This is a genomic window from Dechloromonas agitata is5 (genome assembly GCF_000519045.1).
GTDB classification, from domain to species: Bacteria; Pseudomonadota; Gammaproteobacteria; order Burkholderiales; family Rhodocyclaceae; genus Azonexus; species Azonexus agitatus.
Genome location: NZ_KI912532.1, coordinates 1,748,582 through 1,804,321, shown reverse-complemented (window position 1 = coordinate 1,804,321; position 55,740 = coordinate 1,748,582). Strand labels below are relative to the sequence as shown.

Genomic DNA, 55,740 nt, shown 5'->3' with positions numbered 1-55,740 from the left:
ACAATCCGGCTTTTCGTATGCGACGAATCGAATCCATGCGGCAAACCGCACTTATCGTTGAAGACGATCCCGGCACCCGCCATCTCCTGAGTTCGACCCTGGCCAGCGCCGGCATCGAGAGCCTCCATGCCCCGACCGGGGCCGCGATGTGGCAGCAACTGGAGCAGGCCCCGAGCATTGTCATCCTCGATCTCAGCCTGCCCGACGGCGATGGTCTCGAACTGCTGCGCCAGTTGCGCCAGACTTCCGATGTGCCGGTTCTCATCCATACGACGCGCTCCAACGAAATCGAGCGCATCATCGGCATCGAGATCGGCGCCGATGACTTCCTGCCCAAACCCTGCAACCTGCGCGAACTGCTGGCCCGTGTCCGCGCCCTGCTGCGCCGCACGCAGCGCAGCACCCCGATGTCACGTGGCGACCTGCGCCGGCTGCACTTCGGCGAATGGACGCTGGATACCGCCTCCCGCGAACTGACGCACACCGACCACCCGCCCGCCACGCTGGGCGTTTCCGGCTACGCCTTGCTGCTTGCCTTCCTCGAGCACCCGTTCGAGACGCTGTCGCGCGAAACGCTTTCGCGCGTCCTGAAGCGCGAATACATGCCGTACGACCGCATCATCGACGTGCATGTCAGCCAGATCCGCCGCACCCTGGGCAAGCAGGCCGATGGCAGCAGTTTCATCAAGACCCTGCGCTCGCAGGGCTACGTTTTCGTCGCCGACGTCGAAACCCGCCACTGAGCGGGGCAACCCGCCATGTCGGCACCAGTCCCACCAGGAAGGGAACGATGAGCACCGAAATCGAACTCAAGCTGCAACTGAGCCCGAAGGCCGCAACCAGACTCGCCAAGCACCCGCTGCTGGCCAACATCCCGGCGCAGAACCAGCACCTGCTCAACACCTATTTCGATACGCCGGGCCTCGAGCTGCACCAGCGCCGCGTTGCCGTTCGCTTTCGCAAGAAAGGCTGGCAATGGCTATGCACCGTCAAATCCGCCGAACCGGCCAGCGGCGGCCTGGCCATGCGCAGCGAGTGGGAAACCCAGGCCACGCCGGGCACCTTCGATTTCAGCCATGTCGACAACGACGATTTCCGCCGCTTTCTCGAAGCCCGTATCGACCAGCTGGAACCGGTGTTCACCACCGACTTCAAACGCCAGATCTGGCACGTCCCTTTCGGCGAATCACAGATCGAGCTGGCCATCGACCGCGGCCACATCGAAAGCCGCGGCCTGCGCCTGCCGATCTGCGAAATCGAGCTCGAGTTGCTCTCCGGCAAGGTCGACGATCTCTTCTGGCTGACCCGCCAACTTCAGGGCGATCACCACCTGCACCCGGCCATTGCCAGCAAGGCCGAGCGCGGCTACAACCTCTTCCTCGACACCCCGCTCGCCCCCTTCAAGGCCCGGCCAGCGGCCATCGATGCCGACATGAGCCCGGTCGGCGCCTTCCGCGCCATCGCCCTCAACTGCCTCGAACACTTCCAGCGCAACGAACAGGGCCTGCTCAGCTGCAGCGATCCGGAATTTGTCCACCAGGCCCGCGTTGCCCTGCGCCGCCTGCGCTCCGCCATCAAGCTGTTCGCCCCCATCCTGCCCGCCGACTTCGTCGCCGCCTACGGCCAGACCTGGCAAACCCTCGCCAGCGCCCTCGGCGAAGCCCGCAACTGGGATGTTTTCCTGAGCGAAACCCTCCCCCCCTTCCAGGCCGCCTTCCCCTGTAACAAGGACGGCAAGCGCCTGCAAAAAATCGCCCAGCGCAAGGCGAAAAACGCGCGCAAATCCGTCACCACCCTGCTCGCCGTCGACGAATACCCGCGCCTGCTCCTCGAATTCACCGCCGCCGTCTACACCCTTGGCGAAACGCTGCCCCTGCCGCTCGAGGAATTCGCCCGTCAGCAACTCGCCCGCCACGCCCGCAAGGCCCGCCAGTTCGCCAAAAACCACGCCGACTTGAGCTCCGCCGAACGCCACAAGATGCGCATCGCCTTCAAGAAACTGCGCTACACGCTCGAATTCCTCGCCCCCCTGGCCCCCCCCGCCAAACTCCGCCCCTACCTCGCCGCCCTAGCCCGTCTGCAGGACGAATTGGGGCAGATCAACGACTGCGTCACGGCGGAAAGCATGGTTACCAAGGCGATCGGCAACAGCAGCAACCACGCTATCCAAGCGTGGATCAGCGGGCGGCATGCCTTGTTGATCGAACGACTGGATGGGGCATTACAGACTTGGCTGGCGCAGCGCTTGCCGAGGTAAGCTCTCGAAAGGGGGACAGACCACGGTTTCCCCCAGCCCTTACTCGAACAAACTCAAGCTCTCCACCGTTGCCGGCTTCCTTGGTCGGCCAGACACACCGGGCCGCCCCCGTCTCCCGAGAACAGCCGCAACCTCCTCCGCAAAGCGGGCGTTGCCCAGTGCGAAATTACCATTTGTCGCATGACGTATGCCGTCGAGTATTCCGGGCTCGAGCTCATGACGAAACAACTCACGGTAAGCCTGTATGCGGCCAGTGGGATCGCCTCCCAGCGCCAGGTAAAGCGGGTGTTGCGTGATTAACCGGTTTTCCTCACCCAACAAATTCGCCCGTGCACTCGACCACGGATAGTCGGCCGGATGCTCGACCATACCGGCGCGAACCGGGTTCAACTCGATGTAACGCTGGCAAGCCAGCAGGTAAGCGTCGTCCTGCAGCAAGCAGGAACGGAAACGCCCTTCCCACAAGGTTCCGCTCCGCCGATACGTACGATTGAAATACTGCACATAGCGCTGCCCCAAGGCCTTTATTAAATCACCTACGCCGCTGGCCGAATCGGACGACGCCGGCAGATGGACGTGATTCGTCATCAGAATATAGGCATGAACGGAGCAACCGGCCTTGGCGGCATACTCACCCAGCCAGTCCAGATAGAAGCGGTAATCCTCATCCGAACAAAAACAGACCTGACGGTTGTTCCCCCGCTGAATGACAAGCATCGGAACACCAGGAAGAATGACACGCGGACGGCGGGGCATCGGCAGCACAAATAATTACAATTGCATAATTGTGGCGCAAAAAAACCGGAGCATTTGCTCCGGCTTCTCTAAATAGGGGTCTGACCCCTATTTATGCTCTATTTAAGCTTAACGGCAACTTGCCGGCACGTGTTTTTCAGAACCGGCAGTTCGCGCACAAGTCCATACGATAGGAGCGTCTGCAGTTGCTTGTGCAGGAGAGAGAGTAAAAGCCGGCTGGGTTGCAGCACCGGTATTTCGGGTCACGACGGTAATCACTCCACCATCGGCGATCGTAACGGAGGCAACGTTGTTTGTTGCGTTAGCTGCAAAGACAAAACCACTATTCGCCTGCGTCACGTTGGCCAAGCCAAGGCTGGCGGCAGCTTCCGTAACAGCTGTCTTTGCCGAGGAAGCCTGGGACAAGCCTTCCGTCACACGAGCACGGATCGTGTAATCCTGATAAGCCGGCAAAGCGACAGCCGCCAGAATGCCGATGATCGCCACAACGATCATCAGTTCGATCAGAGTGAAACCTTGTTGAACCTTCTTCATGTCAATCTCCTTTAAGGTTAAAGGCGGGGAAAACCGCTTGCCTAACCCCAATCAGCTTCCATGCCAGCTTTTACCAAACGCCCCTCAAGAATCGGACAAACAAGCTAAGCTCCTTGCTATTCATGGGTTTCGGGCGTTTTGTCGCAAAACGTAAAAAGACATAGCTCGTTACTGGCCGGAGCGAAATGACAATTTTCGGCACCCCCACCCGTCAAAATGCGGCACGAATATCAATTTCCGGCCACAAAACAGCAAAATTGCGAACCGAGCAAAACTCAGCTATCAATCTGCCCCGGCAACAGGAAGGCCTCGGCATAGCGCTGGAATACGCCGCCCTTGACGAACACCTCATACAAATCCGGATCGATGTGCCCTCTGCGGCTGAATCCCTCCAGGATTTCCAGCGCCTGCGCCAGGCCCATGCCTTCCTTGTACGGCCGATCCTTGGCCGTTAGCGCCTCGAAGATGTCGGCGATGCCCATCATCCGGGCCTGCCAGCTCATTTGTTCGCGCTTCAGGCCACGCGGGTAACCCTTTCCGTCGACCCGCTCGTGGTGGCCGCCGGCGTATTCCGGCACGTTCTTGAGGTGCCGGGGCCAGGGGAGTTGTTCGAGCATGCGGATGGTGGCGACGATGTGGTGATTGATGATTTCGCGCTCGGCGACGTTCAGGGTGCCGGAGCGGATGGTCAAATTCTCGATCTCATCGGCGCTGAGGAAAGCGTGCTCCTGTCCGTCCGGCCCCTGCCAGCGGTAGGCTTCGGCGATCTGCCGGACGCGGGCGATGGCTGCCTCGTCCATTTTTTCGCAGCCGATATTGGCGCGGCGCAGGTGCTCGCGATCACTCACCAATTGCCGGCAGAAGGCCTGGTAGTCCCGCTCCGCCGCCTCGGCCGGCTGGCCATCCGCCATGCGGCGCCATTTGGCGATTTCGGCATCACGCCGGACAACTTCCCAGCGGGTATCGATCAGCTGGATGCGATCGAACAACGTTTGCAGCTTGGTGGCCTTGTCGACGACGTGCACCGGCGTCGTCACCTTGCCGCAATCGTGCAGCAGCGCGGCGATGCGCAGTTCGTAGCGGTCCTTGTCGGTCAGTTTGAAGTCGGCGAGCGGCCCTTCGGTGGCGGCGTCGGCGGCCTCGGCCAGCATCATGGTCAGTTCCGGCACGCGCTGGCAGTGGCCGCCGGTGTAGGGCGATTTTTCGTCGATGGCGAGGTTGATCAGCCTGACGAAGGATTCGAACAGCATTTCCAGCTGCTGCACCAGTTGCCGGTTGCTGAGCGCCACGGCAGCCTGCGAGGCGAGCGATTCGGCCAGCCGCTGGTCGGCCGGCGAAAAGGCGATGACCTCGCCGGAGACAGGGTCGAGGGCATTGATCAGTTGCAGCACCCCGATCACCTCACCCTCGTGATCCTTCATCGGTACGGTCAGGAAGGATTGTGAACGGTAGCCGGTGCGGGCATCAAACTGGCGTGTACCGGAAAAATCAAAACCTTTTGCGACGTACGCGTCGGCGATGTTGACGGTCGCACCGGTGATGGCAGCGTAGGCGGCAACCATGCAATCATTGGGCGTCCCATCCGCCCGCCAGAGTGGCAGCCGGGGAAAGAGGCGGGAAGCGGCTTGCGGGCTGGAGCCGCCAAAGGCGATGTGCAGCGAATCGGTGCGCACGATCTCGAAGTGCAGGAATCGGCGATCTTCCGACAGCAGGTAGAGCGTGCCGCCGTCGGCCCGCGTGATCTGCTTCGCGGCGAGCACGATCTTTTCGAGCAATAGCTTGATGTCATGCTCGTCGGAGAGCGAAGCGCCGATGTCGTTGAGTTGGTCGAGACGCTGGAAAACGTCTTCGAGCGCGGCACCGGTTTCGGGCACAACGGCACCGTTGTGGTTCATGTCAGAAAGTGAGGATCTGATTGTTCTGCAGCATGCCGGGGTTGAAAGCGGCCAGGTCTGCCTCGATTTCCCGCATGGTCCGCTCGATATCACCCGGCTTCAGATGGGTGATCAGCACCTCGCAGGGCTGCCGCAGGCGGCCCAACTGCTCGCCGAGGATTTGCGGGCACATGTGCTTGGAGGCTTCAGCCAGGCGGGCTTCCTGGTTGGAGAAAGCGCACTCGATCAGCAGGTAACGCAGGTTCGGGATGCCATTGAGCGCCATCCAGAATTCGGCCGACGGACCGGTATCTCCGGAAAAGGCCAGGCTGCCGACCCCAGAATCGAGGCAGTAGCCGACGGCAGGCACGGTATGGCTGACCGGCAGGGCGCTGATGCGCCGCTCGCCCAGTTCAACCGCCACGCCGATTTCGAGCGGGGCGAAGCGCATGAAGGGCTGCTCGGCATCCGGCAGGCGGGTGAAATCAGGCCAGATAGACCAGTTGAAAATGTGCTGGCGCAGCGCCTCGATGACCGCGGGAATGGCATGCACGACAAGCGGCTTCTGCCGCCGGTCGGCGACCGCATCGATCATCAGCGGCAAGGCGAGGATATGGTCAAGGTGGGCGTGGGTCAGGAACACGTGATCGATGGCCGCCAGCTCCGCCACCGATAATTCAGCCGCCCCGGTGCCGGCGTCGATCAGGATGTCCTGATCGACGAGAAACGATGTGGTGCGCAGATGCCGGCCGCCGATGCCGCCACTGCAACCGAGTACGCGTAGCTTCATGTGCGGGGAGCCTGTTGGTTGACTGCCGTGGTTCGATTGCCCTCGCGGCAGCCAGCCCATGCCGTGTGCCGCAATCCACTTGGAATTCTAGCCGGGGCAATCGCCGCAGCCCAGTGCGCGCCGTGAAATAAGTCACAGCGCGCGACACAGAATGGTCGAGACTCAGCCGCGCAGGAAGAATTCCATCTTGACCCCGGCAATCTCGATGATGTCGTGATCGGAGAGCGGATAGGCCTGAGCATCCAGGCTCTTGCCATTCACCGAGGGGAACTGGCGCCCCTCGACATGGGTGATGAAGTAGCCATGCGGCCGGCGGGCGATGACGGCGACCTGCAGGCCAGGCTTGCCAAGCGTGGTCAGGGTCTTGGTCAGTTCCAGCTCCTTGCCGGCATTCGGCCCGTTGAGCAACTGGATGGCTGCGCCGGCGGCCGGTTGCGGCGGTTTGGGCAACGACACGACACCGACGCTGGAGCGGACCAGGGGATCAGGGTTTTCCAGTTGCAGTTCGCTGGGCATTTTCAGTTGCCCGGAGCGGATTGCCGCATTCCGTTCAAAATCGCTGGCCGCCGCACCGGCCTGCAGGTCGGCCATGTACTTCAGTTTGTACTTGCCGAGTTCGATGATGTCGTTGTTGCGCAGGAAATGTTTCTTGATCGGCTGGCCATTGACCAGGGTACCGTTGGTGCTGTTTAGGTCTTCGAGGAAGGAATCGGCCAGGATGGTGACGACGACGGCATGATCGCCGGATATGGCGAGGTTATCGATCTGGATGTCGTTGTGCGGCTTGCGGCCGATACTCAGCCGCTCCTTGTTGAGCGGGATTTCCTTGAGAACCAGGCCGTCCATCGACAGGATCAGTTTTGCCATCGCATTTTCCTCGTCTTACTTCAATAGTTGCTGCAATCGCCGCCACCAGCCACGCGGCGCAGCAAAATCCGCCAATACCTTGATCAGGATAACCGATACATTATCGCGTCCGCCATTATCGTTGGCCATGTGAACCAGATGATCGGCGGCAAGCTGCAGGTTTCCACTGAGCGTGCGCAGGGTAAGGGCAATTTCCTCGTCGTCCACCATGTCGTTCAGGCCATCGGAACAGAGCAGGATGACATCGCCCAGCTGCACGTCGAATTCCTGGATATCGACCTCGACGGTCGGCGCCACGCCCAGCGCCCGGGTAACCAGGTTTCGGCCTTCTGCGTGGCGCGCCGCCTCCGGGCTGATCTGGCCGCTATCGAGCTGCTCCTGGATCAGCGAATGGTCGTGGGTAAGCAAGTCGAAATCGTCGCCGCGCAGCCGGTACAGGCGCGAATCGCCGACGTGGGCGACGCTCATCCGGTTGTCGTAAAGCCAGGCCAGGACCAGCGTGGTGCCCATCCCGGCATAACGCGGCGTGCTTTGCGCGGCATGGAAGATGGCGAAGTTGGCGGCGCCGACTTCATTCAGGATGTGACGCTCGATCGTGGCAGCATCGTGGCCTGCCGCATGATCCTGCAGCGAAGACGAAGCGATCAGGTGCCCCAGATCGGCCGCCAGGCGGTTCGTCGCCAGGCCGCTGGCCACCTCGCCGGCGTTGTAGCCGCCCATGCCGTCGGCCAGGATGGCCAGGCCGAGCCGGGCATCGACGAAAACGGCGTCCTCGTTTTGCGTCCGGATCAATCCGGGATCGGTACTCAGCGCAACGGCGAGGGCGTGGTCCTGGATCATGGGGCTCAGAAAGGCAACGGCACGCCCAGGCCGCGCGCCTCGGCGGCCTGGACGACCCGCCAGGCGACGGCAAGATCCTGGATCGCCAAGCCCTGCGATTCGAACAAGGTGATCTGCCCGGCCGATTCGCGTCCCGCCCGACGGCCGGCGATCACGTCGCCCAGCTCAAGCAACTGCCGCTCGTGCAACCGGCCCTTTTCAAGCAAGGGAAGCAGATCGCCGCATTCGGCCAGCGCCGTTGGCACGGAATCGACGGCAATCACGGCGCAGCGGCGCACAGTGGCTTCCGACAACTCCTGGCGGATCAGCGCATTCGAGCCGGCGGCGTTGATATGCGCCCCGGATTCCAGCCAATCGGCTTCGAACAGCGGTTGCGCCGCCGTCGTCACTGTGCCGACCACGTCACTGCCACGCACCGTATCCTCGGCGCTCAGTGCCGGTACGACGGCAATGCCGGTCTGTTCACTGAGGCGCCGGCAAAAGTCTTGCAGCTTGTCGGCCTTCCGACTGAATACCTTGACCCGCGCCAGCGGCAGCGTGGCGCAAATCGCCCGGATGTGGCCTTCCGCCTGCCAGCCGGCACCGAACACCCCGGCAATGGTCGAGTCCGGCCGGGCCAGCCAGCGGGCGGCGACGCCGCTGGTCGCACCGGTGCGCATCATGCCCAGATAGTCGGCCGCGACGACAGCCCGCAACTGGCCGCTCGCCGCATCGAACAGATGAACCAGGAAACGGTTGCCGGAACGATTGCTGGTATAGGCCTTGTAACCGAGGATACCCTGATCCGGCAAGGCACCCTGCAGGATGTGCAGCGCCGTCTGCGGCAGGCGGCTGCGCGCCCGTGGCGTATCGCTGGCCCGGCCCAGCGCCAGGTCGCGGTGGGCGGACTCAACGCCATCAAGCGCCATGTCCATGGTCAGTACCTGTTTGACGTCATCTTCCGAAAGATACAAGGCCATGCGAGTTCCTCCCTAAACGATGGTGACATCCTGCCGGGCCAGCATGCGCTGCTCCAGCCAGCGGCCGACCGCGACAACCAGCAACGCCCCCACGATGCCCGCCGCCTTGGCCGACCAGGCAGGCAGCGGCGGCAACAGGCCGGTAACGCCGGGATCGGAAAAGATCATCTGGCCGGCGACATAGCCGAGCAGGCCGGCGCCGAACAGCACGATGGACGGAAAGCGCTCCATCCAGTGCAGGATCAACTGGCTCGACCAGACAATCAATGGAATGCTGACCGCTAGGCCGAACAGCAACAGGGCCAGGCTACCGTGCGCGGCACCGGCGACGGCAATGACGTTATCCAGACTCATCACGAAATCGGCAACCACGATGGTCTTCACCGCCCCCCACAAATGGGCGGAAGGTTCGATATCGTGGCCCTCCTCGTCTTCCGGCAGCATCAGCTTGACGGCGATCCAGACCAGCAAGAGGCCACCGGCGAATTTCAGCCAGGGCAGGTTCATGACCAGTGCGGCGAACACGGTGAGCACCACGCGCAAGCTGACCGCACCGGCAACGCCCCACAGGATGCCCTTCCGGCGCTGTTCCGGCGAGAGGTTGCGACAGGCCAGCGCGATCACCACGGCGTTGTCGCCGGAGAGCACGATGTCGATCAGTATGATCTGTCCAACGGCAAGCCAGAATACGGCTGAAGAAATATCCAGTTCCATAACACCAGGGGCAAATAAAAAGGCGGGCCCCAGGCCCGCCTTTTCCGGTTGAGCTAGGCTCGAATTTTACAGCATGGCCTTGAGCAGCTTGGCCATTTCGGACGGGTTACGCGTCACCTTGAAGCCGCACTCTTCCATGATGGCGAGCTTGGCATCAGCGGTATCGGCACCGCCGGAGATCAGGGCGCCAGCGTGGCCCATACGCTTGCCGGCCGGCGCGGTCACACCAGCGATGAAGCCGACGATCGGCTTCTTCATATTGGCCTTGCACCACTGAGCGGCTTCGGCTTCGTCCGGACCGCCGATTTCGCCGATCATGATGACGGCGTCGGTATCCGGATCGTCGTTGAACATCTTCATGACGTCGATGTGCTTCAGACCGTTGATCGGGTCACCACCGATACCAACAGCGGAAGACTGGCCGAGGCCCAGTTCGGTCAGCTGACCAACGGCTTCGTAGGTCAGGGTGCCGGAACGGGAAACGACGCCGATACGACCCTTGCGGTGGATGTGACCCGGCATGATGCCGATCTTCACTTCGTCCGGGGTGATCAGGCCAGGGCAGTTCGGGCCGAGCAGCAGGGTCTTCTTGCCGCCCTTGGCTTCCTTTTCCTTCATCTTGTTGCGCACCATCAGCATGTCGCGGACGGGGATGCCTTCGGTGATGCAGATGGCCAGATCGAGGTCGGCTTCGACAGCTTCCCAGATCGCAGCGGCAGCACCGGCGGGCGGCACGTAGATGACGGAAACGGTGGCGCCGGTTTCAGCGGCGGCTTCCTTGACGGAACCGTAGATGGGGATGTCGAAAATCTTTTCGCCAGCCTTCTTCGGGTTCACGCCGGCGACGAAGCATTCCTTACCGTTTGCGTATTCCTGGCACTTTTCCGTGTGGAACTGGCCGGTCTTGCCGGTGATACCCTGGGTGATGATCCGGGTGTTCTTGTTGATCAGAATAGACATTCGGTGGCTCCTTACTTGACCGCTTCGACGATCTTGGTGGCGGCTTCAGCCATGGAATCGGCAGAGATGATGGGCAGACCGGAATCCTTCAGGATCTGCTTGCCGAGGTCTTCGTTGGTGCCCTTCATGCGGACGACCAGCGGCACGGACAGGTGGGTTTCCTTGGCCGCGGCGACGACGCCGGTGGCGATGGTGTCGCAGCGCATGATACCGCCGAAGATGTTAACCAGAATGCCCTTGACCTTCGGGTTCTTGAGCATGATCTTGAAGGCTTCGGTGACCTTCTCGGTCGTCGCACCGCCGCCGACGTCCAGGAAGTTGGCCGGCTCGGCGCCGAACAGCTTGATGGTGTCCATGGTGGCCATGGCCAGACCGGCACCGTTCACCAGACAACCGATGTTGCCGTCGAGGGAGATGTAGGCCAGGTCGAACTTGGAAGCTTCGATTTCGTCAGCGTCTTCTTCGTCCAGATCGCGCATGGCGACGATTTCCGGCTGGCGGAACAGGGCATTGGAGTCGAAGTTGAACTTGGCGTCGAGCGCCTTGACGGTGCCGTCGGCTTCGTGGATCAGCGGGTTGATTTCAGCCAGCGAAGCGTCGGTTTCCATGTAGCAGGTGTACAGGTTCTTCAGGGTCTGCACACACTGCGGGATCGAGGCTTCGTTCATGCCCATGCCCTTGGCCAGGGTCAGGGCCTGCTCGTCGGTCAGGCCGACCAGCGGGTTGATGAAGACCTTGACGATCTTTTCCGGGGTCTTGTGGGCGACTTCCTCGATATCCATGCCGCCTTCGTAGGAGGCCATCATGGCGACGGACTGGGTAGCGCGGTCGGTCAGTGCGGCAACGTAGTATTCGTGCTGGATGTCGGCGCCTTCTTCAATCAGCAGGTTACGGACCTTCTGGCCTTCCGGGCCGGTCTGGTGCGTGATCAGCTGCATGCCGAGGATCTGGCTGGCGTATTCGCGAACTTTTTCGAGCGAGGTGGCAACCTTGACACCGCCGCCCTTGCCACGGCCACCGGCGTGAATCTGGGCCTTGACCACCCAGACCTTGCCGCCCAGGGTTTCGGCTGCCTTGACCGCGTCGTCGACGGTCGTGCAGTGAATCCCGCGCGGAACCGTAACGCCGAATTTTTTCAGGATTTGCTTGCCCTGATATTCGTGAATTTTCATGCGCTTTCCTTGCGTTTAGTTGAGTTGCGAGCAATGAGCGGTAGCCGAACTATCCCCCGACCCCACCCGGTTATACCGTTTTGAATTCACGATCTTATCACAGAGAGCAAAAACTGGATTAGCCCAAAATTCATAATTACAGAAGCCTTTCCGAGTCCTGCATGGCCTTGCGCAGCAGCGGCAACAACAGTGCCGCTGCGCCAATCAGACTGAGCACGGAGGCCAACCAGAAGCCGGCCACACCGAGCGGTGGCGACCAGCGGTAGCACAACCAGCCGCCGCCGAGCAAACCGACGCCCCAGAAACAGACGATCTGGATCAGCATGGGCACGAAGGTCACCCGGTACGCACGCAGACAATGTCCTGCCACCGTCTGCAGGGCATCAAAGAATTGATAGAGCGCGACGTAGCCGACCAGCCCGACCGCCACCAGGCGCACCGCCGGATCGTCGGTGTAAGCCGCAACGACCGGTCCTGCCGTCAGCCAGAGCAGCAGGCCGACCAGCGAGGAAGCGCCGGCCGCCAGCACCAGGCCGGCCCTGACCGTCAGCCGCTCACGCGCCCGGTCGCGCGCCCCCACCGCCTGGCCGAGGGCGGCCATGGTGGCGATGGCCAACGACAGGGGCAGCATGTAGATCAAGGCCGACAGGTTGGCGACGATGCGGTGGCCGGCGACCACGGTCGCGCCAAGCGAGGCCACGAACAGGCTGATCAGGGTAAAGGAAGTGATCTCGACCAGATTCGACAAACCCATCGGCACACCCAGGCGGAGCAGTTCACGCCAGGTCGCCCAACGCGGCCGGGACCAGTTGGCAAAGGGGCGGTAACGGGCCCCAAGCGGCCCGAAAGCCAGGTAAAGCGCCCCGCTGCTGCAGGCCAGCCAGGCGATCAGCACGTTGGACAGTGCACAACCGGCCACGCCGAGCGGCTCGCCGAGCCAGCCCTGCAGCGCCAAGCCCCACGCCAGCAGGGCGTGCAGGGCGAGGCTGAGCAGGCCGATGCCCATCAGTACGCGCGGTTTGCCGAGGGCATTGCAGAAGGCGTAGAAGGTCCGGTAGAACAACGAAGCCGGCAAGCTCCAGGCAAGCAGCCCCAGATAGGTACGGACTTTGGCCTCGACCGCCGGATCCATGCTCGACAAGCCAAGTACGCCACCCGGATGCGTCAGGAACAGGATGCCGGGCACGGCAAGCAGAATGGCAAGCCAGAAGCCCTGCTGCAGCACGTTGGCCACCTCGCTGTCGCGTCGGGCGCCATGCAGGTGGGCGACGACCGGGGCGACGGCCTGCAACACGCCAACCAGGGCGAAAACGACCGAAACGTGGATGCCACCGCCAATCGCGACGGCAGCCAGATCGACCGAACTGACATGCCCGAGCACGGCAGTATCGACGACCATCATGCCGATCGAGGCGAGCTGGGCGATCAGGATGGGAAAGGCATGGGCGATCAGCCCCCGGGCAACGGCAAGAAACATGGCCGGCATTGTCGCATGCCGGCGGCGTGGCCGGCTGGCTGCCAAACAAAGCGCCCCTTGATCTGCCTCAAGCCATTTTTTTCCCACAATATGAAAATGGCCTGTTCAGGAGGGAGCTCATAATGAAAATAGGCCTACACGCCATCGAAAACGCCAGCCGCGACGAAATGACGGCACTGCAGACCGAGCGTCTGAAATGGACGTTGCATCATGTCTACGCCAACGTTCCGCACTACAAGGCTGCCTTCGACAAGGCCGGCGTGCATCCGGACGATTTCAGGTCGCTCGCCGACCTGGCAAAGTTCCCCTTCACCACCAAGCAGGATCTGCGCGACAACTACCCCTACGGCATGTTCGCCACACCGCGCCAGCAGGTCGTCCGCGTCCATGCGTCGAGCGGCACGACGGGCAAGCCGACCGTCGTCGGCTACACGCAGAAGGACATCGACACCTGGGCCGACCTGATCGCCCGCTCGATCTACGCCTCTGGCGGCCGGCCCGGCGACATCGTGCATGTCGCCTACGGTTACGGCCTGTTCACCGGCGGCCTGGGCGCCCATTACGGTGCCGAAAAACTGGGCTGCACCGTGATCCCGATGTCCGGCGGGCAGACCGAGAAGCAGGTCCAGCTGATCTGTGATTTCAAGCCGAACATCATCATGGTGACGCCCTCCTACATGCTCAACATCGCCGACGAATTCCGCCGGCAGGGGATCGATCCGCGCAGCACCGACCTGCGTATCGGTATCCACGGCGCCGAGCCCTGGACCGACGCCATGCGCGGCGAAATCGAAAGCACCTTTGGCATCGATGCGATCGACATCTACGGTCTCTCTGAGGTGATGGGCCCTGGCGTCGCCAACGAGTGCGCCGAGAGCAAGGATGGCCCGGTGATCTGGGAAGACCACTTCTATCCGGAAATCATCGACCCGGTAACCGGTGAAGTGCTACCCGAAGGCAGCCAGGGCGAACTGGTCTTCACCTCGCTGACCAAGGAGGCAATGCCGGTCATCCGCTACCGGACGCGCGACCTGACCCGCCTGCTGCCGCCCACCTCGCGCAGCATGCGCCGCATCGGCAAGATCACCGGCCGCTCGGACGACATGCTGATCATCCGCGGCGTCAATGTCTTCCCGTCGCAGATCGAGGAACTGATCCTCAAGCAACCGAAGCTGTCGCCGCATTACGTCCTCGAAGTGACGCGTGACGGCCACCTCGATTCGATCAAGGTCAATGTCGAGATGAAGCCCGAGTTCCAGTTCGCCAGCGGGCCGGAGAAGGAATACGTGGCACACGACCTGCAGCACCACATCAAGTCCTACATCGGCATTTCCGCCAAGATCGAAGTCGTCGAAGTCGGCGGCATCGAGCGCTCGATCGGCAAGGCCAGGCGTGTCATCGACAAACGGCCGAAATAAGCTGCCGGGCGCCACGCCGTGGCGCCTGTTGCTTCAGACGATGCGGGCGTGCAGGCTGCCGACGCCGGCCACGCCCGCCGCCAGGACATCGCCACGCACCAACGGACCAACACCGGCGGGCGTTCCGGTGTAAATCAGATCGCCCGCTTCCAGGCGCACCAGGGTCGACAGATTGGCGATGATGTCCGGCACTTTCCACATCATGTTAGCCAGGTCGCCCTGCTGGCGGAGTTGGCCATTGACCTCGAGCCAGATCCGCCCCTGCGCCGGGTGGCCGCAAGCAGCCGCCGGCGTGATTGGGCCGGCCACCGCCGACTGATCGAAGCCTTTGCCCATGTCCCAGGGGTGCCCCTTCGCCTTGGCCCGGGCCTGGATATCCCGCCGGGTCAGGTCCAATCCGACGGCATAACCGTAAATCAGCGTCTGGGCGGCTTCGACAGCGACGTTTTGCCCCCCTTCTCCGAGAGCGACCACCAGTTCCACCTCATGATGTAGGTTGTCGGTGAACGGTGGATAGCTGACCGCCACCTCCCCCTCTCCGCCGACCAGTGCATCGCCCGGCTTGGTGAAGAAAAAGGGCGGCTCACGCCCCTCGGCCTGGTCGGCCGCCCCCATTTCGCGGGCATGTTCGGCATAGTTGCGGCCAACACAGAATATCCGCCGCACCGGAAAGTGCAGCGCGTTGCCGGCCACCGGCAAGGAAGCGACGGGATGCGGTGCAAAGACGTAGTTCATGATCGATCCTGTTCATAGCCCGCCGTGGAATATTTCACTCCCCGGCGCATGACTAAAGTGATAGATTCTAAAAAAAGTAAAAAACAAATCACGAGAAGCATCATGGGAAACAAACTTGCCAGCATTGTCGCACTGACTGCCGCGCTTACCCCAGCCTTGGCCAACGCCATCGGCTTTGGCGAAATTGCCCTGCACTCGCGCATCGGGGAACCGCTGATGGCGGAAGTGCCGATTGTCAGCAACAGTAGCGAAACACCGATTGCCGCCTGTTTCTCGATGGTCGCCCTGCGCGGTGCTGACTTCCCGGTCGTGACCGCCGCCAAACCGCGCCTGATCAAGCGCGGTTCTTCCTACATCCTGCAGATCGTTGGCGAACGCCCGGTCAACGAACCGGTCTTTGCCATCGGCGTACGAGCCAACTGCGGCTACGACTTCGAACGCCAGTACGTGCTGATGCCGGAACCGCCGATCGAACTGGCCCAAGCCGCGACCAGCGCCAACACCGGCACTGCTGCCAGACCGGCAGGCAAGGCGTCCCAATGGCAGGCCCGCGAAGGGGAGACGCTGGAAGCTATCGCCGAGGCACGCGCCCCGAACAACCCGGCCGAACGTCGCCGACTGCTGGCTGCGCTGAAGCGCGCCAACCCCGAACTGGAGAGCGACGCACCGCTGGCCGAAGGCACGCTCGTTCAGATGCCGCCGCCGCAACGCAAGCGCCCCGCCCCGCCGCCCAAGGCTGCGGCGGACACCCCCGCGGCCAGCGCCGGCCAGGTGGAACCCAAGCCGCCCCGCCAACCAGCCCCCCCTAGCCGTCAGCCCAAGCCCACCGCAGCGCCCCCCACAACCAACGGCGGTGCGGATCGCCTGGTTCTGGGTGCCGCTGGCGAGCCGCCCCAAGCCAAGGCAGCCGGCAATTCCGGCCTCACCTCCCTGGCCGAAACCGAGGAACGCCTGCTCAAACTCGAAACAACCCTGCATCGTCTGACGCAGGAAATCGAGAAAATGGATCAGGCCATCGACCTGGCGACCAAGGCCCTGGAGGCGCAAAGCCGCCTGCAAATGGCCCAGAACATGCAGCCTTCGCCAGCCGCTCCGGCACCACGCATCGAAACCCAGAGCGCAGCAGCCAAGCCCGCAGCATCGTCGAACTGGCTTGAGTTGCTGATCAGTGCCGCCATCGGTGCCGGCCTGTCGATCGGCATGGCGCAATTCCTTGGTCGCCGGCGTCGCTATCCGGGCGATGAGGAAGTCCCGCTGGCCTTTTCCGGCTATCGCAGCGAAGCCACCCCGAGCCAGCCCCCCAAGTCCGCCGAACCGCTAACCCTCGCCCCACACCCCGAGCCTCCCGCCGGGCGTGCAAACGAGACACCGCCCCCGCGCAAGGCCGCACCTGCGCCGCAGACAGTCGAGGAATGCGACATTCCGCTCCAACTGGAAGCGGATGTCATCGAAGCCAAGAGCGAGGACGAGCATTCCGTGCTCGAACTGGCCGAAATCATGCTGGCCTTCGGCCGCCTGCGCGGCGCCGCCGAAACACTGGCCGAGCATATCGACCAGACGATGCCGAAGAGCTTCGAGCCGTGGAACATGCTGCTCGACCTCTACCGGCGCGGTGGCATGCGTCAGGAATTCGAAGCGTTGGCACTGAAAATGCGCGCGCGCTTCAACGCCCGGATTCCCGACTGGAACGAATCTTCGACACCCGTCTCCGGCCTGAAAACCCTGGAGGATTTCCCGCACGTCATCCAGCAGGCCTGTCAGCTCTGGGGCTCACAGGCCTGTGTCGACTACCTTTATGGCCTGGTACACGACACGCGCGCCGGTCAGCGCAGTGGCTTCCCGCTCGAAGTGGTCGAGGAAATCGCGCTGCTCATGCGTGTCCTGGTCGACGGCTACGATTTGCAGCGTCGCCACTGATCGCCGGTCAGACCGGGTTGTCGAGATCGACGAATTCGCAGGCGATGCCGAGCTGGCGGCCGAGATGCTCGGCGAGCGCCTGCACGCCGTAGCGCTCGGTAGCATGATGCCCGGCGGCGATATAGGCGACGCCGCTCTCTCGGGCCAGATGCACGGTCTGCTCCGAAATTTCGCCTGACAGGTAGGCATCGACACCCAGCGCGATGGCCTGCTCGAAGTAGCCCTGTGCCCCGCCGGAACACCAGCCGATACGGCAAATCGGCCGTCCGGCCTCGCCGATGACGAGAGGAACCCGGCCCAGCAGGCGCTGGACGTCAGCGGCCAGTTCGGTCAGATCGCACGGCTTGGCCAGGCGGCCCAGCCAGGCGATATCCTGATCGCCAAAACGCCCTTCCGGCACCCAGCCCAGCAACTGCGCCAAGCGGGCGTTGTTGCCCAGTTCGGGGTGGGCGTCGAGCGGCAAGTGGTAGGCCAGCAAGTTCATGTCGTGAGCCAGCAAGGTAGCCAGGCGCTGGCGACGGATACCCGTCACCCGGCCATCCTCGCCCTTCCAGAAATAGCCGTGGTGCACCAGGATGGCATCGGCCTCGCGCGCCACCGCCGCATCGAGCAGGGCTTGGCTGGCGGTGACACCGGCCACCAGCCGCCTGACCTGGGCGCGTCCTTCCACTTGCAAGCCGTTTGGGCAATAATCCTTGAACTTTCCGGGCGTCAACAGCCCTTCCAGATAGCTGACCAATTCTTCACGCTTCATTCGAGACGATTCCATGCAGAGGTTGTGGCTGATTTTTGCACAAACGGCAACCGTTGCGCTTGCCCTCCTGTTCGTCGTCTCCACCCTCAAGCCGGAGTGGTTGCCGCAACGCCAGGCCGTCGTCGCCCTGCAGGAAGCGCCGAGCAGTGATGAGACAGGCCGCGCCCCGATCGGCTCCTATCGCGACGCCGCACGGGCCGCCCTGCCCTCCGTGGTGCATATCTACACCACGCAGGCCGTCCGCCAGCCCCGCCATCCGCTGTTCGACGACCCCATCTTCCGCCACTTCTTCGGCGAGCGCCCGGAAGGACAGCCTCGCCAGAACTCGGGCCTTGGCTCGGGCGTCATCGTCAGCCCCAATGGCTATATCCTGACCAACTATCACGTCATCGAGGGGGCCGACGACATCCAGGTATCGCTCAACGACAGCAAGACCTACAAGGCCAAGGTCGTCGGCAGCGACCCGGAATCTGATCTCGCCATCCTGCAGATCAAGGCCGAGAAACTGCCGGCCATCACCTTCGGCCAGATGGACAGCCTGCGTGTCGGCGATGTCGTGCTCGCCATCGGCAACCCGTTCGGCGTCGGCCAGACGGTGACCATGGGCATCGTCTCCGCCCTCGGCCGTTCGCACCTTGGCATCAACACCTTCGAGAACTTCATCCAGACCGATGCCGCCATCAATCCGGGCAACTCCGGCGGCGCGCTGGTCGATAGCCAGGGCCACCTGGTCGGCATCAATACTGCCATCTACTCGCGCACCGGCGGCTCGCTCGGCATCGGCTTCGCCATCCCGGTGTCCAGTGCGCGCAGCATCATGGAGCAGATCATCCGGACCGGCTCGGTCACGCGCGGCTGGATCGGCGTCGAGGCGCAGGAAATCACGCCCGAACTGGCCGAGTCCTTCGGCCTGCCGGATACCGAAGGTTCGTTGATCGCCGGCGTCATGCGCGGCAGCCCGGCCGACACGGCTGGCATCCGCCCCGGCGATGTCCTGCTCTCGGTCAATGGAAAACCGGTCAAGGACCCGCAAGTCATGCTCGACCTGATCGCCGCGCTCACCCCGGAAGAACGCGCAGCCTTCCGCCTGCGCCGCGACAAGGGCATCGTCGAAGTGCAGGTGAGGATCGGCAAGCGCCCCGCCATGCGCGCCGAGCGCGAATAGGAGCTACACGATGTGCCAATTGCTTGGGATGAACTGCAACGTCCCGACCGACATCTGCTTTTCTTTCAGCGGCTTCCAGGCACGGGGTGGCGCAACGGATGTGCATTCCGATGGCTGGGGAATCGCCTTCTTCGAGGGACGCGGCACCCGCCTCTTTCTCGATCCGCAACCCTCGGCGACATCACCGGTCGCCGAACTCGTCCGCCATTATCCGATCCGCTCCCGCAACGTCATCGCCCACATCCGCAAGGCAACACAGGGCTCGGTCGGCCTGGAAAACACCCATCCGTTCATGCGCGAACTGTGGGGGCGTTACTGGATTTTCGCCCACAACGGCAATCTGCTCGATTTTTCCCCGGCGCTTGACGGCAGCTTCATGCCGGTCGGCCTGACCGACAGCGAACGGGCTTTTTGCTGGCTCCTGCAGGAACTGCGTCGCACCTTCGGCAGCCAGACGCCGGAGCGTTCCGCCCTGTTCGATGCCGTGCACCGCCTGACGCTTGATGTCGCCCGTCATGGCGAGTTCAATTTTCTGCTCTCCAACGGCGATTGCCTGTTCGCGCACGCCTCCACTCGCCTGAGCCATATCGTCCGCCAGGCGCCCTTCGCGCAAGCCCATCTCAAGGACCAGGACATCACCGTCGATTTCAGCGACGTGACCTCGCCGGATGACCGTGTCGCCGTTATCGCCACCTTGCCGCTAACCGATAACGAAACCTGGGTCGAGATGCCACCGGGTACCCTGTGGTGGTTCGAGGAAGGCAGCCCGGTCAAGACGCTGCCGACCCGTCCGGGCCCCATGAAAAAACCGGCCTGATCGGCCGGTTCTCATCACTCGACGGGGTCGTTGCCTCTCAGGAGAGCTTGCGGAATTCCTCTTCGGCCTTGTCCATCTCGGCATCCGTCGCCAGGGTTTCCTCGGCAACCGGAACCTCCGGCGCCGGCCGGGATACCAGACGCGAAGCCAGGATGCCCAATTCGTACAGCAGACACATCGGAATGGCCAGTGCCAGTTGTGAAACGACATCAGGCGGCGTCACTACCGCCGCGACCACGAAGGCACCGACGATAAAGTAGGAGCGCCATTCCTTCAGCTTCTCCACCGTTACGACACCCAGCTTGACCAGAACGACGAGCGCCACCGGCACCTCGAAGGCAATGCCGAAAGCGAGGAACATGGTCATCACGAATGACAGGTAGGCTTCGATGTCCGGCGCCGGCGTAATGCTCTTGGGTGCGAAGCTGGCGATGAAACTGAAAACCTGCCCGAACACGAAGAAGTAGCAGAACGACATGCCGAGAATGAAGAGCAGCGTGCTGGAAATGATCAGCGGAATCCCCAGGCGCTTTTCATGGGCATACAGGCCAGGCGCGATGAAAGCCCATGCCTGGTAGAGAATGAAGGGCAGGGACAGCACAAAGGCCACCATCGCCGTTACCTTGAGCGGCACCATGAACGGCGTGATGACGCCGATCGCCACCATTTTCGTACCCTCGGGCAAGGCCTTGGTCAGCGGCGCCGCCAGGATATCGTAGATTTCTCCCGGCCCCGGGTAAAGGCACAACGCCCCCAAGACGACGGCGATGGCGATCAGGCTGCGCAGCAAGCGGTCGCGCAACTCGACCAGATGCGAGATGAATGATTCTTCTTGTGCTTCGCTCATGCCTGGGGCTTGCTCGTCGTGTCGGATACCTGCTGCGGCAGGCCTTCGGCCAGCTTGGCGACAGACTGCAGCTCGGCAGCCGCTTCCTGCGCCGGGGTCTCTAGCGCAGAGCGAGCCGACTCGTATTCCTGGCGCACGGATGCCTCCATGGCCCGGGCGGAATCGGTCACCTGCGCCTGCAGCTTCTTCAGTTCATCAAGTTGAATTTCGCGATTGATGTCCGACTTGACGTCGTTGACATAGCGCTGCGCCCGCCCGAGAAGATGGCCGAGCGTACGGGCCACCTTGGGCAGGCGTTCGGGGCCGATGACGATCAGCGCCACAACGCCGATCACCATCAATTCGGAAAAACCGATATCGAACATGGTTGTTAGTCGTTAGTTGCCAGTGATTAGCCCAAAGCCAAACACTGGCGACTATCCACTAGCCTTTCGTCTTTTCCTTGACCTCGACATCGATGGTCTGGCCACCGACTTGCTGGGTTGGCTGTGCCCCCTCTGCCGGCTTGGTGTCGGCATTGGCTTCCTTCATGCCATCCTTGAAGCCTTTCACCGCACCACCCAGATCCTGCCCGATATTGCGCAGCTTCTTGGTCCCGAATACAAGCATGACGATGACCAGAACAATCAGCCAGTGCCAGATGGAAAAACTACCCATGTCAGTCTCCTAGATACGTTTCAGCATGGGGCCGACCGGGTCCGGTCCGCCCACGATATGCGCGTGCAGGTGCGGCACTTCCTGCTGCCCGACACGCCCGGTATTGATGATGACCCGAAAACCATCCGGGCTGCCCTGGGCCACTGCGATTTCGTTGGCCTTGGCAAGCATCCTGCCCAGCACCGGCTGGTCGTCCGCCGTGGCCGTCGCCAGCGAGGTGATGTGCTTCTTCGGGATCACCAAAACATGCACCGGGCGCGCCGGGTTGATGTCCTTGAAGGCCAGGATGTCGTCATCCTCGTAAACCCGGGATGCCGGAATCTTGCCCTCGACGATCTTGCAGAAGATGCAGTCGCTCACCGCTGGCCTCGCGAAGCCTTTTCGTCGATGCCGGAAATGCCTTCACGACGGCGCATTTCCTGAGACACGTCCTCGATTCCCATGTCGTAGAAGGCGAGCAGGACCAGGATATGATAGATCACATCGGTGGACTCCCGAACGATGGGCAGCCGCTTGCCATCCTTGCCGGCCATGATCAATTCGGCACACTCCTCGCCGATCTTCTTCAGGATCGAATCCGGCCCCTCCGAAATCAGCTTGGCGGTATAGGATTTTTCCGGATCGGCATGCTTGCGGCTGGCCAAGGTCTCGGACAGGCGATGCAGAATGTCATGCGTACTCATTGATAGATTTCCTTCGGGTCTTTCAAAACCGGATCGACGGGAACCCAGCGATCCCCATCCAACTCGTTGAAGAAGCAGCTTTGGCGCCCCGTGTGGCAGGCAATGCCGCCAACCTGCTCGATCGTAAGCAGCAGCACGTCGCCGTCGCAATCGGTGCGGATCGACTTCACCTTCTGGAAGTGCCCGGATTCCTCACCTTTACGCCACAGGCGCTTTCTTGAACGGGACCAGTATACCGCGTTGCCGCAGGCGATCGTTTCCTGCAACGACTCACGGTTCATGTAGGCAAACATCACGACACGCCCCCCCTGATCCTGGGCGATCGCCGGGATCATGCCGTCAGCGTCCCATTTCAGGGCATCCAGCCAAGGCAAGGTATTGTCGAGATCGGCCATTACAAACGGACTTCGATACCGCGCGCCGCCATGTATTCCTTGGCCTGGCGCACGGTGTATTCGCCGAAGTGGAAGATGGAGGCGGCGAGCACGGCATCGGCGCGGCCTTCGGAGACGCCATCGGCCAGGTGCTGCAGATTGCCGACGCCTCCCGAGGCGATGACCGGAATGCCGACCGCATCGGACACCCCGCGCGTCAGGGCCAGGTCGAAACCATTTTTGGTGCCATCACGATCCATGCTGGTCAGCAGGATTTCCCCCGCGCCCAGCGATTCAACCCTCTTCGCCCATTCGATGGCGTCCAGACCGGTATCGTTGCGACCACCATGCGTGAAGACATGCCAGCGGCCCTGCGCGACCTGCTTGGCGTCGATGGCAACGACGATGCACTGGGACCCCACCTTGCTCGATGCGTCGAACACGAGATCGGGATTCTGCACTGCAGCCGTGTTCATCGACACCTTGTCGGCACCGGCGTTGAGCAGGCGGCGGACATCCTCCACCTTGCGCACGCCACCACCGACGGTGAGCGGAATGAAAACCTGCTCGGCGCAGGCCTCGACGATGTGCAGGATGATGTCACGCTGATCGGAGGAGGCCGTGATGTCGAGGAAGGTCACCTCGTCGGCGCCCTGTTCGTCGTAGCGGCGAGCGATTTCGATCGGGTCGCCGGCGTCGCGCAGATCGACGAAATTGGTGCCCTTGACGACACGGCCAGCCGTGACGTCAAGGCAGGGAATGATGCGCTTGGCGAGCATCAGGCGCCCGCTTTGGGCAACAGCTCGTCGGCCAGCTTCTGGGCTGCCGCGAAATCGAGCGAACCGTCATAGATGGCCCGCCCGGCGATGGTGCCAACCACGCCCTCGCCTTCGACGGCGCACAGGTTGCGGATGTCGTCGAGGTTGGACAGACCACCGGAGGCGATGACCGGAATGGTCAGGGCCTGCGCCAGGCGCACCGTCGCCTCGATGTTGATGCCTGACAACATGCCGTCACGGCCAATATCGGTATAAATGATCGACTCGACGCCGTAGTCCTCGTACTTCTTGCCGAGGTCGACGACATCGTGGCCGGTCAGTTTCGACCAGCCGTCAGTCGCCACCTTGCCGTCCTTGGCATCCAGGCCAACAATGATGTGGCCAGGGAAGGCCACGCACGCATCGTGCAGGAAACCCGGGTTCTTGACCGCCGCCGTGCCTATGATGACATAGCTCAAGCCACCATCCAGGCAGGCCTCGATGGTATCGAGGTCGCGGATACCTCCGCCCAGCTGAACCGGGATTTCGTCGCCGACTTCAGCCAGGATGGCCTTGATCGCTGCCGCATTCTTCGGCTTGCCGGCAAAGGCGCCATTCAAGTCGACCAGGTGCAGGCGACGTGCCCCCTGGTCGAGCCAGTGGCGTGCCTGTTCGGCCGGGCTCTCCGAAAACACGGTAGCCTGTTCCATCAGGCCTTGTTTCAAACGGACGCACTGGCCGTCCTTCAGGTCAATCGCGGGAATAATCAGCATGGAAGTCTAGGAGAATAAATTCGACGTACGCGAATCAAGGGTGCCACTCGACAAAGTTTTTCAGCAGTTGCAAACCGTCGCGGGCGCTTTTCTCAGGGTGGAATTGAACCGCGAAGATATTATCCCGCCCCACTGCACAGGTAAAGGGCACGCCGTAGTCGCAAGTCCCCTTCACCAGCGCCGGATCGGCGGGTTGTACGAAGTAGCTATGCACGAAGTAGAAACGGGCGCCATCGGTAATGCCGTTCCACAAGGCGTGCGGCGTCTGGCGTACCTCGTTCCAGCCCATGTGCGGCACCTTCAGGCGCTCACCACTCGGCAGGGCCATCCTGTCGTCGGGAAAACGCACGACATTGCCGGGAAAGATACCGAGCGCCGGTACGTCGCCTTCGTCGCTGTGCTGGAACAGCATCTGCTCGCCAACGCAGATACCAAGAAACGGCTTTTCCCGGGCGGCCTGCAACACTGCGGCACGCAAGCCACGGGCGTCCAGTTCGGCCATGCAGTCAGGCATCGCGCCCTGCCCCGGGAAGACGACGCGCTCGGCCGCCGCGACGACGGCGGGGTCAGAAGTGACAATGACGGGTTTGCCACCCGCCACGTGCTCCAGCGCCTTGGAGACCGAGCGCAGGTTGCCCATGCCGTAGTCGATGACGGCAATGGTGCCGCTGTCCATGCTACCAGCCATCACAGCGTGCCCTTGGTGGACGGCATGGCACCGGCCATGCGCGGGTCCGGTGTCACCGCCATGCGCAGCGCGCGGCCGAAGGCCTTGAAGATGGTTTCAGCCTGGTGGTGGGCATTCTTGCCGCGCAGGTTGTCGATGTGCAGCGTCATGCCGGCGTGGTTGACCAGGCCATGAAAGAATTCGGAAACCAGATCGACGTCGAAGCTACCGATCATCGCTCGCGTGAAATCGACGTTCAATTCCAGGCCGGGACGACCAGAGAGGTCGATCACGACGCGCGACAGCGCCTCGTCGAGCGGCACATAGCTGTGACCGTAGCGGGTCAGCCCCTTCTTGTCGCCCCAGGCCTTGGCCAGCGCCTGGCCGAAGGTGATGCCGATATCCTCGACGGTGTGGTGGGCATCGATATGCAAATCCCCCTTGGCATCGACATCAAGGTCGATCAGGCCATGACGGGCAATCTGGTCGAGCATGTGGTCGAGGAAGGGCACACCGGTGGCAAACTTGCCCTGGCCGGTGCCATCGAGGTTGAGACGCACGGTGATCTGCGTCTCGAGGGTGTTACGGGTTACTTCGGCTTGCCGCATGTCGGTTGGCTGCAAAACGTTGAATCGGAAGGGCATGATACCATTTCGGCCTACTTTTACGCCTTTCGTGAAAACCCCATGAGCCGCTTCTGGAGCCAGGTCGTCCGCGACCTCACCCCCTACGTGCCGGGCGAACAGCCCAAGATCGCCAACCTGATCAAGCTGAACACCAACGAGAACCCCTACCCGCCCTCACCCAGGGTATTGGCGGCGATCCAGGCGGAACTCGGCGACGATGCGGCGCGCCTGCGCCTGTACCCGGACCCTAATGCCGACCTGCTGAAGCAGGCCGTCGCTCGCCGCCATGGCGCAACGCCAGATCAGGTCTTCGTCGGCAACGGCTCGGACGAGGTACTGGCGCACGTCTTCCAGGCCCTGCTCAAACACGACGCGCCGATCCTGTTCCCGGACATCACCTACAGCTTCTACCCGGTGTATTGCGGCCTGTATGGCGTCGATTACGCGACCGTGCCGCTGGCCGATGATTTCACGATCAATCCGGCGGATTACACCGGCCGCGCCAACGGCGGCATCATCTTTCCCAACCCGAATGCACCAACGGGCCGCGTCCTGGCGCTCGACGCCATTGCCGACATCGCTCGCGCCAACCCGGATTCGGTCGTCGTGGTCGACGAGGCCTACATCGACTTCGGCGGCACGACGGCGATCCCGCTCACCCGCCGCTTCGACAACGTGCTGGTCATTCACACGCTGTCCAAGTCCCGCTCGCTGGCCGGCCTGCGCGTCGGCTACGCCATCGGCCACCCGGACCTGATCGAAGCGCTGGAGCGGGTCAAGAACAGCTTCAACTCCTACCCGCTCGACCGCCTGGCCATCGCCGGCGCCGTCGCCGCCATCGAGGACGACGCCTGGTTCGCCGACTGCTGTCGCAAGGTCATCGCCACCCGTGACACCCTGACCACCGACCTGAGCAAGCTCGGCTTCGACGTGCTGCCGTCGGCCGCCAACTTCATCTTTGCCCGCCATGCGCAGCACGACGCCGCGGAACTGGCCAAGGCGCTGCGCGACCGCAGCATCATCGTCCGCCACTTCAAGCTGCCGCGCATCGACCAGTTCCTGCGCATCACGGTTGGCACCGATGACGAATGCCGGGCGCTGGCGGAGGCCCTGCGCCAGATTCTCGGCTGAATCAACGACGCCCGATCAAACCAGGCCGGCCAACCCGAGGGCGGCGCCGGCCGCGATGAACCACAGCGGATGGAGTTTCAGCCGCAAATTGGCCATGACGGTGGCAACCACCAGCAGCCAGGCGGCCCAGCCAAAATCGGCAGCCTGCGCGATCAGCGTCGCACCTGAAAAAATCAGCCCCACCGCCAAAGGCGATACGCCAAGGCTGATCGCCCGCTGCCAGCGCTTGCCGGCAAACCCCTCCCAACGATCGATCAGCAGATAAATCACAATGCTCATCGGCAGGCACATGGCGGTAGTGGCAGCCAGCGCACCGGCCAGCCCGGCGACCTTCCAGCCGATCAGCGTCACGACCAGCACATTCGGCCCTGGCGCAGCCTGGGCGATGGCGTAGAGGTGGGTAAAAGTCGCATCGTCCAGCCAATGATGATTCTCGACAACGACCCGGTGCATCTCCGGCAGGAGCGCGGTGGCGCCACCAAACGCCACGAAGGACAGCAGGGCAAAATCGAGAAAGAGCTGAACGACGATCATTTCCGACCCAAACGCCAGTAGGCCACGCCGCCAGACAGGATCAGCCCGGCCAGCATGACCCAGGGCATCGGCCAGCGCAGGCCGGCGATGGCACCGACGACCATAACAGAGAAGGGCAGGAACCAACGCTTCTCCTTGATCGCCATCCCCATGCGCCAAGCCATGGCGAGCAACAGCCCACAACCGACGGCGGCGATACCGCGCAACATGCCCTGCGCGACCGGGAGACTGCCATAGACGTCATAGAGCAAGGCGAGCAGCAGCGCAATGGCGAGCGGCCCGGCGAGCAGGCCAAGCGGCGCGACGATGGCGCCATATAGCCCCTGATAGCGCTTGCCGACGACGACCGCCAGGTTGATCACGTTGGGCCCGGGCAAAAACTGGCACAAACCGAGCTGGGCATTGAACTCCTCGGCCGTCATCCAGCGCCGCTCTTCGACCAGCATGCGGCGCGCGAAGGGCAGTACGCCACCAAAGCCGGAAAGACCAACCGACGAAAAACCCAAAAAAAGCGCCCGGAGGTCCGGGCGGCTTTGGGATTCAGGCATTGCTGCGGTGGACAATACTTTTTCTCAGTTTTCCAGCCGGAACTCAGCCGACTTGGCGTGCGCCGGCAAGCCCTCGCCCTGGGCCAGGGTCGAGGCGATCTTGCCTAGCGTCTGTGCACCGACCTTGGACACCTTGATCAGGCTGGTCCGCTTCTGGAAGTCGTACACGCCGAGCGGCGAGGAGAAGCGGGCCGAGCCCGAGGTCGGCAGCACATGGTTTGGACCGGCGCAGTAGTCGCCGAGCGACTCCGAGGTGTAGTGACCAATGAAGATGGCGCCAGCGTGGTGGATCTTCCCGACCCACGGATCCGGGTTATCCAATGCCAGTTCCAGGTGCTCGGGCGCGACGCGGTTGGCGATGGCCACGGCTTCGTCCATGTCACGCACCAGGATGAACGCACCGCGATTGGTCAGCGAGGTGCGGATCACTTCCTGACGCGGCATGGTCGGCAGCAGCTTCTCGATGCTGGCCTGGACGCGCTCGATGAAGGCGGCGTTGGTGCAGATCAGGATGGACTGCGCCAGTTCGTCATGCTCAGCCTGCGAGAAGAGGTCCATCGCCACCCAGTCCGGGTTCCCCGAGCCATCCGACACAACGAGGATTTCCGACGGTCCGGCCACCATGTCGATGCCGACAATGCCGAAGACGCGGCGCTTGGCCGTGGCGACGTAGGCATTGCCCGGGCCGACGATCTTGTCCACCTGCGGCACGGTCTGCGTGCCGTAGGCCAGCGCACCGACGGCTTGCGCACCGCCCATGGTGAACACGCGATCAACCCCGGCCAGGCAGGCAGCGGCCAGCACCAGCTGGTTCTTTTCGCCGCCCGGCGTCGGGACGACCATGATCAGTTCCTTGACGCCGGCGACCTTGGCCGGGATCGCGTTCATCAGCACCGACGATGGATACGCCGCCTTACCGCCCGGCACGTAGAGGCCGACGCGGTCGAGCGGGGTGATCATCTGGCCGAGCATCGTGCCATCGGCCTCGGTGTAGGACCAGCCTTCCATCTTCTGGCGCTCGTGGTAAGCGCGAATACGGCCAGCCGCAGCCTCCAGCGCGGCGCGGCGCTCGGCCGGCAGGCCGTCGAGGGCCGCATGCAGTTCGTCCTGGCGCAGCTCCAGGTCGATCATCGCCTTGGCGGTCAGCCGGTCGAACTGGTTGGTGTATTCGATCACCGCCGCATCGCCGCGGGTCTTCACATCGGCCAGGATGTTGGCGACGGTGCGCTCGATGTTCTCGTCGGCTGCCGCCTCGAAGGCGAGCAAGGTCTTCAGTTGGGACAGGAAATCGGCGTCGACCGTGGACAGACGCTGGATGGCAATCGTCATGTTATTTCTCCACCGCCCCGGCAAAGGCATCGATGATCGGCTGCAGCGTTTCGCGCTTGACCTTGAGCGAGGCCTGGTTGACCACCAGGCGGCTCGAGATGTCCATGATGTGCTCGACCGCGACCAGCTTGTTGGCCTTCAGCGTGCCACCGGTCGACACCAGGTCGACGATGGCATCCGACAGACCGGCCAGCGGCGCCAGTTCCATCGAGCCGTAGAGCTTGATCAGGTCGACATGCACGCCCTTGCTGGCGAAATGTTCGCGCGCCGTCTTGGTGTATTTCGACGCCACCTTCAGGCGGGCACCCTGGCGCACGGCGTTGGCGTAGTCGAAGCCTTCCGGCACGGCGACCATCATGCGGCACTTGGCGATGTTCAGGTCGAGCGGTGCGTAGAGGCCTTCGCCGCCATGCTCGATCAGCACGTCCTTGCCGGCCACGCCGATGTCGGCCGCGCCGTACTGCACGTAGGTCGGCACGTCGGTGGCGCGGACGATGACGACGCGCACATGTGGCTGATTGGTCTCAATGATCAGCTTGCGCGAGGTTTCCGGGTTTTCGGTCGGGACGATGCCGGCCGCCGCGAGCAGCGGCAGGGTTTCGTCGAAGATGCGGCCCTTCGAGAGGGCGATGGTGATGGTCGTCACGGGCAGATCGCCTGAAAGCAAAGCCTGCATTTTAGCGCATGCGCCGACAGGCCCGGTCGCCTCTGGCCCTATCGCCGCAATTAAGCCTGACTAACGGCCGACGAACCGACTACTCCGTAAACGCAAAAAAGCCCGGCGAACCGGGCTTTTCGCGAACAGCAGGGCGACTTAGTCGGCCTTCTGGATGTTCGCAGCTTGCTTGCCCTTCGGGCCGGTCACGATGTCGAAGGTGACCTTCTGGTTTTCGACCAGGGTCTTGAAACCGTTGCCCTGAATAGCGGAGAAGTGAGCGAAGAGGTCTTCGCCGCCGCCGTCCGGAGAGATGAAACCAAAACCCTTAGCGTCGTTGAACCATTTGACGGTACCAGTTGCCATTTGTAGCTTCCTTGGAAAAGATTGAAAAAATTACGAGAGCCAAGACCGAGGAGCTGACAAACCGATTACGGTGCAGGAACAACACACTGCCTGGAAATCCCGAGCCTCGGAGTATGGAGGAGTAAACGACTTACGCCAAGTGTTTTGTGACGATTCGTTACGGGGAATGCAAAATTTTCTTGAAATTTGCATTCCTGACGAAGCCACCGATCTACCCGCGCCCCCTTCAACGGCGCGATCAGCGCACGCGCCTGACCGAAGCGCCGAGGCGCGCCAGCTTTTCCTCGATGCGCTCGTAACCCCGGTCCAGGTGATAGATGCGGTCGATCAGCGTCTCCCCCTCGGCAACCAGGCCGGCAATGACCAGCGACGCCGAGGCACGCAGATCGGTCGCCATGACCGTCGCCCCCTCCAGCCGCTCGACGCCGCGCACGATGGCGTTGTTGCCCTCGATCTGAATATTGGCCCCGAGCCGCATCAGCTCGTTGACATGCATGAAACGGTTTTCGAAGATGGTCTCACGGATGGTCGCCACACCATCGGCAACACAGTTGATGGCCATGAACTGGGCCTGCATGTCGGTCGGGAAGGCGGGGTATGGCGCAGTCCGCAGACTGACGGCCTTGAGGCGTTTGGGTGCCTGCAAGCGAATGGCGTCACGCTCGACGGTAATCTCGCAACCGGCATCCATCAGCTTGTCGACCACGGTATCGAGGTAGGCAGCAGAGGTCTTCAGGAGCCGGACGTCGCCGCCGGTGATGGCGGCGGCACACAGATAGGTACCGGTCTCGATACGGTCGGGCATGATGGCGTGCGTCGCCCCGTGCAGTTTGTCCACGCCCTGAATACGGATGACGTCGGTGCCGGCGCCCGATATGCGCGCGCCCATCGAAATCAGGCAATTGGCCAGATCGACCACCTCCGGTTCACGGGCGGCGTTCTCGATGATCGTCTCCCCTTCGGCCAGACAGGCTGCCATCATCAGGTTCTCGGTACCGGTCACGGTGACCATGTCAGTACAGATGCGCGCCCCCTTCAAGCGGCTGGCCTTGGCATGCACATACCCCTGCTCGACCTTGACCTCGGCCCCCATCGCCTGCAGCCCCTTGATGTGCTGATCGACCGGCCGGGCGCCAATGGCGCAACCGCCAGGCAGCGACACCCGCGCTTCGCCACCGCGCGCAACCAGCGGGCCGAGCACCAGGATCGAGGCACGCATGGTCTTGACCATCTCGTAGGAGGCGACCGGATTGTTCAGGCCACCGCCATTCAGGACCAGGCCATCGACCCCTTCCATCGTCACGCCGACCCCCATATCGCCCAACAGGCGCAGCATGGTCGAGATATCGTTGAGGTGCGGCACATTGGTGAAATGTACCGGCTCGGCAGTCAGCAGGGAGGCGCACAGGATGGGCAGGGCGGCGTTCTTGGCGCCGGACATGGCGACTTCGCCGGAGAGGGCCTTGCCTCCATCAATCAACAGCTTATCCACGCTGGGTGCTCCATTCTTCCGGGGTCAGGGTCTTGAAGGAGAGGGCATGCAGTTCCCCGGTGGCCAGCTTTTCCTGCAGGGTCTGGTAAACACGCTGCTGGCGCTGCACACGATTCTTGCCGACGAATTCGCTGCTCACGATGATGGCCTGGAAATGCTGGCCGTCACCGTCGAGTTCGAGGTAGTCGCAGGCCATGCCGGCGAGGATGAGTTGCTTGATGTGTTCGGGATGCATCGTATTCAGGCTCTAAGCTTCCAGCCCCGCTTCAGCAGGCTCAGCGTCCCCCAGGACACCACGGCGAAGCAGGCGACGACGACCAGCAGGCTGGTTTCAGGCGCGACATCGGAGACGCCGAAGAAACCGTAACGGAAGCCGTCGATCATGTAAAAAACGGGATTGTAATGCGACACGCCCTGCCAGAATGCAGGCAATGTGTAAATCGAATAAAAGACGCCGGACAGCATGGTCAGCGGCATGATCAGGAAATTCTGGAAGGAGGCCAACTGGTCGAACTTCTCCGACCAGATACCGGCGATCATGCCCAGTGCACCGAACAACCCGCCGCCGAGCATCGCAAACGCCATGATCCACAGCGGCGCGACGATTTTCAGGTCCACGAACCAGACCGTCGCCAGCAGCACGCCGAGCCCGACCATCATGCCACGCAGTACGGCAGCCAGCACGTAGGCGGCAAAGAAGGCACTGTAGGGAATCGGCGGCAGCAGCACGAAAACGATGGAGCCGGTGATCTTGGCCTGGATCAGGCTGGACGACGAATTGGCGAAGGCATTCTGCAGCACCTGCATCATGACCAGCCCCGGGATCAGGAAGCTGGTGTACCGCACGCCATGCACCTGGACATGGTCGTCCAGCACATGACCGAAGATGAGCAGGTAGAGCAGGGCCGTCAGCACCGGCGCGGCCACTGTCTGGAAGGCCACTTTCCAGAAGCGGAGGAATTCCTTCTCGAGGAGGGTCAGGAAGCCGATCACGATTGCAGTGTCCGCACGAAAACCTCTTCCAGCGATGCTCCCGGGTGTGCCGCCATCAAATTGGCCGTCGTATCGAGGGCAACCACCCGCCCCTGCTTCATCAAGGCGATGCGGTTGCACAGGGCTTCCGCCTCTTCGAGATAGTGCGTGGTCAGGATGATGGTGTGCCCCTCGCCATTCAGGCGGCGGATGAACTGCCACAAGCCCTGGCGCAACTCGACGTCGACCCCGGCTGTCGGCTCGTCGAGCACTATGACCGGCGGCTTGTGCACCAGCGCCTGGGCCACCAGCACCCGACGTTTCATGCCGCCCGACAGGCGGCGCATATTGACGTCGGCCTTGCCGGTCAGGTCGAGGTTGGCCAGGATCTCGTCGATCCAGTCGTCGTTTTTACGAATACCGAAATAGCCGGACTGGATGCGCAGCGTTTCGCGCACATTGAAGAAGGGATCGAATACCAGTTCCTGCGGCACGACACCAAGCAGTCGACGCGCCTCGCGAAAATCGCGAATGACGTCATGCCCCATGACCTGGATGGTTCCGGAATCCGGACGCACCAGGCCGGCCAGGGAGGAAATCAGGGTCGTCTTGCCGGCGCCGTTCGGCCCGAGCAAACCGAAGAATTCGCCCTGCCCGATGTCGAGCGACACCCCGGCCAGCGCCTGTAGCGTGCCAAAACGCTTGACGACGTCGACGATGGAAACGGCTGGAAGCATACGCACCCTGTCAGGCCAGGGGCAGGAGATCGGTCACGCCGTACAGTTCAGCCAGCGCACGGACACCCGCCGGGATATGGGCAAACTTGACGTGCGCGCCGGCAGCATCGGCCGCCCGCAACCAGCCGAGCATTACCGCAATCGCCGCGGAGTCGGCTTCATTCACCGCCGAAAAATCGAAAACGACCTCTCCCGGCTGCAAAGCAGAACGGCCTGCATCGAGCAGGCCGCGCGCATTGGCCATGACCAGGGGCGCCGTAACCCGCAGGCGCCCGTTCTGACGTTCGATCATTTCTTCTGGTTCGCTTCCAGCGACTTGTTCTTGTTGGCAATCGAGGCAATCAGGCCGTCGATGCCGCCATTGCGCACCTCCTGGCCAAACTGGTCGCGGTAATTGGTGACCAGGCTGATGCCAGCGACGACCACGTCATACACCTTCCAGCCGCCTTCCATCTTTTCCAGACTGTAGTCGAGCTGAACCGGCTTGCTGCCCGGCTGCTGAACCTCGGTACGAACCAGCACGTCGGTATCGGCCGGTGCCATCTTGAAGGGCTTGTAGACAATCTTCTGGTTCTTATAGCTGGTCAGCGCATTGGAGTAGGTACGCACGAGCAGCGTCTTGAACTCGGCCGTCAACTGCTGCTGCTGCTGTGGATTGGCCTTGCGCCACTCCTTGCCGAGCGCCAGCGCAGTCATGTGCTGAAAGTTGAAATGCGGCAGGACCTTCTTGTCGACAAGGTCGATGACCTTGTTGGTGCTACCGTTTTGAATATCCTTGTCGTGCCGGACGATTTCCAGCACCTCTTCGGTAACACGCTGGACCAGGACATCCGGTGCCTCCTGGGCGACGGCAGCAGTGGCGACGAATCCAGAGAAAAGCAGGGCGATAAGTTTCTTCATTTTTTTGAAACGTTTGGGTCAGTAGTCATCCTGGCGCGGCGGGCGGCCATCGAAAATCTGGTTGCGGCGACGCTGCAGGTAAGCGTCGCGAATGTAGGCGTACTTGTCGAGAGCCGCCTCCTCGACCACCTTGTCGGCCGGCAGCAAGCTGGCCCTGATGTCGACAATGCGCAGCCCGCGCAGGCTGTTACGCACTGGAACGGAATCGACGTAGCCGACCGGATCGGCCATCAGGTCAACCCCCCAGCCAAAAGTGTCGCGCACCGTGCGCGAACCGATCACCGGCCAGAACAGATAACCGCCGCCATCGACTCCCCAGACCGCCATGGTCTGGCCGAAATCCTCGTCGTGCCGCTCCAGCCCGAGTTCGCTGGCGACATCGAAGAGGCCGAAAATGCCGACGGTCGAATTCACCAGCAAACGGCCAAGATCAACGCCGGCATCGCCGAACTTGCCTTGCAGCGCGCTATTGACGCCGACCCAGAGGTCGCCGACGTTGCCGAAGAAATTGCCGACACCGGCCTTGACCGGCAACGGGGCGACGTTGTCGTAAACCTGCGCCACCGGCTTTACAGCGTATTGGTCGATGACCTCATGTACGGCAAACATCGAGCGGTTGAAACCCTCGTAGGGGTCGTGCGGGTTTTCTTCAGCCAGCGCGCCGCCCATGCAGGCCAGGGCGAGGAGACCACTGGCGGCCCACTGCCAGGTCTTGCGCATGCCAGATAAGCCGAGACTTTTCGTCATTTCTTGTCCTGTCCGTCTGCTGCCTTGCTAAATAAAAACTGACTGATCAGCTTTTCGAGAACGACCGCCGACTGCGTCTTGGCGATGGTATCGCCCGCCTGCAGCATTTTCTCGTCGCCGCCAGCATCAAAGCCGATGTACTGCTCACCGAGCAAGCCGGCCGTGAAGATCGAGGCGAAGGTATCCTTCGGGAAACGGTAGCGACCATCGATCGTCATTTCCACGACAGCCTCGTAAGTCTCCGCATCGAAGCGGATGTCGGAAATCCGCCCGACGACGACACCGGCACTTTTGACCGGCCCGCGGACCTTGAGGCCGCCAATGTTATCAAACTTGGCTTGCAGCACATAAGTCTCGGACAGGCGCGCCGAAGAAAGGTTGCCTACCTTGAGAGCCAGAAACATCACGGCAGCAATGCCGAGCGCGACGAAAAAGCCGACCCACAGGTCGAGTACGGTACGGTTCATGAAGTTCCCCGGAACATGAACGATGTCAGAACGAAATCAAGGGCCAGCACCGCCAGCACGGACGTCACGACGGTACGCGTGATCGCCCGCGACACGCCTTCGGCGGTCGGCACGGAGTCATACCCCTCGAAAACGGCGATCAGCGAAACCGCGACACCGAAAACGAAGCTCTTGACGATGCCATTCCAGACATCAAAGCGGAAATCGACGCTGGATTGCATCTGCGACCAGTAGGAGCCGTCATCGACACCGATGAAGACGACACCGATCAACCAGCCACCGAGCACCCCCATCGCCGAGAAAATCGCCGCCAGCAAGGGCATCGAGATGACGCCCCCCCAGAAGCGCGGCGCGACGACACGGGCGATCGGATTGACCGCCATCATGTCCATCGCCTTCAGTTGCTCGGTCGCCTTCATCAAGCCGATTTCCGCAGTGACCGACGAACCGGCGCGCGATGCGAAGAAGATGGCCGCCAGCACCGGTCCCAGTTCGCGGGTCAGCGACAGGGCAACCAGCGTCCCCAGCGCCTCGGTCGAACCGAAGCGCTGGAGGATTTCGAAGCCCTGCAAGCCGAGCACCAGGCCGACGAAGAGGCCGGAAACGAGAATGATGATCAGCGACAGCACGCCACTGAAATAGATCTCGCGCAAGGTCAGCGGCAGACGCCGGAAGGATGCACCGGAATAGAGCAGCACGACCCAGAAGAAGCGCGCCGCAAAGCCCAGCCGCCAGACGCGCTCAACGGTCGCATGCCCCAGCTTGCGCAACAAATCGGCCGGCCTAGCCATGCCTCACCCCGGACAGGAACTCTTGCCGGATGGACGGCGCCGGATAATCGAAATGGACCGGCCCATCGGGCTCGGCATGAACGAACTGGTGCACGAAGGGGTCGGCCGAGGCGCGAATTTCGTCCGGCGTCCCCTGGGCGACGACGCGGCCGCCGTTCAGGAAATAGATGTAATCGACGATGAGCAGGGATTCCTGGATGTCGTGGGTGACCATGATCGAAGTCGCTCCCAGCGCATCGTTCAGCTTGCGGATCAACTGGCCGATCACGCCAAGCGCAATCGGATCGAGGCCGGTGAACGGCTCGTCGTACATGACCAGCATCGGATCGAGGGCCAGGGCGCGGGCCAGGGCAACACGGCGCGCCATGCCGCCGGACAATTCACCCGGCATCAATTTGTGCGCACCACGCAATCCAACCGCTTCCAGCTTCATCAGCACCAGATCGCGGATCATTTCCTCCGACAGATCGGTGTGTTCGCGCATCGGAAAGGCGACATTGTCGAAAACCGACATATCGGTAAACAACGCACCAAACTGAAACAGCATGCCCATGCGCCGACGCAGGTTGTACAACTCGGCCTGCGACATGCCGCATACCTGATGTTTCTCAAGGCGCACGCGCCCGCCGCTGGGCCGCAACTGACCGCCGATGCAGCGCAACAGCGTCGTCTTGCCGCAGCCGGAGCCGCCCATGATGGCCACCACCTTGCCGCGCGGGATCTTCATGTTGATCCCCTGCAGCACCGGTCGGCCGTCATAAGTGAAGTGTAGGTCCTCGATATCGACCAGGACGTCGTCGGACAAAATGCAATCCCAAAACAAAAGTCTGTCGATTTTAACAGAAGTCCCATCCGTCGCCCGGAAACGACAAGGCTATAATCGGAAAAATTTCATATGGAATGTTGCGCCCTTGCCAGTCGCCAAGCCGCTCCTGCTGATTGTCGACGACGATTCCCTGATCAGCGAATCACTCGGTTTCGCCTTCGCCCAGGAATACGACGTCCTGACCAGCCACTCCCGCTCCCATGCCCGCAGCCTGGTCCGGCAACTGCGCAGCCCGCCTCACCTCGCCCTGGTCGACCTCGGCCTGCCCCCCCTGCCGCACCGGCCGGATGAAGGTTTCGCACTGATCGGCGACCTGCTCGCCCTGCATCCCGACCTGAAGATCATTGTCCTATCCGGCCAGAGCGACGATGAAAACGCTCGCCATGCGCGCACCCTGGGTGCCGTCGAATTCGTCGCCAAACCTTGCGATCCGGCGCAACTGGCCGAGCTTTTCCGGCAGGTCCTGCGCTTCGACACCCCGGCCACCGACGACGCACCGGGCGGCCTGATCGGCGAAAGCCTGCCCATGCAGCGCCTGCGCCTGCAACTGGGACAGTACGCCGACCTGGCCTATCCGGTACTGATCGAGGGCGAATCGGGCAGTGGCAAGGACATCGTCGCCAGCCATTACCTGCACCGCCTGACGGAGCGTCGCGACAAACCCTTCCTGGCGTTGAACTGCGCCGCCATCTCGCCCACCCTGCTCGAACCGACGCTGTTCGGCTATGCCAAGGGCGCCTTCACGGGTGCCCACACGGCCAAGGCCGGCTATTTCGAGGATGCCGACAGCGGCACCCTGTTCCTCGACGAAATCGGCGAATTGCCGCTCGACCTGCAACCCAAGCTGCTGCGCGTGCTGGAAAATGGCGAGTACCAGCGCGTCGGCGAAACCCAGACGCGGATTTCCACGGCCCGCATCATCACGGCCACCAACCGCGACCTGCGCCAGGAAATGAAGGCCGGCCGCTTCCGGCCCGACCTCTATCACCGGCTGTCGGTGTTCACCGTCGCCGTCCCGCCGGTGCGGGAAACCGGCCTCGACCGGCTGCTGCTGCTCGAACATTTCCGCAAGCATTGCGCCGCTTCCGTGCGCGCCGAACCCTTCACGCTGGCGCCGGATGCACAGTCGCTGTGGCTGGACTACACCTTCCCCGGCAATGTCCGCGAGTTGCGTAACATCATCATCCGGCTGACTGCCCGCTACGCCGGACAGGCGGTCGCCGCCGAGCAGTTGCGTGCCGAACTTGACTACCCGGACAGCACGCCCCTACCCCCGGCCGGTGCCGGTCTCGATGCAGCGCAGCCGGACGAGGTGCGCCAGGCCGCGCGCCAGCATCTCCAGCGTGCCGGACACCTCAATCTCGACACCACGCTGGAGCTATGGCAACGCAGCTACATCGAAGCGGCCATCGACCTGAGCAACGGCAACATGAGCGAAGCGGCCCGCCGCCTCGGCATCAATCGCACGACCCTGTACAACCGCATGGAAAGCTGGAATCGGCCATGAGCCTTTACCTCGAGCACTTCGGCCTGCGCGAACCGCCGTTCCGCATCACGCCGCATACCGATTTCTTCTTCACCGGCGCCAATCGCGGCCCGACGCTCGACGCGCTGATCTACGCCATCACGCAGGATGAAGGCATCGTCAAGGTCACCGGCGAAGTGGGCAGCGGCAAGACCATGCTCTGCCGCATGCTGCTTGAACGGCTGCCAGCCCATGTCGAAACCCTGTATCTGGCCAATCCGTCTCTGTCGCGCGGCGAAATCCTCGGCGCCATCGCCGATGAACTGGGCATTCCGGCCGACGGCAAGGCAACGCATTCACTGACCCGCGCCTTGCAGGATGCACTGATCGCCCGCTACGCCGAAGGCAAGCGTGTTGTGCTGCTGATCGACGAAGCGCACGCCATGCCGGCCGAGTCGCTGGAAGAAATCCGCCTGCTGTCGAACCTGGAGTCAAAAGCCACCAAGCTGCTGCAGATCGCCCTCTTCGCCCAGCCCGAACTGGACGAGCGCCTCGCCGCGACCGACATGCGCCAGTTGCGCGAACGCATCACCCAGCACTTCAACCTGGCACCGCTCAAACAGGCAGACGTTGCCGCCTATATCGAATTCCGTCTGCGGGCGGCTGGCTACCACGGCCCAAACCCCTTCTCCGACGAGGCGCTTCGCCTGATTACCCGGATTTCCGAGGGGTTGTCGCGGCGTATCAACATCATTGCCGACAAAGCCCTGCTCGCCGCCTATTCGCACGGCAGCCACCAGGTCGGCGCTGACGAGGTGCGCACCGCCGAGCAGGATGCCCGCTTCTCCCCGCTGCAGGCCAAGGCTGGCTTGAACGCCCAACCCCTGCTTTGGGGCCTGGCTGGCGCCGGCATCGCCGCCCTGCTGATCGGCATGGTCGTCACCCTGGGTTCGCGCCAGGCAGCGATGCTCCAGCAAGCGGAAACGCCCGCCCCGGTGCCCGAGGTCGCCAAGCCGGCACAATCCGCGGCGCCGAGCCCGGCCGCCAGCGAAAAAATCCGCTTCGGCCCGCTCACCCGCCAGCATCTGGCGCAGTACGAGGAATGGATCAAGGACGCGCCACGCAACCGCTATTTCATCCAGTTGCTGGCGACCGATGCGACGCACACCGGCGAGGTCGAGGGTTTCTTGTCCCGCGCCACCGCGGCCCTCGAACCGGCCCATCTCCGCGTCTATCGATCCAGCCTCTCCGGACGCGACCGGCTGGGCGTCATCTACGGCGACTTCGACAGCCGGGAAGAAGCGGCACAGGCCATGCAGACCCTGCCGGAATCGATCAAGGCCATCCAGCCCTTTCCCCGCCAGGTCAGCAAGTTGAAGTAGGCGGCGCGAGGCGGGCGCGGAATATGCGGCAGTGGTGATTTACGTGCTAGCATCGGCACGATAAGCAAACAACATTTGCCACCACCGCAGACAAGGCCCAAGCCGATGAAAATCGGATATTTCAGCATCCCGCTCGCCGCCCTCCTGATTGCCGCCTGCTCCGCTCCGACGCCGCGTGAGCCGCTGAAGGGACACCTGAACGGCGACCACGCGCCGACCGCGACTGCCGGCAGTATCCCGCCGCCCGTCCAGCAAACGCTGGCCTTGCCCAAACCGCGCCCGACCCGCAAGGCCGAAACCTACAGCGTCGTCGTCAACAACGTCCCGGTCCGCGACCTGTTGTTCGCCCTGGCCCGCGATGCCAAGGTCAATGTCGACATCCACCCTGGCATCACCGGCCACGTCACGCTGAACGCCATCGACCAGACCCTGCCGCAACTGCTCACCCGCATCGCCAAGCAGGTGGACATGCGCTACGAACTCGACGGCCCGAACCTGGCCGTGATGCCCGACTCGCCCTTCCTGAAACATTACAAGGTCGATTACGTGAACATGGCGCGCAACGTGACCGGCACAGTTTCAGCTAATACCCAGATCGCCACCGGCACGCCGGGCAGCGCCCAGACAGCCTCGCCCACCGGTGCCACCACCGGCAATATCTCGAACACCCGGATCGAGAATTCATCGAAAAACCAGTTCTGGGAATCGCTCGAAAAAAACATCAAGGACATCCTGCGCGAAACCGACAAGGTGTTGCCGGAAGGCTCCAGCGAAACCAGCTACGAGCAAGCCAACGAACAAACAGCGACCGGCGCCGCGGCCCTGCCGCAAACTGGCCGGCGGGCAGCGCAAGCCATCGCCAACGCCCTGCAGGGCAACCCATCCCCCAACTCGACCAGCCAGGGAACGGCAACCACGCTGGTCCGCCACAGCACCTTCCGCGAAGCCGCTTCGGTCATCGTCAACGCGGAAAGCGGCATCGTCACCGTCCGCGCCACCCAGCGCCAGCACGACCGCATCCAGGAATTCGTCGACCGCGTGGTCAACTCCGTCCGACGCCAGGTATTGATCGAGGCGACCATCGTCGAGGTCGCACTAAGTGACGGCTATCAGCAAGGCATCAACTGGGGCAAGCTGACCTCGGGCGGGCTATTCACCTTCAGTGGCGACGCCCTGACCCGGAATGCCGTGAACCTGCGCTACACCGGCGGCGATCCGACGGCAGCCATCACCATGCTGAACACCTTCGGCACGACCAAGGTGCTGTCCAGCCCGCGCCTGTCGGTCATGAACAACCAGACGGCACTGCTCAAGGTGGTCGAGAACTACGTCTATTTCAACGTCAAGGCCGACACAACGACAACCGCCAATTTCGGCGCAACGACCACCTACACGACGACGCCGCAATCCGTTTCGGTCGGTCTGGTGGTCAGCGTCACGCCGCAGATCGGCGAGGGTGACGCGATCACCCTCAACGTCCGGCCAACGATTACCTCCGTCGCCCGCGAAGTGGCCGACCCGAACCCGGACCTGCGCAAGAACAACATCAACAACCTGGTGCCGGTCATCCGGACCAAGGAAATTGAATCCGTCATGCGCGTTGCCAGTGGCAATATCGCCGTGCTTGGCGGCCTGATGGAAGACAAGGTCGACTACCAGACGCAGCGTGTGCCGCTGGTCGGGCAAATTCCCCTGCTTGGTGAAGTGGCCAACAACCGCAACAACGCCGCTCAAAAAACCGAACTGGTCATCCTCCTCCGCCCCATCGTCATCAAGGATGCCAGCCTCGATGGCGACTACGCCGGCCTGAAGGGCTATCTGCCCGGCGACAACTTCTTCGCCCAGCCGAACGAAGCCCAGCCCTTCAACGTCGTTCCCAGCCGCTGAGGAATCGCGCATGAGCCTGTTGATGGATGCGCTGAAACGGGCCGAAACGGCCAAGCAGGAGGCGGCGCGGGCGCAATTCGGTATCGCGCCGGGCACGGGGCCGGAACCGGCCCTCAGCCTGGAGCCGCTGCCCGGCGAAACCGGTAGCCCGGCCAGCAATCCGCTGCCCGACCTGGCGAATTACATCGATGCCGTGGACGCCGATCTGGCCAGCAACGCGCTCCCCAAGACGCCGCCCCCCGCCGCATCGCACGCACCCGGCGCGGCATCTCCCGCGCCAGCCAATGAGCAGTCCAACCGCCAGGCCGTGCGCAATGCCTTTGCCGCCAAGCAGGCGCCCACCGCCAACGGCCCCTCGCGCTTGCCGCTCTGGCTGGCACTCGGCACCCTCGGTGTGGCCGGTGTCGGCATCGGCGGCTATGTCTGGTATCAGCTGAATGCGATGAACCGGGGCTCGCTCGCGATCGCCCCTGCCGGCGCACCCAATGTCGCACCGCCTGCCCCCCCGCCAGCAGCGCCTCTGCTCGCTCCGTCCGTCACACCACCGCAGGCGGGCGGCGCAGCACCGACACCGCGCGATGCGGCACCCGCGCTGTTCGCCCCCCGCCGGGAGGCGGTGGCGGCACCAACCACTGCCGATCCCGGCGCCAATCCCATCCCGATTCGCCTCACCCGCAGCCAGCCGACGGTCGATCCTGCGCTGGCCCGCGGCCACGCCAGCCTGCAGCGCGGCGAGATCGAACTGGCGCGACGGGAATTCGAGCAGACCCTGCGCCGCGATCCGAACAATACCGATGCCCTGCTGGCACTGGCCGGCATCGCCCAGCAGCAGGGCCGCTTGGCCGATGCCGAGACGCTGCGCCAGCGCGCCCTGGTCGCCAACCCGGCCGACCCGGCGGTGCAGGCCGCCGCCCTGAGCGGCAGCGCGGCAGACGCCGACCCGCAGGGCAGCGAGAGCCGCCTGAAGAGCCTGCTTTCGGCCACACCGGAATCGGCGCCCCTCAACTTTGCCCTGGGCAACCTGTATGCCCGCCAGAACCGCTGGCCGGAAGCCCAGCAGGTTTATTTCAACGCCGTCGCCGCCGAGGGCGATAACCCGGACTACCTGTTCAACCTGGCGGTCAGCCTCGACCACCTGCGCCAGCCCCGCCTGGCCGGCCAGCATTACCGCTTGGCGCTGGAAGCCGCCGGCCGCCGCCCGGCTGCCTTCGACCGTGCCGGCGTCGAGAAACGCCTGGCCGAACTGGAAGCGCCGCGCTGACCCCGACATGAGCACCACCGCCCTGCAACGCCGCCCGCTCGGCCAGATCCTGATTGCCGAGGGTATCCTGTCGGAAGACCAGTTGCGCATCGCGCTGCTGGAGCAGATGAAGTGCAACCAGCCGATCGGCAAGCTGCTCGTCTCCCTCGGATTCGTCACCGAAGCGACGCTGCGCCAGGCGCTCTCCGAAAGCCTGGGCAAGCAGAGCATCGATCTGGGCAACGCGGTGGTCGATCCGCAGGCGCTCAAGCTGGTGCCGCGCGATCTGGCCAAGCGCCACCACCTGCTGCCGCTCGATTACGACACGCAAAGCCGGCGGTTGGCGCTGGCCATTTCCGACGTCAACGACATCGTCGGCCTCGACCGGGTGCGCGCCCTGCTCGAGGAAGGCACGGAGATCGATACGCTGCTCGCCGGCGAATCGGAAATCGACCACGCCATCGACCAGTATTACGGCCATGAACTCTCCATCGATGGCATCCTGCACGAGATCGAGACCGGCGAAATCGACTGGAAGAGCCTGTCGGCGGCAGACAACGAGTACAGCCAGCCGGTTGTCCGCCTGATCGACTCGATCCTGACCGATGCGGTGAAGCGCGAGGCATCCGACATCCACTTCGAGCCGGAAGCCAATTTCCTGCGCATCCGCTATCGCATCGACGGCATGCTGCGCCAGATCCGCGCCCTGCATAAATCCTACTGGCCGGCCATGACGGTGCGCATCAAGGTGCTGTCGGGCATGAACATCGCCGAAATGCGCGCGCCGCAGGACGGCCGCATCAGTCTGACGGTATCCGGCCGGCCGATCGACTTCCGGGTCGCCAGCCAACCGACCATCCACGGCGAGAACATCGTGCTGCGCATCCTCGACCGCCAGAAAGGCATCGTGCCCCTGGAAGGGCTCGGCCTGGCCGAGGAGCACCTGCACCAGTTGAAACTGATGATTTCCCGGCCGGAGGGCATCATCCTGGTCACCGGCCCAACCGGCAGCGGCAAAACGACGACCCTGTACTCGGTGTTGAACCACATCAACAGCGAGGGCATCCACATCATGACCCTCGAAGACCCGGTCGAATACCCGATGGCCATGGTTCGCCAGACCTCGGTGGCAGAGGCTGCCAAGCTCGATTTCGCCAACGGCATCCGTTCGATGATGCGCCAGGACCCGGACGTCATCCTGGTCGGCGAGGTGCGCGATGCCGAAACGGCCGAGATGGCCTTCCGCGCGGCAATGACCGGCCACCAGGTGTACACCACCCTGCACACCAACTCGGCCATCGGGGCCGTGCCGCGCCTGCTCGACATCGGCGTGCTGCCCGACATCATGGCTGGCAACATCATCGGCATCATCGCCCAGCGCCTGATCCGGCGCCTGTGCGAGCACTGCAAGACGCCATACCACGCCGAGCCGCACGAAATCCGCCTGCTCGGCCCGCTGGGCGAAGGGCCGCGGCCGGTGCTGTTTCGCGCCACCGGCTGCGAGTTGTGCGATTTCCAGGGCTATCGTGGCCGGATCGCAATCATGGAGCTGTTGCGTATCGATGCCGGCATCGACGAACTGATCGCCCGCCGGGCCACGACGCACGAAATCCGCAGTCGCGCCCTGCTCCAGGGCTTCACGACGCTGGCCGACGATGGTCTGAAACGCGTTATCGACGGCGTGACCTCGCTGGAGGAACTGGCCCGCGTCGTCGACCTGACCGACCGGATGTAGCGATGATCTTCGACTACAAGGCGGTCAGCGCAGAGGGCCGGATGACCTACGGACGCCTCGATGCGATCAACCTGATCGACCTCGAAATGCGCCTGAAGCGCATGAACCTCGACCTGGTGACCGGCACGCCGGTGCAGCATCGCACCCTGTTCGGGACGCGCGGCGTGCCCCGGCCGGAGCTGATCAATTTCTGCTTTCACCTGGAGCAGCTGACACGGGCCGGTGTTCCCATCCTGGAGGGGCTGACCGACCTGCGCGACTCGATCGAGCATCCGCGCTTCCGCGAGGTGATGGCCGGCCTGATCGAGGGTATCGAAGGCGGCCAGACCCTGTCGCAGGCGATGAGCGAGCACCCCGAGGTATTCGGCCAGGTGTTCAGCAACCTGATCCGGGCCGGCGAAGCGAGCGGCCGCCTGCCGGACGTGCTGGCCAGCCTGAGTGACTCGCTGAAGTGGGAGGACGAACTGGCCTCGCACACCCGCAAGCTGCTGCTGTATCCGGCCTTCGTGGCGAGCATCGTGCTCGCCGCCACCTTCTTCCTGATGATCTACATGGTGCCGCAGCTCAAGGTCTTCGTGCGCAATATGGGCCAGACGCTGCCGCCGCATACCCAGGTGCTGTTCTTCGTTTCCGACCTGCTGGTCAATTACTGGTATCTGTTCCTGGCCATTCCGCTCGCCGCCTTCCTCATCGGCTTCCAGCTGGTGCGCAGCAACCCGCTGGCCCGCCTGCGTTTCGACGACGCCAAGCTGCGCCTGCCGGTGCTTGGCCCCATCCTGAGCAAGATCGTCCTGTCGCGCTTCGCCAGCACTTTCGCCATGCTCTACGCCTCGGGTATCCCGGTGCTGGAGTCGATCCGCACGACGCAGGACATCGTCGGCAACCGGGCTATCCGGCGTGGCCTGGAGCGGGTCGAACAATCCATCCGCGAGGGTCAGAACGTGGCCGGCGCCTTCCGCGATGTCGGCCTCTTCCCACCGCTCGTCGTCCGCATGCTGCGCATCGGCGAGAGCACCGGCGGGCTGGACAAGGCGCTGCTCAACGTCAGCTATTTCTACAACCGCGACGTCAAGGAGTCGGTGGGCAAGGCCCAGGCGATGATCGAACCGATGCTCACCCTGTTCATGGGCGCCCTGCTCGGCTGGATCATGCTGTCGGTCATCGGCCCGATCTACGACGTGATCAGTAAAATCAAGACGTGAAGAGCCGCATCCTCTATCTCAACACCCATCGCCTGTCGGCCTACGCCTGGCAGCAGGGCCGGCTGTTGCCGGAGGGCGACTTCGACAATGACGAAGCCGGCTTGCAGCAGTTCTCGGACTACCTCGCCGCCCACCGCCAGGACCGCTTCGCGCTGCTCGCCAACGTCGCCGAGGAAGGGCATGCCCACGAAACGATCCCCTTCCTGCGCGGCGCCGACCGCCAGACGCTGATCAGCCGCAAGATCGGCCAGCATTTCCAGGGGACCGCGCTGGCCACCGCCGTCTCGCTGGGCTATGAAAAGACCCAGCGCAAGAACGAAAAGCTGCTCCTCGCCGCGCTGACCAACCCGGCCCATTTCGAACCCTGGCTCCAGCGGCTGGCCAGTGCCGAGATCGCCCTTTCCGGCATCTACAGCCTCGCCCAGCTCGGCGGCCCGCTGCTCAGGAAACTCGGGCTGGGCACTGCCCGCTGCCTGCTGCTCAGCATGCAGGACCATTCCGTCCGTTCCAGCTATCTGGCCAACGGCCAGGTCTATTTCTCGCGCATGACGCCGCTCGCCGACAGCAGCATCGCCGGTATCGCCGGCACCTTTGCCGCCGAATCGGCCAAGCTCCAGCAATACCTGATCGGCCAGCGCCTGATCGGCCGCGAGGAAGCCCTCCCCGTCTACATCGTCGCCCATCCGCACACCCTGCCGGCCATCGAGAATGCCTGCCCGGACCGCGGACAGCTTGCTTTCCACATCATCGACAGCCACACCGCAGCCAGCCGCCTGGGACTGCACGCCCTGCCCGACGACAACCGTAGCGACACGCTGTTCATGCACCTGCTGGCCATCGCCACGCCCAGCCAGCAGTTTGCCGGCGAGGTGCACCGGCACCATTTCCGCCTGGCCCAACTGCGCCACGGCCTGATCGCCGCCGGGCTCGTCGCCCTCCTCGGCAGCCTGCTTTATTCAGCCAAGCAGATCTACGACGCCCATGCCCTGCGTGACGACGCCCGCAGCCTGAGTGCCAGCGCAGCCGAACTCGACCGCCGCTACCAGGCCGCGGCAAGCACCCTGCCGCAGCTTGACATCGACAGCGAAACCCTGCGCCTGCTGACCAGCCGCCACGCCGAACTCAGCCGCCAGCAGCGCCGGCCCGATGCAGCCTTCAGCCTGGTCGGCCAGACGCTTGAACGGATGCCAAACGTCGTACTCGAAGGCATCGAGTGGAAGAATCAAATCCAGTTTTCTCCTGGCAACACCGGTGAAACCGGCGAAATCACCACCCTGCGCGGCTCGATCAACCTGCCCCAGGCCGAACCCCGCCGGGTACTTGCCATCTTTGACGACTTCATCGACAGCTTGCGCCTGGCGGCCGGGGTGACCGTCAACGTGCGGCAACGGCCGTTCGATATCGAATCCGGCAGCACGCTGCGCGGCGGCGACGGCGGCGAGGAAGCAGCCAAGCCACGCCAGTTCGCGCTGGAGATCGTCCGGAGGCCCACGCCATGACACTGACCGAACGCGATCTGCGCAAACTCGCCCTGCCCATCGTCATCACGCTGGGGCTGCTTGGCGCAGCAGGTGCCCTCGCCTGGTGGACGCAGGACGACGCCCGGCAGGCCGGCCTCGAACGCAACCGGGCCGCCGAGGCGAAATCCCGCATCGAACAGCGCCTGCGCCAGTTCCACAGCGAGGAACTCGACCTCAAGACCCGCCTCCAGGCCCTGCAGCACCTGCAAAGCGGCGGCATCCTGGGCGATGAAAAGCGCCTCGACTGGATGGAGCAACTGCGCGACACCCAACGCGAGCTGCACCTGCCCGGCATGAAATATGAGTTTGCCGCCCAGGCCCCGCTGAGCGGCAACACCCCGGGAGGCCCCGCCTGGTTCACCAGCCCCCTGCGCCTCCAGCTACGCTTGGTGCACGAAGGCGACCTGCTTGCCTTCCTCGACCGCATCCAGCAGCAGGCCAAGGCGCTGGTCATCGTCCGCAGTTGCAAGCTGGCGCCGCCCGCCGGCTCTACGGAGCGCCACGAAATCCCCGTCGGACTTGCTGCTGAATGCGAGCTGGACTGGCTGACCGCCCGCCTGCCCGGCAAGAAGAATTGACCATGCGCCGCGTCATCCCGCTCCTCGCCACGTTTCTCAGCCTCGCCTGCGCCCCCGGCCAGGCCGAAACCCCGCCGCTCGGCCGCCTCTTCTTCGATGCCCCGCAGCGCACCCATCTCGACCAGCAACGCCAGCGCAACCCGGCATTCGGCCAACTGGCACCGGGCGAAGGCGAAGCCAGCCAGACCCTGAACGGCGAAGTCCGCAGCAGCAATGGCCGCCGCACCCGCTGGATCAACGGCGAGGCGGATTGGGACAACCAGAACCCATTGCCGCAAGTACCGGTCGGGACGACCTATTACCCGGAAAGCGGGCAGACTACCCCCCTGCTCGAGGATGGGCGAATCACCATCAGGCGCGGGAAAAAATGAGCCGGCGAGGCCATGCCCGCGCGCAACGCGGTGTCGTACTGCTGGGACTGCTCTTTGCAATCATCGCCATGCTGGCCGGAATCCTGCTGACCGGCTGGAACAGTCGTCAGGCGGTCGAATTGCGCGAAGCCCGGACCCAGCAGGCATTGCAGCAGGCCAAGGAAGCGTTGATCGGCTATGCCGCCGCCTATGCCAATGCTCCGGGCCGGCTCCCCTGCCCGGAAGACGAAGCCAGCATCGGCACGCCGCTCGAAGGTCAGGCGAAGGGCAGTTGCACCACACCGGCATCCCGTCTTGGGCGCCTGCCCTGGCGAACGCTGAAAACCGGGCGGCTCGTCGACGGCTCCGGCGAACCACTCTGGTATGCCCTTTCGCCGGGTTTTTCGAGTGCCCCGATCAACCATCTTACTGCTGGCCAACTGACGGTGAACGGCGTGGCCAACGCCGCTGTCGCCTTGATCATTTCCCCCGGCAGCCCAACCGGAAACCAGCTACGCGCTGAGCCTTCGGCCGCCAATCCACCGCTGGCGGCCAATTATCTCGACTTGAGCAACGCCAGCAACGGCCCTTTCGTCACCAGCGGCCCGGCATCCACTTTCAACGACCGCCTCATGGCGCTCTCGGCAAGCGAGCTATTCGCCACGATCAATCGCGTTGTCCTGGCCGAAGTCCGCGGTCTTGATGACCAGGCCCCCAACCTTCCCGTCCGCGGCCTTCGCCGCCACTTCCTCGACTACGGTGAATTTCCCTGGGCTGCCCCGGCCAGCAGTGGATCGGCAGTCCCCAACAAGGCGAGTGGCGGACTGCCCTACGCCGATCTGAACTACCTGGGTAACAGTACCTGGCTGGCGAACAACGGCTGGTTGTCATTGGTCAGCTACACGCGCCTCGCTCCGAACCGGGCGCAAATTCAGCTCGGAACCTCGACCCTGACCGTTCTGCCGTGCTCGACACTTCCCTGCCCATGACCACCCGCCCTATCCACCAGAATCGCGGCTTCACGCTCGTCGAGCTGGCCATCGTCCTGATCATCATTGCCCTGCTCTCCGGCGGCCTGATGATGACAATGGGGAGCCAGATCGACCAACGGGCCTACCGCGATACGCAGCAGCTGCTGCAGGATCTGCGCGATGCGCTGCTCGGTTATGCCGCCTCACATGGGGCCGCCGACGGCAAGCCCTACCTGCCTTGCCCCGATACCGATGGCGATGGGCTTGAAAATCGCACTGGCAACGTCTGTACCGGCGCCGAAGGCTTTTTGCCCTGGAGTGATCTCGGAATTGGCAACCAGGATGCCTGGAACAATCGTTTCCGCTACCGCGTGACACCGCTCTTTGCTCGTAGCGACATCGGATTCACCCTGAGCAGCACCGGCGCGCTGCGTGTCTGCGAACAGGCCGCCTGCACCGCCTCCCTGGCCACCCAACTACCGGCCGTCGTCATCTCGCATGGACGCAACGGTTTGGGCGGAACATCCGGCACGAACATCGCCAATCCTGCCGCCACAAGCGCCGACGAACTGGAGAATACCAACGCCGATAACGACTTTGTGATGCATACGATCACCCCGCCTGGCCCCAGCGAATTCGACGACCTCGTCGTCTGGATCTCCCCCAACATTCTCTACAACCGCCTGATTGCCGCCGGCCGTCTGCCTTGAGCGCCGGCTTATTGACCGCGGCCGGCCCGGCTGCCACACTGGCCATGCGAACGTTATAAATCAGCCCGGCCATCCCACCGTGAGTTTGCAATCCTTCATTTCCTCCTTGCGCAGCGGCGGCATCCATCCCGCCGACGATGCCGAGATGCGCCTGAAGAAGTCGTTGCTGGTTTTCGCGACGGGCCTTTTCTGCACCGGATCGATGCTCTGGCTGTTCCTCTACGGCCAGATGGGACCGCAGTTTTCGGCGAACGCGCCGTTCGTCTTCCAGTTGCTGCTCGTCGCCAATCTTGTCTATTTCCTGCATAGCGGCAATTTCGACTGGTTTCGCATTACCCAGTTGTCGCTCTTCCTGTTTGCGCCGTTCATCGTGCAATGGAGTATCGGCAACTTCATCACGGCCAGCGGCACCAGCCTGTGGGGCTTGCTGGCGCCGATCGGCGCGGTCCTCATTTGCGGCGCGCGCGAGTCGATAGCCTGGTTTATCGCCTACATCTTCCTGACTGCGCTCTCCGGTTTCTTCGACTATTACCTGGCCGATTCGCCGATCAGCAACGCCCACCGGGTGTCGACGGAAACCAGCGTCTTCTTCTTTGCCCTCAACTTCGCAGCCATTTCCAGCATCGTCTATCTGCTGCTGCGCTACGCCATCCTCGAGAAAGGCAAGCTGCAGGCCAGCCTGGAGGCGACGCACCGCTTGCTGCAGGAGGAACAGGAGCGTTCCGAGCGCCTGTTGCTCAACATCCTGCCTGGCCCGGTGGCCGAGCGCCTGAAGCACGACAACCAGACGATTGCCGATGGTTTTTCGGACGTCACCGTCATGTTCGTCGATATCGTCAATTTCACCCGGCTGGCCGAGGGTATGACGCCGCAACAGGTGTTTGCCATGCTCAACCGGATTTTCTCGTCCTTCGACGAACTGGCTGAGCAATTCGGCTTGGAGAAGATCAAGACCATCGGCGACGCCTACATGGTGGCCGGCGGCCTGAACAGCGAGCGCGGCCACTACACGCGGGCCATCGCCGAACTGGCCATCGCCATGCGCGACGTGCTGCACCGCGACTTCACGGTCAATGCGCAACATCTCGACGTGCGCATCGGCATCGGCACCGGGCCGGTGGTCGCCGGCGTGGTCGGCAAGAAGAAGTTCATCTACGACCTGTGGGGCGACACGGTCAACCTGGCCAGCCGGATCACCAGCGAAGGCACGCCGGGCATGATCCATGTCGATACCACCACCTACCGGCGCCTGGCTGGCGAATTCGATTTCGCAGCACCGCTCGAGATTTACCTGAAGGGCAAGGGCAACACGCCGGTCTATCGGCTGTACCGCCTCAAGGCGCCGGCGACAGCCTGAAGGCCACTCTGCCCGGCTGGTTTTCCGCCACGCTCAGTTGATAGCCGAGTTCGGCTGCCTGCCGGGCGGCATGGTAGAGGCCAATGCCCAGCCCGTCCTCGGAAGCGACCGGCTCATGCAGCAGCCCCCGCATCACGGCCGATGGGATCGGCGAACCGCTATCGGCCACACCAAGCCCGGCCCCGTCAAGGCACGCCTCGATGACCAGCCCCGGCTCGCGCTGTCGCTTGGCCAGGGCGTTCTGCAACAGATTCTCCGCCACGCTGTCGAACAGGGCCCGCGGAATCTGCCGCCCGGCCAGTGGCCCGCCACGCCACGCGATTGCGGCATGTGCGTAGCGATCCTGCAGGCGGCTCCACCACTGATCGGCATCGATCGATTCGGCATCGGCAACCTGCGGCGACTGCAATTTGTCCAGCGTCGCCTTCAGGCGGTCGGCGATCTGCGGCAACTGGCGACGCAGCAGGTCCGCCACCTCGGCCGGATCACCCGGCTGGGTCGCCGCATAGCAAAGCACCTGGAGGGACTGCAGCAGGTTCTTGACGTCGTGCGTCACCCGGGCGCCGGTTTCGTAAATCGCCTGGGCATACCCCATGCGCTGCAACTGCTGGCTCTGGCGCTTGACGAGGTAAAACTCGATAGCAAGGCGCAGCAGCCACTCGACATGCCAGCGCATGGCTGGCGACGGCGCATGGCGGAAATGGACGATCAGCGTCAGTTCGCTCACCGCGCAAACATGCCGATGCGCCGAAGTTACACCGAACGCCCCCGACGCCTCGCCCGACTGCCAAACTATGCCCAGCACCCAGGGGGCCGCCGCCAGACGCCGCATCATCGCCTCGATGAAGAGGGCCGGATCGGCATTCTGCTCGCTCTCCCGGGAGAGCTGGACCAGCCACTGTTCGAGCGGCATGCCGAGCGACAGCAAATAGTGCGAGATCGCCGAACCAATCCCCGAGAAGCCGGCCCGGGGATTCCAGGCCCAGGCAACGATCAGCAGGGCGACGGCAACGGTCAGTGAGGTCTTGAACAGCGACTCGACGTAGCCGGCCCCACCAATCGGCATGTAAGCCAGCGCCCCCAGGACCAGCACGGCCAGCACCAGGAAGACCAGCATGCCGTAAAACAGATCGAAGGTTTCACCGGATTTCCGCTGCGGCGGTCGGGCCGGGAAAAGCAGCAGGAGCGGCAAAGCCATCGGCAGGAACAAGGCCACCGTCTGCCGCAGGCCGCTGTCGATCCGGGCGGCCGGCGAAATTTCCGGCACGACGCCCAGTACGGTCAGTGCGATCAGATAGCCAAAGGCCAATAGATAGCCGGCCCGCTCGCCCCGGTGTTCGGTACCCATGACCCGACCGCCGATTGACGCAGCCAGCGCCCCGCACCAGATCAGCAGCAACCACGGCCCAAGCAACAGCGTCGACACCAGCGTGGCACCGACCAGCAGCGCCGCCTGCCGTCCGCTGATGCGCCGCTCCCCCGCCACGAAGGGCTGCCAGATCAGGAACAAGCCCAAAGCAACCACCCACAGCAGGCGCACCGCCGGTGCCTGCCAGCCGCCGAAGGCCAGGGCATGCAGCATCAGCAAATGTCCGGCCAATAGAGCATGTGGCCAATGGGCCAGGCGATCTGCCAGGCGCAGGCCAGCGACGGCGTTCATCTTTTCGACACCCTGTCCATTTTTCGACACATTCTGGCTCACCTCGGCACCGGTTTGCCATTTTTTAGGCCTAAAGTCATAGGCACGCTTATTGCACAGGAACAAACAAAATCATATTCGGAGCATGCCATGAAAAACCAACAAAAGGGCTTCACCCTCGTCGAGATCGCTATCGTGCTGGTCATTATCGGCCTGCTGATGGGCGGCGTCCTGAAGGGTCAAGAGCTGATCAACAGTGCGAAGGTCAAGAACTTCGCCAACGACTTCCGCTCGGTTTCATCGTTCGTATATGCCTACCAGGATCGCTTCCGTGCGCTACCCGGCGACGATGCTGCGGTAGCCAGCCACGTTCAGGGCGGGGTTGCAGCGACCACCCCGGCAGCGACACTTAATAATGCGCGGATCAACGGTGCCTGGAATTCGGTCACGCAAACTGACGAAGCTTATCTGTTCTGGCAACACGTGCGCCTCGCAGGGCTGGCCACAGGAACACCGGTCGTTGGTAACGCGGAATATATCTATCGCAACGCCGACGGTGGCCGGGTGGGCATTACCGGCGATGCCATCCTGACCGCACCGACCACGCCTTGGCCCGCCAATTTCTACGTTTGCTCCGGTGGTATCCAAGGCCGCTTTGCGCGCCAGCTGGATACCATGCTGGACGACGGCAACACCCAAACCGGAACGGTGCGCGTCATTGCAGACGGCGTTGCCAACCAAGCTGATGCAACACTCCTCGCCCCTGGCAATAACGATCAGCAATTGTTCACCGTCTGTTCCGGTTTCTAAACCACCACCTTGGAAGCACGCAAAGCCCGCCTCGGCGGGCTTTGTCATTTCTGCAGCAGGCGTTCGTCAGCAGCCGCAATCGCTTCCGGCAGGCCAAGCACAACGACGACGTCACCTTCCATCAGTCGCGTTTCCGGCGCCGGCTCGACGGCACGGATGCCGCGGCGGCGGATGGCGCTGACTTCGCATCCCAGGTTTTCCAGATCGAGTTCATCCAGCGTCTTGCCAATGGCCCCCGCCCCCGGTTCGAGGAGCACGGAGTGCATGCGCGGATGCTGCTCGTCTTCCTCGTCATAATCGCGGTCTGAAATGCCACGGTAAAAGCCGCGCAGCAGGCTGTAGCGCTTGGATCGGGTCTGGCGGATGCGCTTGAGCACCCGGTTGATCGGCACGCCGACCAGGACCAGTGCGTGGGAAGCGAGCATCAGACTGGCTTCGAGCGCCTCCGGCACCACCTCGGCAGCACCGGCACGCGTCAGGCGTTCCATGTCGCGCTCATCGAAGGTCCGCACGACGACCGGCAGGTCGTGCCGCAGCTCCTGGACGTGATGCAGCACCTTCTCGGCCAGTGCCGTATCGCTGATCGTCACGATGACCACGCTGGCCCGCATCAGGCCGGCTGCCATCAATGCCTCCTTGCGCCCGGCGTCGCCATAGACGACGTTTTCGCCACCAGCCGACGCGTCACGCACCCGATCCGGGTCAAGATCGAGCGCGACGTAGTTGATGTCTTCCTGGGCCAGGAAGCGGGCGAGATACTGGCCGTTGCGGCCGAAGCCGCAAAGAATGGCGTGCTTCTCCGCCCCCATCGACTGGGCGGCGATCTTGGTCAGCTGCATCGAGCGCATCAACCATTCGCTGGCCACGAAACGAACGACAATGCGTTCGCTGTACTGGACGATGAAGGGCGCGATCAGCATCGAGAGGACCAGCACGGTCAGCGCCACCTGCTGGATCTCGCGCGGCAGGCGGACGATTTCGCCGAGCAGCACGAAACCGAATTCACCACCGGCACAGAGCCAGAGCGCCGAGCGGATGGCGTTGCCGGGCGAGGCGCCCAGCCGCCAGGACATCAGGCCGACGATCAGCGCCTTGATGACGAGCAGGCCAAGCAAAGCGAGCAGCACCTGCCACCACAGGCCGAGCAGGATGTGCATGTCGAGCTTGACGCCGATGGTCACGAAGAAGAGCCCCATCAGCACATCGCGGAAGGGCTTGATGTCCTCCTCCACCTGGAACTTGTATTCCGTTTCCGAGATCAGCATGCCGGCGACGAAGGCGCCAAGCGCCAGCGACAGGCCGGCCAGTTCGGTGATCGTCGCCAGGCTCAGCGTGATGAGCAGCACGTTGAGGATGAACACTTCCGACGACTTGGCACGGGCCACGAAGTGGAACCATTTGCGCATCAGGCGCTGGCCGAAGACGAGAATCAGGGCGAGCACGACAACCGCCTTGGCCAGCGCGATGGCGAGCAGCACGGCCAGTTTCTCCGGTGGCTGGGTCAACGACGGAATGATGACCAGCAGGGGGACGACAGCGAGATCCTGGAAGAGCAGCACCCCCATGATCTCCCGGCCGTGCGCTGAATCGAGCTGCATGCGCTCGGCCAGCAGCTTGGTGATGACCGCCGTGGACGACATGGCGAAGACGCCGCCCAGCGCGATGCCGATCTGCCAGCTGACACCGAACAGCATGACCAGCCCGGCGACGAGCGCCATGGTGACGGCCACCTGCAGCAACCCCAGCCCGAACACGATGCGCTTCATCGCAAACAGCTTGGGCAGCGAGAATTCCAGACCGATCGAGAACATCAGGAAGACGACGCCGAATTCGGCCAGCGACTCGGCGCGATGGATGTCGTCCATCAGGTTCAGCGCATGCGGCCCGATGACGCTGCCGACGAACAGGTAGCCGAGCACCGGCGGCAGGTTGAAACGCCGGAAAACGACCACGGCCATCACCGAGGCGCCAAGCAGCAAAAGGACGAGGGAAAGTGCGCTCAAGGGGC

The 55,740-nt window shown here is 63.1% G+C and carries 59 protein-coding genes and 1 pseudogene; 20 read left to right on the top strand and 40 right to left on the bottom strand.

Annotated elements, in window-relative coordinates; all coding sequences use genetic code 11:
- Positions 1-17: 17 nt before the first annotated feature.
- Together K420_RS0108965 and K420_RS18510 are read left to right on the top strand one after the other, a co-directional pair.
- A complete protein-coding gene (locus K420_RS0108965; protein ID WP_035854652.1) occupies positions 18-743 on the top strand; it encodes a response regulator transcription factor in 726 nt (241 codons plus the stop codon).
- Positions 744-790: 47 nt separating this feature from the next.
- A complete protein-coding gene (locus K420_RS18510) occupies positions 791-2,257 on the top strand; it encodes a CYTH and CHAD domain-containing protein (RefSeq protein ID WP_051453030.1) in 1,467 nt (488 codons plus the stop codon).
- 39 nt (positions 2,258-2,296) lie between these two features.
- Here K420_RS18510 and K420_RS0108955 read toward each other — a convergent pair whose 3' ends face one another.
- The 11 genes from K420_RS0108955 to K420_RS0108905 all read right to left on the bottom strand — a co-directional run bounded on the left by K420_RS0108955 (position 2,297) and on the right by K420_RS0108905 (position 13,209).
- A complete protein-coding gene (locus tag K420_RS0108955) occupies positions 2,297-2,974 on the bottom strand; it encodes a transposase (RefSeq protein ID WP_232422753.1) in 678 nt (225 codons plus the stop codon).
- A gap of 147 nt (positions 2,975-3,121) precedes the next feature.
- A complete protein-coding gene (locus K420_RS21050; protein ID WP_027457762.1) occupies positions 3,122-3,547 on the bottom strand; it encodes a pilin in 426 nt (141 codons plus the stop codon).
- A gap of 275 nt (positions 3,548-3,822) precedes the next feature.
- Positions 3,823-5,442: an HD family phosphohydrolase gene (locus tag K420_RS0108945; protein WP_051453029.1), complete on the bottom strand. Its 1,620-nt coding sequence runs from the start codon at positions 5,440-5,442 to the stop codon at positions 3,823-3,825.
- 1 nt (position 5,443) lies between these two features.
- Positions 5,444-6,211, bottom strand: a complete 768-nt coding sequence (locus tag K420_RS0108940) for a 3',5'-cyclic-nucleotide phosphodiesterase (protein ID WP_027457760.1) — start codon at positions 6,209-6,211, stop codon at positions 5,444-5,446.
- Positions 6,212-6,373: 162 nt separating this feature from the next.
- Entirely contained in the window at positions 6,374-7,078 is a 705-nt protein-coding gene (locus K420_RS0108935) for an FHA domain-containing protein (protein ID WP_027457759.1), read from the bottom strand.
- A gap of 15 nt (positions 7,079-7,093) precedes the next feature.
- Positions 7,094-7,918, bottom strand: a complete 825-nt coding sequence (locus tag K420_RS0108930) for a Stp1/IreP family PP2C-type Ser/Thr phosphatase (protein ID WP_051453028.1) — start codon at positions 7,916-7,918, stop codon at positions 7,094-7,096.
- A gap of 5 nt (positions 7,919-7,923) precedes the next feature.
- Entirely contained in the window at positions 7,924-8,877 is a 954-nt protein-coding gene (locus tag K420_RS0108925; protein WP_027457757.1) for an ornithine cyclodeaminase family protein, read from the bottom strand.
- A gap of 12 nt (positions 8,878-8,889) precedes the next feature.
- Positions 8,890-9,591 (bottom strand): TerC family protein, encoded by a 702-nt coding sequence (locus K420_RS0108920; protein WP_027457756.1) that lies wholly within the window; start codon positions 9,589-9,591, stop codon positions 8,890-8,892.
- Between the two features lie 66 nt (positions 9,592-9,657).
- On the bottom strand, positions 9,658-10,551 hold the full coding sequence (gene sucD / locus K420_RS0108915; RefSeq protein WP_027457755.1) for a succinate--CoA ligase subunit alpha: 894 nt from the start codon (positions 10,549-10,551) through the stop codon (positions 9,658-9,660).
- An 11-nt stretch (positions 10,552-10,562) separates the two neighbouring features.
- The gene (gene sucC / locus K420_RS0108910; RefSeq protein ID WP_027457754.1) at positions 10,563-11,723 is read right to left on the bottom strand and encodes an ADP-forming succinate--CoA ligase subunit beta; all 1,161 of its coding nucleotides are present in this window, start codon (positions 11,721-11,723) and stop codon (positions 10,563-10,565) included.
- Between the two features lie 136 nt (positions 11,724-11,859).
- A complete protein-coding gene (locus tag K420_RS0108905; protein WP_027457753.1) occupies positions 11,860-13,209 on the bottom strand; it encodes an MATE family efflux transporter in 1,350 nt (449 codons plus the stop codon).
- 113 nt (positions 13,210-13,322) lie between these two features.
- Here K420_RS0108905 and paaK point away from each other — a divergent pair, with 113 nt between their 5' ends.
- A complete protein-coding gene (gene paaK, locus K420_RS0108900; protein WP_027457752.1) occupies positions 13,323-14,618 on the top strand; it encodes a phenylacetate--CoA ligase PaaK in 1,296 nt (431 codons plus the stop codon).
- Between the two features lie 33 nt (positions 14,619-14,651).
- On the opposite strand, the gene K420_RS0108895 is transcribed toward paaK, so the two are convergent.
- Entirely contained in the window at positions 14,652-15,353 is a 702-nt protein-coding gene (locus K420_RS0108895) for a fumarylacetoacetate hydrolase family protein (RefSeq protein WP_027457751.1), read from the bottom strand.
- Positions 15,354-15,455: 102 nt separating this feature from the next.
- Between K420_RS0108895 and K420_RS0108890 the strand changes: the two genes are divergently transcribed.
- Positions 15,456-17,270 (top strand): type IV pilus assembly protein FimV, encoded by a 1,815-nt coding sequence (locus tag K420_RS0108890; RefSeq protein WP_027457750.1) that lies wholly within the window; start codon positions 15,456-15,458, stop codon positions 17,268-17,270.
- Between the two features lie 7 nt (positions 17,271-17,277).
- Here K420_RS0108890 and K420_RS0108885 read toward each other — a convergent pair whose 3' ends face one another.
- Entirely contained in the window at positions 17,278-18,024 is a 747-nt protein-coding gene (locus tag K420_RS0108885) for a Nif3-like dinuclear metal center hexameric protein (RefSeq protein WP_027457749.1), read from the bottom strand.
- Positions 18,025-18,037: 13 nt separating this feature from the next.
- Here K420_RS0108885 and K420_RS0108880 point away from each other — a divergent pair, with 13 nt between their 5' ends.
- Both K420_RS0108880 and K420_RS0108875 read left to right on the top strand, forming a co-directional pair.
- Positions 18,038-19,189 carry a Do family serine endopeptidase gene (locus K420_RS0108880; protein ID WP_027457748.1) on the top strand — a complete coding sequence of 384 codons (1,152 nt, stop codon included), beginning with the start codon at positions 18,038-18,040 and terminating at the stop codon, positions 19,187-19,189.
- A 10-nt stretch (positions 19,190-19,199) separates the two neighbouring features.
- A complete protein-coding gene (locus K420_RS0108875) occupies positions 19,200-20,006 on the top strand; it encodes a class II glutamine amidotransferase (RefSeq protein WP_027457747.1) in 807 nt (268 codons plus the stop codon).
- A gap of 37 nt (positions 20,007-20,043) precedes the next feature.
- Here the strand turns inward: K420_RS0108875 and tatC are convergent, their stop codons facing one another.
- The 10 genes from tatC to hisB are packed head-to-tail and all read right to left on the bottom strand — an operon-like array spanning position 20,044 to position 25,373.
- The gene (gene tatC / locus K420_RS0108870) at positions 20,044-20,853 is read right to left on the bottom strand and encodes a twin-arginine translocase subunit TatC (RefSeq protein ID WP_027457746.1); all 810 of its coding nucleotides are present in this window, start codon (positions 20,851-20,853) and stop codon (positions 20,044-20,046) included.
- Positions 20,850-21,218 carry a Sec-independent protein translocase protein TatB gene (tatB, locus tag K420_RS0108865; protein ID WP_027457745.1) on the bottom strand — a complete coding sequence of 123 codons (369 nt, stop codon included), beginning with the start codon at positions 21,216-21,218 and terminating at the stop codon, positions 20,850-20,852. Before tatB ends, tatC begins: the two co-directional genes overlap by 4 nt.
- A 58-nt stretch (positions 21,219-21,276) precedes the next feature.
- The gene (tatA, locus tag K420_RS0108860) at positions 21,277-21,510 is read right to left on the bottom strand and encodes a Sec-independent protein translocase subunit TatA (RefSeq protein WP_027457744.1); all 234 of its coding nucleotides are present in this window, start codon (positions 21,508-21,510) and stop codon (positions 21,277-21,279) included.
- 9 nt (positions 21,511-21,519) lie between these two features.
- The gene (locus tag K420_RS0108855; RefSeq protein WP_027457743.1) at positions 21,520-21,870 is read right to left on the bottom strand and encodes a histidine triad nucleotide-binding protein; all 351 of its coding nucleotides are present in this window, start codon (positions 21,868-21,870) and stop codon (positions 21,520-21,522) included.
- On the bottom strand, positions 21,867-22,193 hold the full coding sequence (locus tag K420_RS0108850; RefSeq protein WP_027457742.1) for a phosphoribosyl-ATP diphosphatase: 327 nt from the start codon (positions 22,191-22,193) through the stop codon (positions 21,867-21,869). The genes K420_RS0108855 and K420_RS0108850 overlap by 4 nt, the downstream gene beginning before the upstream one ends.
- Positions 22,190-22,588, bottom strand: a complete 399-nt coding sequence (gene hisI / locus K420_RS0108845) for a phosphoribosyl-AMP cyclohydrolase (RefSeq protein WP_027457741.1) — start codon at positions 22,586-22,588, stop codon at positions 22,190-22,192. The genes K420_RS0108850 and hisI overlap by 4 nt, the downstream gene beginning before the upstream one ends.
- Positions 22,588-23,346, bottom strand: coding sequence for an imidazole glycerol phosphate synthase subunit HisF (gene hisF / locus K420_RS0108840; RefSeq protein ID WP_027457740.1), 759 nt, complete (start codon positions 23,344-23,346; stop codon positions 22,588-22,590). The genes hisI and hisF overlap by 1 nt, the downstream gene beginning before the upstream one ends.
- Positions 23,346-24,098 carry a 1-(5-phosphoribosyl)-5-[(5-phosphoribosylamino)methylideneamino]imidazole-4-carboxamide isomerase gene (gene hisA, locus K420_RS0108835; protein ID WP_027457739.1) on the bottom strand — a complete coding sequence of 251 codons (753 nt, stop codon included), beginning with the start codon at positions 24,096-24,098 and terminating at the stop codon, positions 23,346-23,348. The genes hisF and hisA overlap by 1 nt, the downstream gene beginning before the upstream one ends.
- A gap of 34 nt (positions 24,099-24,132) precedes the next feature.
- Positions 24,133-24,786 carry an imidazole glycerol phosphate synthase subunit HisH gene (hisH, locus tag K420_RS0108830; RefSeq protein WP_232422752.1) on the bottom strand — a complete coding sequence of 218 codons (654 nt, stop codon included), beginning with the start codon at positions 24,784-24,786 and terminating at the stop codon, positions 24,133-24,135.
- Complete coding sequence (gene hisB, locus K420_RS0108825) at positions 24,786-25,373, bottom strand: imidazoleglycerol-phosphate dehydratase HisB (protein ID WP_027457737.1); 588 nt, start codon at positions 25,371-25,373, stop codon at positions 24,786-24,788. Before hisB ends, hisH begins: the two co-directional genes overlap by 1 nt.
- Before the next feature lie 78 nt (positions 25,374-25,451).
- Between hisB and hisC the strand changes: the two genes are divergently transcribed.
- Positions 25,452-26,522, top strand: coding sequence for a histidinol-phosphate transaminase (hisC, locus tag K420_RS0108820; protein ID WP_027457736.1), 1,071 nt, complete (start codon positions 25,452-25,454; stop codon positions 26,520-26,522).
- A gap of 15 nt (positions 26,523-26,537) precedes the next feature.
- On the opposite strand, the gene K420_RS0108815 is transcribed toward hisC, so the two are convergent.
- From K420_RS0108815 to K420_RS0108745, 15 genes and pseudogenes are all read right to left on the bottom strand, one after another.
- Positions 26,538-27,056 (bottom strand): chromate transporter, encoded by a 519-nt coding sequence (locus tag K420_RS0108815; RefSeq protein WP_027457735.1) that lies wholly within the window; start codon positions 27,054-27,056, stop codon positions 26,538-26,540.
- Positions 27,053-27,562: a chromate transporter gene (locus tag K420_RS0108810; RefSeq protein WP_232422751.1), complete on the bottom strand. Its 510-nt coding sequence runs from the start codon at positions 27,560-27,562 to the stop codon at positions 27,053-27,055. The genes K420_RS0108815 and K420_RS0108810 overlap by 4 nt, the downstream gene beginning before the upstream one ends.
- Positions 27,563-27,628: 66 nt before the next feature.
- A complete protein-coding gene (gene hisD, locus K420_RS0108805) occupies positions 27,629-28,933 on the bottom strand; it encodes a histidinol dehydrogenase (RefSeq protein ID WP_198293820.1) in 1,305 nt (434 codons plus the stop codon).
- A gap of 1 nt (position 28,934) precedes the next feature.
- Entirely contained in the window at positions 28,935-29,579 is a 645-nt protein-coding gene (hisG, locus tag K420_RS0108800; RefSeq protein ID WP_027457732.1) for an ATP phosphoribosyltransferase, read from the bottom strand.
- A 168-nt stretch (positions 29,580-29,747) separates the two neighbouring features.
- On the bottom strand, positions 29,748-29,954 hold the full coding sequence (locus K420_RS0108795; RefSeq protein ID WP_027457731.1) for a cold-shock protein: 207 nt from the start codon (positions 29,952-29,954) through the stop codon (positions 29,748-29,750).
- Positions 29,955-30,192: 238 nt separating this feature from the next.
- A complete protein-coding gene (gene murA, locus K420_RS0108790; RefSeq protein WP_027457730.1) occupies positions 30,193-31,446 on the bottom strand; it encodes a UDP-N-acetylglucosamine 1-carboxyvinyltransferase in 1,254 nt (417 codons plus the stop codon).
- Positions 31,439-31,681, bottom strand: a complete 243-nt coding sequence (locus K420_RS0108785) for a BolA family protein (RefSeq protein WP_027457729.1) — start codon at positions 31,679-31,681, stop codon at positions 31,439-31,441. The genes murA and K420_RS0108785 overlap by 8 nt, the downstream gene beginning before the upstream one ends.
- A 5-nt stretch (positions 31,682-31,686) precedes the next feature.
- On the bottom strand, positions 31,687-32,439 hold the full coding sequence (locus K420_RS0108780; protein WP_027457728.1) for an ABC transporter permease: 753 nt from the start codon (positions 32,437-32,439) through the stop codon (positions 31,687-31,689).
- A 29-nt stretch (positions 32,440-32,468) separates the two neighbouring features.
- A pseudogene (locus tag K420_RS18505) lies at positions 32,469-33,155 on the bottom strand (ABC transporter ATP-binding protein); the annotation flags it as partial.
- 10 nt (positions 33,156-33,165) lie between these two features.
- Entirely contained in the window at positions 33,166-33,447 is a 282-nt protein-coding gene (locus tag K420_RS0108770) for an STAS domain-containing protein (protein ID WP_084019601.1), read from the bottom strand.
- Positions 33,444-34,055 carry an MlaC/ttg2D family ABC transporter substrate-binding protein gene (locus tag K420_RS0108765; protein WP_027457726.1) on the bottom strand — a complete coding sequence of 204 codons (612 nt, stop codon included), beginning with the start codon at positions 34,053-34,055 and terminating at the stop codon, positions 33,444-33,446. Before K420_RS0108765 ends, K420_RS0108770 begins: the two co-directional genes overlap by 4 nt.
- An 18-nt stretch (positions 34,056-34,073) precedes the next feature.
- The gene (locus K420_RS0108760) at positions 34,074-34,802 is read right to left on the bottom strand and encodes an MlaA family lipoprotein (protein ID WP_027457725.1); all 729 of its coding nucleotides are present in this window, start codon (positions 34,800-34,802) and stop codon (positions 34,074-34,076) included.
- Positions 34,799-35,269 carry an outer membrane lipid asymmetry maintenance protein MlaD gene (gene mlaD / locus K420_RS0108755; RefSeq protein ID WP_027457724.1) on the bottom strand — a complete coding sequence of 157 codons (471 nt, stop codon included), beginning with the start codon at positions 35,267-35,269 and terminating at the stop codon, positions 34,799-34,801. Before mlaD ends, K420_RS0108760 begins: the two co-directional genes overlap by 4 nt.
- On the bottom strand, positions 35,266-36,060 hold the full coding sequence (gene mlaE / locus K420_RS0108750) for a lipid asymmetry maintenance ABC transporter permease subunit MlaE (RefSeq protein WP_027457723.1): 795 nt from the start codon (positions 36,058-36,060) through the stop codon (positions 35,266-35,268). Before mlaE ends, mlaD begins: the two co-directional genes overlap by 4 nt.
- Complete coding sequence (locus K420_RS0108745; protein WP_084019600.1) at positions 36,053-36,865, bottom strand: ABC transporter ATP-binding protein; 813 nt, start codon at positions 36,863-36,865, stop codon at positions 36,053-36,055. The genes mlaE and K420_RS0108745 overlap by 8 nt, the downstream gene beginning before the upstream one ends.
- Before the next feature lie 106 nt (positions 36,866-36,971).
- On the opposite strand from K420_RS0108745, the gene K420_RS0108735 reads away from it, so the two are divergent.
- From K420_RS0108735 to K420_RS0108680, 12 genes are all read left to right on the top strand, one after another.
- Entirely contained in the window at positions 36,972-38,393 is a 1,422-nt protein-coding gene (locus tag K420_RS0108735; protein ID WP_232422750.1) for a sigma-54-dependent transcriptional regulator, read from the top strand.
- Positions 38,390-39,733: an ExeA family protein gene (locus tag K420_RS0108730; RefSeq protein ID WP_027457720.1), complete on the top strand. Its 1,344-nt coding sequence runs from the start codon at positions 38,390-38,392 to the stop codon at positions 39,731-39,733. Before K420_RS0108735 ends, K420_RS0108730 begins: the two co-directional genes overlap by 4 nt.
- 105 nt (positions 39,734-39,838) lie before the next feature.
- A complete protein-coding gene (locus tag K420_RS0108725) occupies positions 39,839-41,620 on the top strand; it encodes a pilus (MSHA type) biogenesis protein MshL (protein WP_027457719.1) in 1,782 nt (593 codons plus the stop codon).
- Positions 41,621-41,630: 10 nt separating this feature from the next.
- Positions 41,631-42,881, top strand: a complete 1,251-nt coding sequence (locus K420_RS19680; protein WP_027457718.1) for a tetratricopeptide repeat protein — start codon at positions 41,631-41,633, stop codon at positions 42,879-42,881.
- Positions 42,882-42,888: 7 nt separating this feature from the next.
- A complete protein-coding gene (locus K420_RS0108715) occupies positions 42,889-44,595 on the top strand; it encodes a GspE/PulE family protein (protein ID WP_027457717.1) in 1,707 nt (568 codons plus the stop codon).
- 2 nt (positions 44,596-44,597) lie between these two features.
- Entirely contained in the window at positions 44,598-45,797 is a 1,200-nt protein-coding gene (locus K420_RS0108710) for a type II secretion system F family protein (protein ID WP_027457716.1), read from the top strand.
- Positions 45,794-47,296 (top strand): hypothetical protein, encoded by a 1,503-nt coding sequence (locus K420_RS0108705; protein ID WP_027457715.1) that lies wholly within the window; start codon positions 45,794-45,796, stop codon positions 47,294-47,296. Before K420_RS0108710 ends, K420_RS0108705 begins: the two co-directional genes overlap by 4 nt.
- Positions 47,293-47,895, top strand: a complete 603-nt coding sequence (locus K420_RS19675) for a hypothetical protein (protein ID WP_051453026.1) — start codon at positions 47,293-47,295, stop codon at positions 47,893-47,895. The genes K420_RS0108705 and K420_RS19675 overlap by 4 nt, the downstream gene beginning before the upstream one ends.
- Before the next feature lie 2 nt (positions 47,896-47,897).
- The gene (locus K420_RS0108695) at positions 47,898-48,266 is read left to right on the top strand and encodes a hypothetical protein (protein ID WP_027457714.1); all 369 of its coding nucleotides are present in this window, start codon (positions 47,898-47,900) and stop codon (positions 48,264-48,266) included.
- Positions 48,263-49,234, top strand: coding sequence for a type II secretion system protein (locus tag K420_RS0108690; RefSeq protein WP_027457713.1), 972 nt, complete (start codon positions 48,263-48,265; stop codon positions 49,232-49,234). The genes K420_RS0108695 and K420_RS0108690 overlap by 4 nt, the downstream gene beginning before the upstream one ends.
- Entirely contained in the window at positions 49,231-49,926 is a 696-nt protein-coding gene (locus K420_RS0108685) for a type II secretion system protein (protein ID WP_027457712.1), read from the top strand. The genes K420_RS0108690 and K420_RS0108685 overlap by 4 nt, the downstream gene beginning before the upstream one ends.
- 79 nt (positions 49,927-50,005) lie before the next feature.
- The gene (locus K420_RS0108680) at positions 50,006-51,283 is read left to right on the top strand and encodes an adenylate/guanylate cyclase domain-containing protein (RefSeq protein ID WP_027457711.1); all 1,278 of its coding nucleotides are present in this window, start codon (positions 50,006-50,008) and stop codon (positions 51,281-51,283) included.
- Here K420_RS0108680 and K420_RS18485 read toward each other — a convergent pair.
- Complete coding sequence (locus K420_RS18485; protein ID WP_198293819.1) at positions 51,261-52,865, bottom strand: ATP-binding protein; 1,605 nt, start codon at positions 52,863-52,865, stop codon at positions 51,261-51,263. The genes K420_RS0108680 and K420_RS18485 overlap by 23 nt on opposite strands.
- A gap of 33 nt (positions 52,866-52,898) precedes the next feature.
- On the opposite strand from K420_RS18485, the gene K420_RS0108670 reads away from it, so the two are divergent.
- Positions 52,899-53,732, top strand: coding sequence for a type II secretion system protein (locus tag K420_RS0108670; protein ID WP_232422749.1), 834 nt, complete (start codon positions 52,899-52,901; stop codon positions 53,730-53,732).
- A gap of 44 nt (positions 53,733-53,776) precedes the next feature.
- On the opposite strand, the gene K420_RS0108665 is transcribed toward K420_RS0108670, so the two are convergent.
- Entirely contained in the window at positions 53,777-55,690 is a 1,914-nt protein-coding gene (locus K420_RS0108665; RefSeq protein ID WP_051453274.1) for a cation:proton antiporter domain-containing protein, read from the bottom strand.
- Between the last annotated feature and the right edge of the window lie 50 nt (positions 55,691-55,740).

Excerpts from the sequence above, each read along its gene's own strand:
- K420_RS0108665 (WP_051453274.1), bottom strand. The coding sequence starts at position 55,690 with ATGGCCGTGGTCGTTTTCCGGCGTTTCAACCTGCCGCCGGTGCTCGGC.
- K420_RS19680 (WP_027457718.1), top strand. The coding sequence starts at position 41,631 with ATGAGCCTGTTGATGGATGCGCTGAAACGGGCCGAAACGGCCAAGCAG.
- K420_RS0108880 (WP_027457748.1), top strand. The coding sequence starts at position 18,038 with ATGCAGAGGTTGTGGCTGATTTTTGCACAAACGGCAACCGTTGCGCTT.
- K420_RS0108670 (WP_232422749.1), top strand. The coding sequence starts at position 52,899 with ATGGGCCAGGCGATCTGCCAGGCGCAGGCCAGCGACGGCGTTCATCTT.
- K420_RS0108920 (WP_027457756.1), bottom strand. The coding sequence starts at position 9,591 with ATGGAACTGGATATTTCTTCAGCCGTATTCTGGCTTGCCGTTGGACAG.
- K420_RS0108715 (WP_027457717.1), top strand. The coding sequence starts at position 42,889 with ATGAGCACCACCGCCCTGCAACGCCGCCCGCTCGGCCAGATCCTGATT.
- K420_RS0108785 (WP_027457729.1), bottom strand. The coding sequence starts at position 31,681 with ATGCATCCCGAACACATCAAGCAACTCATCCTCGCCGGCATGGCCTGC.
- K420_RS18510 (WP_051453030.1), top strand. The coding sequence starts at position 791 with ATGAGCACCGAAATCGAACTCAAGCTGCAACTGAGCCCGAAGGCCGCA.
- tatC (WP_027457746.1), bottom strand. The coding sequence starts at position 20,853 with ATGAGCGAAGCACAAGAAGAATCATTCATCTCGCATCTGGTCGAGTTG.
- tatA (WP_027457744.1), bottom strand. The coding sequence starts at position 21,510 with ATGGGTAGTTTTTCCATCTGGCACTGGCTGATTGTTCTGGTCATCGTC.
- K420_RS0108850 (WP_027457742.1), bottom strand. The coding sequence starts at position 22,193 with ATGAGTACGCATGACATTCTGCATCGCCTGTCCGAGACCTTGGCCAGC.
- K420_RS0108710 (WP_027457716.1), top strand. The coding sequence starts at position 44,598 with ATGATCTTCGACTACAAGGCGGTCAGCGCAGAGGGCCGGATGACCTAC.
- K420_RS0108695 (WP_027457714.1), top strand. The coding sequence starts at position 47,898 with ATGCGCCGCGTCATCCCGCTCCTCGCCACGTTTCTCAGCCTCGCCTGC.
- K420_RS0108940 (WP_027457760.1), bottom strand. The coding sequence starts at position 6,211 with ATGAAGCTACGCGTACTCGGTTGCAGTGGCGGCATCGGCGGCCGGCAT.
- mlaD (WP_027457724.1), bottom strand. The coding sequence starts at position 35,269 with ATGAACCGTACCGTACTCGACCTGTGGGTCGGCTTTTTCGTCGCGCTC.
- K420_RS0108875 (WP_027457747.1), top strand. The coding sequence starts at position 19,200 with ATGTGCCAATTGCTTGGGATGAACTGCAACGTCCCGACCGACATCTGC.
- K420_RS0108765 (WP_027457726.1), bottom strand. The coding sequence starts at position 34,055 with ATGAAGAAACTTATCGCCCTGCTTTTCTCTGGATTCGTCGCCACTGCT.
- K420_RS0108935 (WP_027457759.1), bottom strand. The coding sequence starts at position 7,078 with ATGGCAAAACTGATCCTGTCGATGGACGGCCTGGTTCTCAAGGAAATC.
- K420_RS0108690 (WP_027457713.1), top strand. The coding sequence starts at position 48,263 with ATGAGCCGGCGAGGCCATGCCCGCGCGCAACGCGGTGTCGTACTGCTG.
- K420_RS0108945 (WP_051453029.1), bottom strand. The coding sequence starts at position 5,442 with ATGAACCACAACGGTGCCGTTGTGCCCGAAACCGGTGCCGCGCTCGAA.
- K420_RS0108905 (WP_027457753.1), bottom strand. The coding sequence starts at position 13,209 with ATGCCGGCCATGTTTCTTGCCGTTGCCCGGGGGCTGATCGCCCATGCC.
- K420_RS18485 (WP_198293819.1), bottom strand. The coding sequence starts at position 52,865 with ATGCTGCATGCCCTGGCCTTCGGCGGCTGGCAGGCACCGGCGGTGCGC.
- K420_RS0108725 (WP_027457719.1), top strand. The coding sequence starts at position 39,839 with ATGAAAATCGGATATTTCAGCATCCCGCTCGCCGCCCTCCTGATTGCC.
- K420_RS0108885 (WP_027457749.1), bottom strand. The coding sequence starts at position 18,024 with ATGAAGCGTGAAGAATTGGTCAGCTATCTGGAAGGGCTGTTGACGCCC.
- mlaE (WP_027457723.1), bottom strand. The coding sequence starts at position 36,060 with ATGGCTAGGCCGGCCGATTTGTTGCGCAAGCTGGGGCATGCGACCGTT.
- K420_RS0108795 (WP_027457731.1), bottom strand. The coding sequence starts at position 29,954 with ATGGCAACTGGTACCGTCAAATGGTTCAACGACGCTAAGGGTTTTGGT.
- K420_RS0108815 (WP_027457735.1), bottom strand. The coding sequence starts at position 27,056 with ATGATCGTCGTTCAGCTCTTTCTCGATTTTGCCCTGCTGTCCTTCGTG.
- hisH (WP_232422752.1), bottom strand. The coding sequence starts at position 24,786 with ATGGCTGGTAGCATGGACAGCGGCACCATTGCCGTCATCGACTACGGC.
- hisA (WP_027457739.1), bottom strand. The coding sequence starts at position 24,098 with ATGCTGATTATTCCCGCGATTGACCTGAAGGACGGCCAGTGCGTCCGT.
- paaK (WP_027457752.1), top strand. The coding sequence starts at position 13,323 with ATGAAAATAGGCCTACACGCCATCGAAAACGCCAGCCGCGACGAAATG.
- K420_RS0108965 (WP_035854652.1), top strand. The coding sequence starts at position 18 with ATGCGACGAATCGAATCCATGCGGCAAACCGCACTTATCGTTGAAGAC.
- hisC (WP_027457736.1), top strand. The coding sequence starts at position 25,452 with ATGAGCCGCTTCTGGAGCCAGGTCGTCCGCGACCTCACCCCCTACGTG.
- sucC (WP_027457754.1), bottom strand. The coding sequence starts at position 11,723 with ATGAAAATTCACGAATATCAGGGCAAGCAAATCCTGAAAAAATTCGGC.
- hisI (WP_027457741.1), bottom strand. The coding sequence starts at position 22,588 with ATGGCCGATCTCGACAATACCTTGCCTTGGCTGGATGCCCTGAAATGG.
- hisB (WP_027457737.1), bottom strand. The coding sequence starts at position 25,373 with ATGCGGCAAGCCGAAGTAACCCGTAACACCCTCGAGACGCAGATCACC.
- K420_RS0108930 (WP_051453028.1), bottom strand. The coding sequence starts at position 7,918 with ATGATCCAGGACCACGCCCTCGCCGTTGCGCTGAGTACCGATCCCGGA.
- tatB (WP_027457745.1), bottom strand. The coding sequence starts at position 21,218 with ATGTTCGATATCGGTTTTTCCGAATTGATGGTGATCGGCGTTGTGGCG.
- K420_RS0108760 (WP_027457725.1), bottom strand. The coding sequence starts at position 34,802 with ATGACGAAAAGTCTCGGCTTATCTGGCATGCGCAAGACCTGGCAGTGG.
- sucD (WP_027457755.1), bottom strand. The coding sequence starts at position 10,551 with ATGTCTATTCTGATCAACAAGAACACCCGGATCATCACCCAGGGTATC.
- hisD (WP_198293820.1), bottom strand. The coding sequence starts at position 28,933 with ATGACGATTGCCATCCAGCGTCTGTCCACGGTCGACGCCGATTTCCTG.
- hisF (WP_027457740.1), bottom strand. The coding sequence starts at position 23,346 with ATGCTCGCCAAGCGCATCATTCCCTGCCTTGACGTCACGGCTGGCCGT.
- K420_RS0108955 (WP_232422753.1), bottom strand. The coding sequence starts at position 2,974 with ATGCTTGTCATTCAGCGGGGGAACAACCGTCAGGTCTGTTTTTGTTCG.
- K420_RS0108685 (WP_027457712.1), top strand. The coding sequence starts at position 49,231 with ATGACCACCCGCCCTATCCACCAGAATCGCGGCTTCACGCTCGTCGAG.
- K420_RS0108925 (WP_027457757.1), bottom strand. The coding sequence starts at position 8,877 with ATGGCCTTGTATCTTTCGGAAGATGACGTCAAACAGGTACTGACCATG.
- K420_RS21050 (WP_027457762.1), bottom strand. The coding sequence starts at position 3,547 with ATGAAGAAGGTTCAACAAGGTTTCACTCTGATCGAACTGATGATCGTT.
- K420_RS0108890 (WP_027457750.1), top strand. The coding sequence starts at position 15,456 with ATGGGAAACAAACTTGCCAGCATTGTCGCACTGACTGCCGCGCTTACC.
- K420_RS0108770 (WP_084019601.1), bottom strand. The coding sequence starts at position 33,447 with ATGATCGAACGTCAGAACGGGCGCCTGCGGGTTACGGCGCCCCTGGTC.
- K420_RS0108895 (WP_027457751.1), bottom strand. The coding sequence starts at position 15,353 with ATGAACTACGTCTTTGCACCGCATCCCGTCGCTTCCTTGCCGGTGGCC.
- K420_RS19675 (WP_051453026.1), top strand. The coding sequence starts at position 47,293 with ATGACACTGACCGAACGCGATCTGCGCAAACTCGCCCTGCCCATCGTC.
- K420_RS0108730 (WP_027457720.1), top strand. The coding sequence starts at position 38,390 with ATGAGCCTTTACCTCGAGCACTTCGGCCTGCGCGAACCGCCGTTCCGC.